Annotated in this window: 46 protein-coding genes and 1 pseudogene (2 of these 47 only partly in view); 24 read left to right on the top strand and 23 right to left on the bottom strand. The window is 71.7% G+C overall.

Going from position 1 to position 57,671, the window contains the following annotated elements; translation table 11 throughout:
- Both BGM09_RS09445 and BGM09_RS09440 read left to right on the top strand, forming a co-directional pair.
- Positions 1-576, top strand: a pseudogene (locus BGM09_RS09445) (HAD-IC family P-type ATPase); its annotated part reaches 9 nt to the left of the window's first position; the annotation flags it as partial.
- Positions 577-618: 42 nt separating this feature from the next.
- Positions 619-1,293, top strand: a complete 675-nt coding sequence (locus tag BGM09_RS09440) for a Type 1 glutamine amidotransferase-like domain-containing protein (RefSeq protein WP_188281017.1) — start codon at positions 619-621, stop codon at positions 1,291-1,293.
- Positions 1,294-1,492: 199 nt separating this feature from the next.
- Here the strand turns inward: BGM09_RS09440 and BGM09_RS09435 are convergent, their stop codons facing one another.
- Positions 1,493-2,581, bottom strand: coding sequence for an NADP-dependent oxidoreductase (locus BGM09_RS09435; protein WP_188281041.1), 1,089 nt, complete (start codon positions 2,579-2,581; stop codon positions 1,493-1,495).
- A gap of 149 nt (positions 2,582-2,730) precedes the next feature.
- Here BGM09_RS09435 and BGM09_RS09430 point away from each other — a divergent pair, with 149 nt between their 5' ends.
- Positions 2,731-3,324 (top strand): TetR/AcrR family transcriptional regulator, encoded by a 594-nt coding sequence (locus tag BGM09_RS09430; RefSeq protein WP_188281016.1) that lies wholly within the window; start codon positions 2,731-2,733, stop codon positions 3,322-3,324.
- A gap of 98 nt (positions 3,325-3,422) precedes the next feature.
- Here BGM09_RS09430 and BGM09_RS09425 read toward each other — a convergent pair whose 3' ends face one another.
- The 3 genes from BGM09_RS09425 to BGM09_RS09415 all read right to left on the bottom strand — a co-directional run bounded on the left by BGM09_RS09425 (position 3,423) and on the right by BGM09_RS09415 (position 7,626).
- Positions 3,423-4,235: an alpha/beta fold hydrolase gene (locus tag BGM09_RS09425; protein WP_188281015.1), complete on the bottom strand. Its 813-nt coding sequence runs from the start codon at positions 4,233-4,235 to the stop codon at positions 3,423-3,425.
- Between the two features lie 98 nt (positions 4,236-4,333).
- The gene (locus tag BGM09_RS09420; RefSeq protein ID WP_188281014.1) at positions 4,334-6,454 is read right to left on the bottom strand and encodes an alpha-galactosidase; all 2,121 of its coding nucleotides are present in this window, start codon (positions 6,452-6,454) and stop codon (positions 4,334-4,336) included.
- A 104-nt stretch (positions 6,455-6,558) separates the two neighbouring features.
- Positions 6,559-7,626: a LacI family DNA-binding transcriptional regulator gene (locus tag BGM09_RS09415; protein ID WP_188281013.1), complete on the bottom strand. Its 1,068-nt coding sequence runs from the start codon at positions 7,624-7,626 to the stop codon at positions 6,559-6,561.
- A 227-nt stretch (positions 7,627-7,853) separates the two neighbouring features.
- Between BGM09_RS09415 and BGM09_RS09410 the strand changes: the two genes are divergently transcribed.
- The 3 genes from BGM09_RS09410 (at position 7,854) to BGM09_RS09400 (ending at position 12,239) form a co-directional block, all read left to right on the top strand.
- On the top strand, positions 7,854-9,437 hold the full coding sequence (locus BGM09_RS09410; RefSeq protein WP_188281012.1) for a glycoside hydrolase family 43 protein: 1,584 nt from the start codon (positions 7,854-7,856) through the stop codon (positions 9,435-9,437).
- A gap of 186 nt (positions 9,438-9,623) precedes the next feature.
- Positions 9,624-11,159, top strand: a complete 1,536-nt coding sequence (locus tag BGM09_RS09405; RefSeq protein ID WP_188281011.1) for an alpha-N-arabinofuranosidase — start codon at positions 9,624-9,626, stop codon at positions 11,157-11,159.
- A 78-nt stretch (positions 11,160-11,237) separates the two neighbouring features.
- On the top strand, positions 11,238-12,239 hold the full coding sequence (locus BGM09_RS09400) for an aldo/keto reductase (protein WP_188281010.1): 1,002 nt from the start codon (positions 11,238-11,240) through the stop codon (positions 12,237-12,239).
- Between the two features lie 84 nt (positions 12,240-12,323).
- Here the strand turns inward: BGM09_RS09400 and BGM09_RS09395 are convergent, their stop codons facing one another.
- The gene (locus BGM09_RS09395) at positions 12,324-15,260 is read right to left on the bottom strand and encodes a glycoside hydrolase family 2 TIM barrel-domain containing protein (RefSeq protein WP_223186562.1); all 2,937 of its coding nucleotides are present in this window, start codon (positions 15,258-15,260) and stop codon (positions 12,324-12,326) included.
- 388 nt (positions 15,261-15,648) lie between these two features.
- Here BGM09_RS09395 and BGM09_RS09390 point away from each other — a divergent pair, with 388 nt between their 5' ends.
- The 6 genes from BGM09_RS09390 to BGM09_RS09365 all read left to right on the top strand — a co-directional run bounded on the left by BGM09_RS09390 (position 15,649) and on the right by BGM09_RS09365 (position 22,744).
- Positions 15,649-16,656, top strand: coding sequence for a hydroxyacid dehydrogenase (locus BGM09_RS09390; RefSeq protein WP_188281008.1), 1,008 nt, complete (start codon positions 15,649-15,651; stop codon positions 16,654-16,656).
- Between the two features lie 124 nt (positions 16,657-16,780).
- The gene (locus tag BGM09_RS09385; protein WP_188281007.1) at positions 16,781-17,845 is read left to right on the top strand and encodes a LacI family DNA-binding transcriptional regulator; all 1,065 of its coding nucleotides are present in this window, start codon (positions 16,781-16,783) and stop codon (positions 17,843-17,845) included.
- Between the two features lie 303 nt (positions 17,846-18,148).
- On the top strand, positions 18,149-19,480 hold the full coding sequence (locus BGM09_RS09380) for an ABC transporter substrate-binding protein (RefSeq protein ID WP_188281006.1): 1,332 nt from the start codon (positions 18,149-18,151) through the stop codon (positions 19,478-19,480).
- A gap of 34 nt (positions 19,481-19,514) precedes the next feature.
- Positions 19,515-20,417: a sugar ABC transporter permease gene (locus tag BGM09_RS09375; protein WP_317452609.1), complete on the top strand. Its 903-nt coding sequence runs from the start codon at positions 19,515-19,517 to the stop codon at positions 20,415-20,417.
- Entirely contained in the window at positions 20,414-21,352 is a 939-nt protein-coding gene (locus BGM09_RS09370) for a carbohydrate ABC transporter permease (RefSeq protein ID WP_223186546.1), read from the top strand. The genes BGM09_RS09375 and BGM09_RS09370 overlap by 4 nt, the downstream gene beginning before the upstream one ends.
- A gap of 150 nt (positions 21,353-21,502) precedes the next feature.
- A complete protein-coding gene (locus BGM09_RS09365; protein ID WP_188281005.1) occupies positions 21,503-22,744 on the top strand; it encodes an alginate lyase family protein in 1,242 nt (413 codons plus the stop codon).
- 89 nt (positions 22,745-22,833) lie between these two features.
- Here the strand turns inward: BGM09_RS09365 and BGM09_RS09360 are convergent, their stop codons facing one another.
- The 3 genes from BGM09_RS09360 to BGM09_RS09350 form a co-directional block, all read right to left on the bottom strand.
- Positions 22,834-26,325 (bottom strand): discoidin domain-containing protein, encoded by a 3,492-nt coding sequence (locus tag BGM09_RS09360; RefSeq protein WP_188281004.1) that lies wholly within the window; start codon positions 26,323-26,325, stop codon positions 22,834-22,836.
- Positions 26,326-26,704: 379 nt separating this feature from the next.
- A complete protein-coding gene (locus tag BGM09_RS09355; RefSeq protein WP_188281003.1) occupies positions 26,705-27,781 on the bottom strand; it encodes a LacI family DNA-binding transcriptional regulator in 1,077 nt (358 codons plus the stop codon).
- A 156-nt stretch (positions 27,782-27,937) separates the two neighbouring features.
- Positions 27,938-28,876 carry an alpha/beta hydrolase family protein gene (locus tag BGM09_RS09350; RefSeq protein WP_188281002.1) on the bottom strand — a complete coding sequence of 313 codons (939 nt, stop codon included), beginning with the start codon at positions 28,874-28,876 and terminating at the stop codon, positions 27,938-27,940.
- 183 nt (positions 28,877-29,059) lie between these two features.
- Here BGM09_RS09350 and BGM09_RS09345 point away from each other — a divergent pair, with 183 nt between their 5' ends.
- Positions 29,060-29,446: a MerR family transcriptional regulator gene (locus BGM09_RS09345; protein WP_188281001.1), complete on the top strand. Its 387-nt coding sequence runs from the start codon at positions 29,060-29,062 to the stop codon at positions 29,444-29,446.
- Between the two features lie 226 nt (positions 29,447-29,672).
- Positions 29,673-30,008, top strand: coding sequence for an STAS domain-containing protein (locus tag BGM09_RS09340; protein WP_188281000.1), 336 nt, complete (start codon positions 29,673-29,675; stop codon positions 30,006-30,008).
- A 15-nt stretch (positions 30,009-30,023) separates the two neighbouring features.
- Here BGM09_RS09340 and BGM09_RS09335 read toward each other — a convergent pair whose 3' ends face one another.
- The 7 genes from BGM09_RS09335 to BGM09_RS09305 form a co-directional block, all read right to left on the bottom strand.
- Entirely contained in the window at positions 30,024-30,794 is a 771-nt protein-coding gene (locus tag BGM09_RS09335; RefSeq protein ID WP_188280999.1) for a beta-glucanase, read from the bottom strand.
- A gap of 157 nt (positions 30,795-30,951) precedes the next feature.
- Positions 30,952-31,398: an ATP-binding protein gene (locus BGM09_RS09330; RefSeq protein WP_188280998.1), complete on the bottom strand. Its 447-nt coding sequence runs from the start codon at positions 31,396-31,398 to the stop codon at positions 30,952-30,954.
- 252 nt (positions 31,399-31,650) lie between these two features.
- Positions 31,651-32,025: a hypothetical protein gene (locus BGM09_RS09325; protein ID WP_188280997.1), complete on the bottom strand. Its 375-nt coding sequence runs from the start codon at positions 32,023-32,025 to the stop codon at positions 31,651-31,653.
- A 134-nt stretch (positions 32,026-32,159) separates the two neighbouring features.
- The gene (locus tag BGM09_RS09320) at positions 32,160-32,561 is read right to left on the bottom strand and encodes a roadblock/LC7 domain-containing protein (RefSeq protein WP_411158282.1); all 402 of its coding nucleotides are present in this window, start codon (positions 32,559-32,561) and stop codon (positions 32,160-32,162) included.
- 103 nt (positions 32,562-32,664) lie between these two features.
- Positions 32,665-33,471, bottom strand: a complete 807-nt coding sequence (locus tag BGM09_RS09315; RefSeq protein WP_188280995.1) for a transcriptional regulator — start codon at positions 33,469-33,471, stop codon at positions 32,665-32,667.
- Entirely contained in the window at positions 33,468-33,908 is a 441-nt protein-coding gene (locus tag BGM09_RS09310) for a hypothetical protein (RefSeq protein WP_223186561.1), read from the bottom strand. Before BGM09_RS09310 ends, BGM09_RS09315 begins: the two co-directional genes overlap by 4 nt.
- Positions 33,909-34,217: 309 nt before the next feature.
- Complete coding sequence (locus BGM09_RS09305) at positions 34,218-37,799, bottom strand: choice-of-anchor D domain-containing protein (protein WP_188280993.1); 3,582 nt, start codon at positions 37,797-37,799, stop codon at positions 34,218-34,220.
- Between the two features lie 413 nt (positions 37,800-38,212).
- On the opposite strand from BGM09_RS09305, the gene BGM09_RS09300 reads away from it, so the two are divergent.
- Positions 38,213-39,013, top strand: a complete 801-nt coding sequence (locus tag BGM09_RS09300; protein WP_411158281.1) for a polysaccharide deacetylase family protein — start codon at positions 38,213-38,215, stop codon at positions 39,011-39,013.
- A gap of 33 nt (positions 39,014-39,046) precedes the next feature.
- The gene (locus tag BGM09_RS09295) at positions 39,047-39,490 is read left to right on the top strand and encodes a BlaI/MecI/CopY family transcriptional regulator (protein ID WP_317452608.1); all 444 of its coding nucleotides are present in this window, start codon (positions 39,047-39,049) and stop codon (positions 39,488-39,490) included.
- 65 nt (positions 39,491-39,555) lie between these two features.
- On the opposite strand, the gene BGM09_RS09290 is transcribed toward BGM09_RS09295, so the two are convergent.
- Together BGM09_RS09290 and BGM09_RS09285 are read right to left on the bottom strand one after the other, a co-directional pair.
- Positions 39,556-40,977 carry a HAMP domain-containing sensor histidine kinase gene (locus BGM09_RS09290; RefSeq protein ID WP_317452607.1) on the bottom strand — a complete coding sequence of 474 codons (1,422 nt, stop codon included), beginning with the start codon at positions 40,975-40,977 and terminating at the stop codon, positions 39,556-39,558.
- 14 nt (positions 40,978-40,991) lie between these two features.
- The gene (locus tag BGM09_RS09285) at positions 40,992-41,657 is read right to left on the bottom strand and encodes a response regulator transcription factor (RefSeq protein WP_188280992.1); all 666 of its coding nucleotides are present in this window, start codon (positions 41,655-41,657) and stop codon (positions 40,992-40,994) included.
- Positions 41,658-41,760: 103 nt separating this feature from the next.
- Between BGM09_RS09285 and BGM09_RS09280 the strand changes: the two genes are divergently transcribed.
- Together BGM09_RS09280 and BGM09_RS09275 are read left to right on the top strand one after the other, a co-directional pair.
- Complete coding sequence (locus tag BGM09_RS09280) at positions 41,761-42,606, top strand: hypothetical protein (protein ID WP_223186545.1); 846 nt, start codon at positions 41,761-41,763, stop codon at positions 42,604-42,606.
- Between the two features lie 109 nt (positions 42,607-42,715).
- A complete protein-coding gene (locus BGM09_RS09275; protein ID WP_317452606.1) occupies positions 42,716-43,846 on the top strand; it encodes a bile acid:sodium symporter in 1,131 nt (376 codons plus the stop codon).
- On the opposite strand, the gene BGM09_RS09270 is transcribed toward BGM09_RS09275, so the two are convergent.
- Positions 43,809-44,597, bottom strand: coding sequence for a hypothetical protein (locus BGM09_RS09270; RefSeq protein WP_317452613.1), 789 nt, complete (start codon positions 44,595-44,597; stop codon positions 43,809-43,811). The genes BGM09_RS09275 and BGM09_RS09270 overlap by 38 nt on opposite strands.
- Positions 44,598-44,900: 303 nt before the next feature.
- Positions 44,901-47,576, bottom strand: coding sequence for a polysaccharide lyase family 8 super-sandwich domain-containing protein (locus BGM09_RS09265; protein ID WP_188280991.1), 2,676 nt, complete (start codon positions 47,574-47,576; stop codon positions 44,901-44,903).
- A 203-nt stretch (positions 47,577-47,779) separates the two neighbouring features.
- Between BGM09_RS09265 and BGM09_RS09260 the strand changes: the two genes are divergently transcribed.
- Positions 47,780-48,250: a nucleoside deaminase gene (locus tag BGM09_RS09260; RefSeq protein WP_223186544.1), complete on the top strand. Its 471-nt coding sequence runs from the start codon at positions 47,780-47,782 to the stop codon at positions 48,248-48,250.
- A 102-nt stretch (positions 48,251-48,352) separates the two neighbouring features.
- Positions 48,353-49,129: a GNAT family N-acetyltransferase gene (locus tag BGM09_RS09255; protein WP_188280990.1), complete on the top strand. Its 777-nt coding sequence runs from the start codon at positions 48,353-48,355 to the stop codon at positions 49,127-49,129.
- On the opposite strand, the gene BGM09_RS09250 is transcribed toward BGM09_RS09255, so the two are convergent.
- Complete coding sequence (locus BGM09_RS09250; protein ID WP_317452605.1) at positions 49,103-50,275, bottom strand: PP2C family protein-serine/threonine phosphatase; 1,173 nt, start codon at positions 50,273-50,275, stop codon at positions 49,103-49,105. The genes BGM09_RS09255 and BGM09_RS09250 overlap by 27 nt on opposite strands.
- Positions 50,276-50,428: 153 nt before the next feature.
- Positions 50,429-50,959: a GNAT family N-acetyltransferase gene (locus BGM09_RS09245; protein ID WP_188280988.1), complete on the bottom strand. Its 531-nt coding sequence runs from the start codon at positions 50,957-50,959 to the stop codon at positions 50,429-50,431.
- 90 nt (positions 50,960-51,049) lie between these two features.
- Between BGM09_RS09245 and BGM09_RS09240 the strand changes: the two genes are divergently transcribed.
- Positions 51,050-51,403, top strand: a complete 354-nt coding sequence (locus BGM09_RS09240) for a cupin domain-containing protein (RefSeq protein ID WP_188280987.1) — start codon at positions 51,050-51,052, stop codon at positions 51,401-51,403.
- Between the two features lie 125 nt (positions 51,404-51,528).
- Positions 51,529-52,224 carry a YqjF family protein gene (locus tag BGM09_RS09235; protein ID WP_223186555.1) on the top strand — a complete coding sequence of 232 codons (696 nt, stop codon included), beginning with the start codon at positions 51,529-51,531 and terminating at the stop codon, positions 52,222-52,224.
- A gap of 82 nt (positions 52,225-52,306) precedes the next feature.
- Here the strand turns inward: BGM09_RS09235 and BGM09_RS09230 are convergent, their stop codons facing one another.
- Together BGM09_RS09230 and BGM09_RS09225 are read right to left on the bottom strand one after the other, a co-directional pair.
- The gene (locus BGM09_RS09230; protein ID WP_223186543.1) at positions 52,307-53,317 is read right to left on the bottom strand and encodes an alpha/beta fold hydrolase; all 1,011 of its coding nucleotides are present in this window, start codon (positions 53,315-53,317) and stop codon (positions 52,307-52,309) included.
- Positions 53,318-53,516: 199 nt separating this feature from the next.
- Positions 53,517-55,727, bottom strand: a complete 2,211-nt coding sequence (locus BGM09_RS09225) for an alpha-galactosidase (protein ID WP_188280985.1) — start codon at positions 55,725-55,727, stop codon at positions 53,517-53,519.
- A 232-nt stretch (positions 55,728-55,959) separates the two neighbouring features.
- Here BGM09_RS09225 and sthA point away from each other — a divergent pair, with 232 nt between their 5' ends.
- Complete coding sequence (gene sthA, locus BGM09_RS09220) at positions 55,960-57,363, top strand: Si-specific NAD(P)(+) transhydrogenase (RefSeq protein ID WP_188280984.1); 1,404 nt, start codon at positions 55,960-55,962, stop codon at positions 57,361-57,363.
- Between the two features lie 105 nt (positions 57,364-57,468).
- Positions 57,469-57,671, top strand: partial view of a VOC family protein gene (locus BGM09_RS09215; RefSeq protein ID WP_188280983.1) — the beginning only. Its footprint extends 280 nt past the window's final position; only the first 203 of its 483 coding nucleotides appear in the window; it begins with the start codon at positions 57,469-57,471; its stop codon lies off the right edge, out of view.

The following is a 57,671-nucleotide window of genomic DNA, read 5'->3' as shown; positions in this document are numbered from 1 at the left end:
GCCACCGTCGCCGCCCTCGCCCGCATGACCGACCTCCCCCCGGTCCTGCTGACCGGCGACAACGTACGGGCCGCCCGGCAGTTGGCCGCCGGGGTCGGCATCACCGACGTACGCGCCGGCCTGCTGCCGCAGGACAAGGCAGCGGCCGTACGCGCGGGGGAGGCGCGCGGTCGCGAGGTGCTGGTCGTCGGCGACGGCGTCAACGACGCGCCCGCGCTGGCGGCCGCACACACCGGCGTCGCCATGGGCAGGGCCGGGTCCGACCTCGCGCTGGAGACCGCCGACGCCGTCGTGATCCGCGACGAGTTGGCCACCGTCCCGGCCGTCGTGAAGCTCTCGCGCGCCGCCCACCGTTTGGTGATCCAGAATCTGACGATCGCCGCGGTGTTCATCGCCGCCCTGGCCGTCTGGGACCTGACCGCGACTCTCCCGCTCCCGCTCGGGGTCGCGGGCCACGAGGGCTCCACTCTCGTCGTCGCTCTCAACGGCTTCCGGCTGCTGCGCGAAACCGCCTGGACCCGGCCGGGAAACGGCCCGCTGTCAGCGCGCCTGCGCTGCCGACAACGGGTGTGTTAGCGTCGCTCGCCCACTTCACAGAGCGATCAGCGCGGGGGCGTCATGAAGCTTCTCCTCACCGACTCCGGCGTCAAGAACGCCAGCATTCTGGCGGCGCTCCTCGATCTCCTGGGCAAACCGATCGCCGAGGCCAGCGCCCTGTGCATTCCCACCGCGGGGTACGGGGGCCCGTACGGGGATCCGGGCGGGCCGTGGCGTTTCATCAGCGGACAGTCCGTTCACCCGATGACCGGGTTGGGATGGAAGTCGGTCGGCGTACTGGAGCTCACGGCGCTGCCCGGCATCGACAAGGAGCGGTGGGTCTCCTGGGTCCGAGAGGCGGACGTCCTGCTGGTGAACGGCGGCGACGCGCTCTATCTGTCCCACTGGATGCGGGAGTCCGGGCTGGCCGACCTTCTGCCTTCCCTGCACGACACGGTCTATGTGGGGCTCAGCGCCGGGAGCATGGTGCTGACTCCGCGCGTCGGGGAGCACTTCGTCGCCTGGCAGCCGCCCACTGGTGACGACCGCGCCCTGGGAATCGTCGACTTCTCTCTTTTCCCGCACCTCGACAGTCCGGGCTGTCCCGAGAACACCATGGCCGAGGCGGAGCGGTGGGCCGCCGCGATCAAGGCCCCGGCGTACGCCATCGACGACCAGACCGCCATCAAGGTCACCGACGACGGTGTCGACATCGTGTCCGAGGGGAACTGGAAGCTGTTCAACGCGGCGCCGTGACCTGGCGGTCGGGGCCCGAGGCCCTTCGGCAAGGTTGACTCCCGCACCGCCGGGCCATCGTCGGCGCCCGCCTGGTCACCTGCCCAGGCGTCGGCCACGACCTCCCCGCCGCGCCGTGGACCGACATCGCCCGCCAGGCCGGCAAACTGGCCGTCCGTCAGGTGCGGCCGAACGGTGCGGCTGAACGGTGCGGACGTGTTCAGCGGGCCGCTGGGTGCGTGACAGCCGGTCGACGCAGGGCAGGGTCCTGGTCGACCGTGAGCACGATCTTGCCCTGAAGATGCCCGCGGGCGGCCCGTTCGTGCGCCGCCCGCGCCCGGCCGAGCGGGAAGGTGCTGTCGACGGCGACGCGTACCGTGCCCGCCTCCAGCAGGCGTCCCAGTTCGGCGAGTTGCGCGCCGTTCGAGCGGACCTGGGCGGTCGAGACCGTGACGCCGAGCGCCGCGGTCTCCTCGGCGTCGAAGTCCCCGGGAAGCACGGGGAATTGGGCGCCGCCGCGCTTGAGGGTGCGCAGGAACCGCCTGCTGTCGGGGCCGCCGACGGCGTCGAGTACGAGGTCGACGTCGTGCACCAGCTCCTCGGGGCGGCTCTTGGTGTAGTCGAGGAACCGGTCGGCGCCGAGCTCGCGCAGGAACGACTCGTGCGCGCCGGACGCCACGGCGGTGACATGCGCGCCCTTCCACTTCGCCAACTGCACGGCGAAGTGCCCCACGCCGCCCGCGGCGCCGTTGACCAGCACCGTGCTGTCGGCGTCGAGCGCCGTCGGGCGGTGGCGCGCCGCCTGGAAGGGCGAGGGGTGGTCGTGTCCTGCCTCGATGAGGAACTGCCACGCGGTGAGCCCGGCCATGGGCGCCCCGGCGGCGTGCACGTGGTCGATGCCGGACGGCTTGCGCGCGAGGTCCGACGCGGGCGCGGCCACGTACTCGGCGTAGGCGCTGCCGTGGAAGCCGGGGAAGCGCAAGAGGCCGAAGACCTCGTCGCCCACGGCGAGGTCGTCCCCGGTGAGGTCGTACACGGTGAGGTCGTACACGGCGAGGTCGTCCACGTCCGGGGCGACGGCCTCGACGACACCCGACACGTCCGTCCCCGGAATGGCGGGCAGCCTGACGGTCGACTCCGGCTCCCCCGGCACCGTGGTCAGCCCGCCGCGCAGGTACCAGTCCGGAGGATTGACGCCCACCGCGTGGACGCGGACGAGCACCTCGCCCGGTCCCGGCTCGGGAATCGGCACCCGGTCCTCACGCAGTACCTCGGGGCCTCCGTGCTCGTGCAGCCGGATCGCCCGCATCGTGTCTGACAGCGTCCCTGTACTTATCTCTGTCCGCATCGTCGCCTCCTGCCCCCACCGGGGGATACGCTGAACGGATCAGTGGTCCACCTATCCGAATCACTGATCCGAATATATGGACCACTGATCCGGATAGTCAAGAGGGACCCATGCGCGCCGACGCCAGGAAGAACCGCGACCACCTGCTCGACATCGCGGGCGCGGTCATCGCCGAGCACGGTGTCGACGTCTCGCTGCGCGACATCGCCCGCAGGTCCGACATGGGCCTGGCGACCCTGCTCCGGCACTTCCCGACCCGCGAGGCCCTGCTCGAAGCCCTGCTCCATACGAGCTTCGGCGAATTGACGGCGCGGGCGGCCGAGTCGGAGACACTGGGGTCGCCAGAAGACGCCCTCGTCTCGTGGCTGCGCGACTGCGTCGCCTGGACGACCGAGTACCGGGGTGTGACCGTCCTGATGGCCGCCGCCATCGAGGACACCGAATCCGCGCTCCACGCCTCGTGCGTCACCCTGCGCGCGGCCGGTGCGCGGCTCCTCACCCGCGCCCAGGCCGCGGGCGTGGCACGCGACGACATCGACGGCGCCGACCTGTTCGCACTCGTCGCCATGCTCGCCTGGCTCGGCGACCAGCCCTCCCTCGCCCCCCGCGCCGACCGCCTCTTCGACGTGATCGCGAGCGCGATCCTCACGAACGCGGACAGCGGCGGCACCGGCCGGGAACCGCGCCCTCGGGTCCTCAACTGAATCCGTCGCGCCGGGGGGCGGTGGCGGGGCAGGCAGTGGGCGCGTAAGGACCGGCCTCGTCTCCTGGCGGTACGTGACGGAGACCGGTCCCTTCGATGTCATGCGTTCGGCGGGGGCTCCGCACCGAGGGCCCAGCGCGACAGCAGCCGGGCGAGTCGCTCGGGGCGCTCCTCGTGGAGGTAGTGGCCGCAGCCCTGGAACACCTCGACGCGGGAGCGCGGACCTGGCAGGGCGCGGCGGGCCCAGGCAGCCCTGGCGAGGCCGGTCATGACGGTCAGTACGGGTTGGGTCAGGGTGGCGAGCTTCGCCTCGGCGGCGGGCAGGGAGCCGAACGCGCCGGGAGCCAGATACATCGCGTCCCGTGCCGCGAGGAGGACCCCGGGGTCCATGGCGGCCATCACGCGGCGGTGGCGCGCCCTGACCTCCGGCGGCGTGCCGCGGGTGTGCGCGCCTTCGGCGAAGCGGGCCGCCCATCCGCTGCCCTCCGCGCGCAACTGCTCCTGTTCGCCGGGGATCCGCCGCATCTCCGCGCGGTCCGCGCCATAGGCAGGGTCCAGCGCCGCCAGGGCCGCGACGGCCGGTGGACGGTCGGCGGCGAGGGCGACGACGACCTGGGCGCCCATGGAGTGGCCGACGGCGATCACCGGCGGAGCGTCCAGCCGGACCAGCAGCGCCGACAGATCGGCGGCGAAGTCGGCGGGAGCGTAGCCGTCCGCAGGGGCGGACGATCTCCCGTGGCCCCGCAGATCCGCGGTGATCACCCGGTGGTCGGGGGTGAGCCCGCTCGCGGCCCGCCGCCACTCGGTGCTGTCACCGCCCCAGCCGTGCACGAGGAGGAACGTCCCCGCTGACGTACGGGGACCGGTGTCGGTGAAGTGCAGGCGCGATGCCGGAAGGTCCAGGTCAGGCATGGGCGGTCATCGGCCGAGCTCCAAGTCCAAGTCCAGGTCCAGGTCCGGGTCCCGGTCCAACTCCCGGTCCAGCGGCACGGCGCTCATCGGATCGGCGCTCATCGGATCGGCACCAGATGCAGCAGCACGGCGCTCCCCGGTCGCGGCAGGCCGACGGTCAGGACTCCGCTCTCCGCGTCCCAGCGGGCCTCCGCGTCACCGGCGGCGTCGAAGACGCGGGTCACCACGGCGTCGTGGCCGCGCAGTTCGGGGAAGGGCAGCTCGCGGCGGTGTTCGTCGCTGTCGCGGCGGAAGACCACGACGCGGTGGCCGTCCGCGCAGTCCAGGGCGAGGGCGGCCCACGGATCGCGCCAGCCAGGCAGCCCGAGCGGCCAGCGCGGCACCGCGGTCCGCAGCCGCGCCCGGTAGCTCTTGTACGCGTCCACGGCCGCGCGGACGAGCGCCAGTTGGGCCGGGGAGAGCCGGTCGACGCGCCCGCTGAGGTGTACGCGGCCGAGGAGCGCGGGGACGAGGGCCAGACCGGTCTCGTCCACACCGAACTCGGCTTGCGGGTAGGCCCACATCGCGCCCTGCTCGGGCAGGACGGCGGCCGGGGCGGCCACCGCGATGGGCGGCAGATTGCGGTGGTCCTGCTGGTCGGTGAGCGAGTGGATCGGCAGCCGGGCGAGCGTGGCGTAGTCGCTGCGGCTGCCGCCCGCCGCGCAGCTCTCGATGATCAGGCCCGGGTGCCGGTCGAGCACTGCGTCCAGCCAGTCGAGCAGCGCCCGGTTGTGGCCGAGCAGACCGGCGCCGGGGATGTCTCCGGTCCCGGGACCGATGTCGATGTTGTAGTCGAGCTTCAGGTAGCCGAGCCCGTAGTCGGCGACGACCCGGTCCACGACCCGGTCCAGGTGCGAACGGGCCGCCGGGTGGCGCAGGTCCAACTGGTAGCGGCCCCATTGGGCCACCCGTTCACCGTCGCGGCGGAAGAACGCCTCGTCGGGCAGGGTGCGCGCCAACGGGCTGCGGACGCCGACGACTTCGGGCTCCAGCCACAGCCCCGGCACCATTCCGAGCGCGCGGATGCGGTCGGTGACCTCCTTGAGGCCGCCGGGGAAGCGGACGGCGGACTCCTCCCACTCACCGACGGCGTCCCACCAGCCGTCGGAGTCGGCGTACCAGCCCGCGTCGACGCAGTAGTACTCGGCGCCCGCCCGCGCGGCGGCTTCGGCGAGCGGCAGGATCGCCGCCGTACTCGGGTCCGACATCAGGCAGTTGTTGAAGTCGTTGAAGACCACGGGCAGCAGGTCGTGGTCGGGGTGCGGGCGCAGCAGGGCCCGGCGGTAGCGAGTCATGGCCGCGACGGCGGCCTCGAAGCCGCCGCCGGGGACGACGGCGACGGCGGCCGGGACGCCCGTAAAGGACTCGCCCGGCTGGAGCCGAGCCCGCCAGGCGTGTTCGCGGTCCGTCGGTCCCGAGAGCGCCAGGTAGACGTCGTCGTAGCGGTCGCCGAACTCCGCGTGCCACGCGCCATTGTGCTCGATCTGCCACATCAGGGCCCGGCCGGTCTCGGCGTCCGTGACGCAGCCCATGGGCTGGTGCTCGGCGGTGGACCACGCGCCCGTGCTGGTGACGGCGACGCGGTTCTTGGAGCCGGTCTGGTCGTAGCGGACCATGCCGACGTCGTAGAGGCCGCGCTGCGCCAACGTGGCCTCGGACCAGCGGAATTCGCCGCTCCAGGGGTTGGCCGCCAGATGCAGCCGCAGGCCCTCCTCCCAGTGGCCGCGCACACGGGCGGCGAGGCCGGAGAACACGAAGGAGGAGAGGTACTCCACCGTCACCGCCTCCCGGCCCGCGGTGACCTCCGCCCAGCAGCGCAGTACGGGCAGGCCGCCGTGCAGCCGCAGCCGGGCGGTGACGCGCAGTCCGGTCGCCGGGTCCGCGGATTCCACGACGAGTTCCCGCCAGTCGGCGTCCGCCCGCTCCTTGTGGCCGGCGTACCGCAGCCGGGCGGCGGCGGTGCCGTCCACATGGCGCTTGCCCGACGTACCGGTCCGGCCCGTGCCGATCGTCTCCAGTTCGACCAGCGGCAGTGCGGCCCTGCCGGGCGGGCGCGGCGCGTCGCCCGGCAGTTCGAGGTCGAGCAGCCGTACGGGGCCGTCGTCGTCCCAGCCGAGCAGGACGGTCAATTCGCTGGTGCCCCAGCGCAGTTCGGTGGTCACGATGAGATCTCCGGGCATTCGGTGGTACGTGGTCGGGGTGGAGCGGCCGGCGCGGCGTGAGCGGCGTGCGGGGGTGCTCAGCGGGTCGAGCGGCGGGTCAGCGAGGCGGGTCGAGCGGGGGGTCAGCGAGGCGGGTCGAGGCGGGCGGCGGTGCCCCCGGCGGGCGGGGCCGTGCTGCCGCGCACCACCAGGTGGGTGGAGAGTTCGATGTGCGAGGACTCCGGGAGGTCGCCCGCCATGGTCCGGACGAGCAGCCGCAGCGCGGCGGCGGCCATGTCGGACAGCGGCTGGCGCACCGTGGTCAGTGCGGGGGTGGCCCAGCGCGACTCCGGCAGGTCGTCGAAGCCGACCACGCTGATGTCGTCGGGTATCCGCAGTCCGCGCTCGGCGACGGCCTGGTAGGCGCCGAGCGCCATCGCGTCCGAGCAGACGAAGACGGCGGTCGGCGGCTCGGGGAGGTCGAGCAGTTCGAGGGTCCGCAGCCGCGCCTCGGCGATGTCGAAGTGGGCGAACCGCTCGTACTCGGGGCGGTACGGCAGCCCGGTCTCGGCCAGCGCCGACCGGTGGCCGGCCATCCTGGCCCCGGCGCACAGCTGGTTCGGGCCGCTGCCGATCACCGCGATGCGCCGGTGGCCGAGCGCGAGCAGGTGCTGTGTGGCGGACAGACCGCCCTGCCAGTTGGCCGCGCCGACCGTCAGCACGTCCGGCGGCGGGTCCGCCACCGGATCGATCATCACGAAGGGGATGCCGCGCCGGTCGAGCCAGGAGTATTCCGCGGCGGTGAGTTCGGCGAGGTTGAACAGCACGCCCGCCGAGCCGCGTGCCGCGAGCCGGTCGAGCCAGCGGCTCTCGGGCCCAGCCGCGGTCGTCCGGCCGGAGCCGGTCCGCACCACCACTTCGAGACCGGCCTCCTCGGCCGCGGCCTCGACTCCGTGCAGCACCGCGCCCGACCACGAGCTCTCCAGGGAGTGCAGCACGACGTCCACCTGCGACGGGTGGTACGCCCTCGTGGCGGACCGGGGTCTGCGGACATAGCCGAGCCGGTCCAGGGCCTCGGTCACGCGGCGCCGGGTGTCGGGCGCGACGTCGTCACGGCCGTTCACCACTTTGGAGACCGTCGGTACGGACACCCGGGCCGCTCGGGCCACGATCGCCAGTGTGGGTCCGGCGAGGCTGTCGGTGCGCGTCATCGAGTACCCCTCATCCCTGCCTCATCCCTGCCTCATCGCGGGTCGTCGAATGTTTCGGAACTGAGGTTTCACCGTCAGGCATTGACCATTTTGGCAACCGGTTTCTACATTAGAGCCGCGCCACGATGACGTGAAGACCTAGGAGTTCACCACATGAGCCGGCCACGAAGATGTGTCGATCCAGCTACCGGTCTCTGTCCGGTCGCGGAGTCAGAGAAAGGACCTGTATGACCTCGGGCCGGATTCACAACCCCGTGCTGCCCGGCTTCCATCCGGACCCCTCGATCGTGCGGGTCGGGGCGGAGTACTTCCTGGCGACGTCGAGCTTCGAGTGGTTCCCGGGCGTGCCCGTGCACCGCTCGACCGACCTGGTGGGCTGGACACCGGCGGGGCATCTGCTGGACCGCGCCGACCTGCTCGACCTGCGCGGCGTGGCGGACTCCGCGGGTGTGTGGGCGCCCTCGCTCTCGTACCACGACGGCCTGTTCTGGCTGGTCTACGGCGTCGTACGGACGGTGGGCTCCCCGTTCAAGGACGTCGACAACCTCCTGATCACCGCCCCCTCGATCGAGGGTCCGTGGTCGGAGCCGGTCTTCCTCAACTCCTCCGGCTTCGACGCCTCGCTCTTCCACGACGACGACGGCCGCAGGTGGCTGGTGAACCTCCAGTGGGACCACCGCGAGGGCCGGCCCTCCTTCGCCGGGATCGTGCTCCAGGAGTACGACCACGGGAGGCGGTCGCTGACCGGAGAGCCGGTGATCGTGCTCAGGAACGACGAACTCATCGAGGGCCCCAACCTCTACCGGCGCGGCGGCTGGTACTACCTGATGGTCGCCGAGGGCGGCACGGGCTGGAACCACGGCATCCTGATGTGCCGCTCCCGCTCGCTGACCGGTCCGTACGAACTCGACCCGCTGGGCTCATTGTTGACCACCCGCGACGCGCCGCGGTCGCCGCTGCTCAAGGCCGGTCACGGCGAGCTCGTGGAGACTCCCGACGGCGAGTGGTACCTGGCGCACCTGGCGTCCCGGCCGGTCGACACCCCGCAGGGGCCCCGTTGCGTCACCGGCCGCGAGACCTGCCTCCAGGCGGTGCGGTGGACCGACGACGGCTGGCTGCGGCTCGCCCACGGGGACAACCGGCCGCGGGTGGAGGTGCCCGCGCCCGCCGCCGCAGGCGACGCGAAGCCCAGGGCGCCCCGGGGCCGCGACGACTTCGACTCCCCCGCCTTGAGCCCGAGTTGGAGCACCTTGCGGGTGCCCGTCGACGACTCCTGGCTCAGCCTGACGGAGCGTCCCGGCTGGCTTCGGCTGCGCGGCAGGCAGAGTCTCCACTCGCTGTTCGACCAGAGCCTGGTCGCCAGACCGCTCACCTCGGTGCGGTGCGAGGCCACGACGGTGCTGGACTTCCGGCCCTCGCACTTCTCCCAACTCGCGGGCCTGATCTGCTGGTACGACACCACCACCCACTACTACCTGCGCGTCACGCACGCCGAGGGACGCGGCAGGGTGCTGGGCGTCGCCATCACCGACGACGGGCACTACAGCGAACCGGCCGACAGCGAGATCGAGGTGGACGACTGGCCGCTGATCCACCTGCGGGCCCGCTTCGACCGGGCCGAACTGCGCCTCTCCGCCTCGCCGGACGGGACCGCCTGGCAGCCGGTGGGGCCGCCGCTCGACGCGAGCAAGCTCTCCGACGACTACGGTAACCGGCTCCGCTTCACCGGCGCGTTCGTCGGGGTGTGCGCACAGGACGTGGGCGGCGCCCGCGCGCGGGCGGATTTCGACTGGTTCGAGCTCCGCGAATAGCAACCGGTCTCTATCCACCTCTGTCCGTCTCTGTCCGTCTCGGTCCGTCTCCACCCGTTGAGGTGATCCGCCCGCGTCCTGGAGGATCACCTCGCGCCTCGCGCCGTTCGCATCGCTCGCCCCTTCGCGCCGCTCACGCCCCTCGCACGTCCCGCCCCCCTCCTGCTCACCGAAAGGCCCACCCGGATGACCCAGTTGCCCACGGCCCGCTTCACCCTCGACCCCGCTTTCGGAATCGGCACGGTGAATCCGCGGCTGTACGGATCGTTCGTCGAGCACCTCGGCCGCTGTGTCTACGACGGGCTCTACGAGCCGGGACACCCCGAGGCCGACGAGGCCGGGCTGCGCCGCGACGTCCTCGCGCTCATCAGGGAACTCGGCGTCACCACCGTGCGCTACCCGGGCGGCAACTTCGTGTCGGGCCACCGCTGGGAGGACGGCGTCGGCCCGGCCGAACAGCGCCCGGCGCGGCTGGAGTTGGCCTGGCACTCGCTGGAGACCAACCGCTTCGGCCTCGGCGAGTTCATCGACTTCTGCCGCAAGACCGACATCGAGCCGATGCTCGCCGTCAACCTCGGCACCCGTGGCGTGGAGGACGCCGTGCGGCTGCTGGAGTACGCCAACCACCCCGGCGGCACCGAGCTGTCCGACCTGCGGATCGCCCACGGCGCCGAGCAGCCGTACGGCATCCGCATGTGGTGTCTGGGCAACGAGATGGACGGCCCCTGGCAGATCGGCCACAAGAAGCCCGGGGAGTACGCCCGGCTGGCCCGCGAGACGGCGAGCGCCATGAAGATGGCGGACCCCGACCTCGAACTCGTCGCCTGCGGCTCGTCCGGATTCGGGATGCCGACCCTCGGCACGTGGGAGGCCACCGTCCTCGGCGAGTGCTATGAGCTGGTGGACCATGTCTCCCTGCACTCGTACTACGGACTGGCCGACGGCGACACCGACCTCGACTCCTTCCTCGCCAGCGGTGAGGACATGGAGCGGTACATCGCGGCGGTGACCGCCACGTGCGACCACGTCGGCGCCACCCTGAAGTCGCGCAAGACGATCATGCTCTCCTACGACGAGTGGAACGTCTGGCACACCGACCGCTCACCGATGGCGCCCGCGCCCGAGGACGGATTCCCCTACGCGCCAAGGCTGTTGGAGAACAGCTACACGCTCGCCGACGCGGTGCTGACCGGGTCGCTGCTGATCGCGATGCTGCGGCACGCCGACCGGGTCACCGCCGCCTCCCTGGCCCAACTGGTCAATGTGATCGCGCCGATCATGACCGAGCCGGGCGGCCCCGCGTGGCGGCAGACGAGCTTCTACCCCTTCGCCCAGGCGTCGGCGTACGGACGCGGTCGTGTCCTGCGGGTGGCGGCGGACAGTCCCCGTCACAGCACCGGGCGCTTCGGCGAGGTCGACCTGCTGCACGCCACCGCCGTCACCGACGACGACACCGGCTCGGTCACCGTCTTCGCCGTCAACCGGAGCAGGACCGCCGGTCTGCCGCTCGACGTCGAACTGCGCGGCTTCGAGGCGTTGACCGTCGTGGAACACCTCGTCCTGGACGGCGACGACCCCGACGCCCGCAACACCCTGCGCGACCCCGAGCGCGTCACCCCCCGTACCGTCACGGGAACGGCCGTCACCGGCGGCGCACTGCGCGCCGACCTCACGCCGCTGTCGTGGAATGTGATCCGCCTCCGGCGCGCCGGGAGCCGGTGAGGGACCGCGCCGCGGACCGGTGGTGGCCGACGACCCCGCACCCCAGCGCCCGTCAGTCCCGAACAGGAGAAACACCACGTGAAGCCCCCGCCCTACCGTGCCGCCGACGACCGCTACAGCGACGGCGCCCAGTACCAGCGCTGTGGCCGCAGCGGCGTGCTGCTGCCGAAGGTCTCCCTCGGTCTGTGGCACCGCTTCGGCGACACCACGCCGCTGGAGTCGCAGCGTGACGTGCTGCGGCGCGCGTTCGACCTCGGCGTCACGCACTTCGACCTCGCCAACAACTACGGCCCGCCGTACGGCGCCGCCGAGGCCAACTTCGGCACCCTCTTCGCCCAGGACTTCCGGCCCTACCGCGACGAGCTGGTCATCTCCACCAAGGCGGGCTACGACATGTGGCCGGGACCGTACGGGGAATGGGGCTCCCGCAAACACCTGCTGTCCTCCCTCGACCAGTCCCTGTCCCGCATGGGCCTGGACCACGTCGACATCTTCTACTCCCACCGCTTCGACCCCGACACACCCCTCGAAGAGACGATGGGCGCGCTGGCGACCGCCGTCCAACAGGGCAAGGCCCTCTACGTGGGTCTGTCCAACTACGCTCCCGAGGACATGACCCGCGCCGCCGAGCTGTTGCGGGATCTGCGCACGCCGCTGCTGATCAACCAGCACGCGTACAACGTCCTCGACCGCACGATCGAGGAGAACGGCCTGATCGCCGCCTCCACGGCGGCCGGGGCCGGGGTCATCGCCTTCTCGCCGCTGGCCCAGGGCCAGTTGACGGACCGTTATCTCGAAGGCGTTCCCGCCGACTCCCGGGCGGCCATCGGGCACTTCCTCAAGCGGGAGGCACTGACCGAGGAGAAGATCGCCCTGCTGCACCGGCTCAACGCCTTCGCGCGCGACCGGGGCCAGACGCTCGCGCAACTGGCACTCGCCTGGGTCCTGCGCGACGAGCGCGTCACCTCCGTGCTCATCGGGGCGAGCAGCGTGACCCAACTGGACCAGAATCTTGGCGCCCTGGACGCCCCGCCGTTCGACGCGGCCGAACTCGCCGCGCTGGACGCCCTGGTGGGCTGACGTCCGCCGCCGTCGGGCGTACGCGCCGACCGCGCGCAGACCGGGCCCGCGACGTGTCCACGTCGCGGGCCCGGTCTCGCGCCGTCATCCGGTCGGCGAGGCCGGGCGCGCCGACAGCACGAAGGAGAACTCCGCGGGGGCGGCCGTCAGTTGGTAGGCGGGGAGCGTACCCGGGCCGCAGGAGGCGGAGCCGATGCCCTGGACCGCGTGGTCGAGATTGACCCACACGGTGTCGTCCGGCGTGAGGTCGCGGGTGTGCCGGGCCGCGTCGATCCGCTCGCTGGTCCAGCGGCGGGCGGTGAACCAGAAGGCGGGCTCGCCGTCGATCCGTACCGTGGTCTCCCCGTCGGCGAGCCGGGCCCAGCGGACGTCCGCACGGGCGCCGTTCTCCTGCGGCAGGACGTACGGGGTCTGGAGGTCGTCGACGTCGGCGCGGTACCGGCCGAGCACGGAGGCCGCACGCGTGTCCGGATACGCCTCGCCGGGGCCGCCGCCGAACCACTCGGCCCGGCCGAACGCGGCGGGGAGCCCGAACCTGACGCCGAGCCGGGGCAGCGGCACCCGCCACTCCCCCTCGGGCGTCACCGACACCGTCAGCCGCAGCCGGTCCTCTTCCGCCGTCCACCGGTAGGCGGTGCGCAGCGCCAGATTCGTGGCGGCGGGGGCCACGCGGGTGCGTACGGTGAGCCCGGCCGGTGTCAGCTCGACGGCGTCGACGCGGTGCTGTGCGCGGTGCAGGCCGAGTTCGCGCCACAGCCGGTCGTACTGCTGCTCGGGTATCCAGTCCGACGCCCGGTCGTTGTCGGTGGGCGCGCGCCACACGTCCAGCCGGAGGCCTGTGAGGGGTACGGTTCCCAGCCGTACGGGTGCGCCGGTGCGCGCGTCGAAGGCGGCGGGGCCGAGGACGATCAGCCCGTCCTCGCGCCGCGGTGCCTCTCGGTGCGCGGCCGGGAGGGGCCGCCTCGGCCGCCCTTCGACCTGGCCCCAGGCGACGGTGTGACCGGCGGCCGCCCAGGGCGTGTCCTCGGCGAGTACCGCGCGGACGGTCCAGTGGCTCTCGCCGTCGTCCGCCACGGCGGGCGGCGCGGGGAGCCCGACGTCCGCGGACTCGCCGGGGCCGAGCGGGGGCGTCTCCAACGTGCCCGTCGCCACCGGTACGCCGTCGACCTCGTAGGACCAGGTGAGGGCGAGGTGCGACAGGTCACGGAAGTCGTGCAGATTGGTGATCAGGACCGCGCCGCCGGAGCCCGTTCCGCTGGAGTCCGCTCCGCCGGAGCCCGTTCCGCCGGAGTCCGCTCCGCCGGAACCCGCCGCGATCCGGACCGGCTCGATCACTTTCGCGAACTCGACGAGGCCGGGCGAGGGCGTACGGTCGGGGAAGACCAGGCCGTCGCAGACGAAGTTGCCGTCGTGCACGTCCTCGCCGAAGTCGCCGCCGTACGCGTAGCCGTACGCCGGGTGAGCGAGGCCGTGGTCGATCCACTCCCAGACGAAGCCGCCCTGGCAGCGGTCGTACTTCTCGAACAGCCGCTGGTACTCCGCCAGGCCGCCGGGTCCGTTGCCCATGGCGTGCGCGTATTCGCACAGGATGAAGGGCAGCGCCCTGCGCTTGGCGTCGAGGGCGGGGTCCTCCAGCGGGTCCTCGGTGCCGAGGCCGATGCGTTCGACTTCGGCGTGATCGGCGTACATCCGGGAGTAGACGTCGGTGTCCTTGCACGACCAGTCGCCCTCGTAGTGCAGCAGCCGGTCGGGGTCGCGGTCGCGGATGAGGCCGGCCATGGCGGTCAGTCCCGGCCCGGTTCCGCATTCGTTGCCGAGCGACCACATGATGACGCTGGCGTGGTTCTTGTCGCGCTCCACCATGCGGGCGGCGCGGTCGAGGAGGGCCGGGGTCCAGCGGTCGTCGGCCACCGGGTTTCCCTGCCAGCCGACGAGATGGAATCCGTGCGTCTCCAGGTCGCACTCGTCGATCACCCATAGACCCAGCTCGTCGCAGAGGTCGAGGAAGGCCGGGTGCGGCGGATAGTGGCTGGTGCGGACGGCGTTGATGTTGTGCCGCTTCATCAGCAGCACGTCGGCGCGCATCGTGTCGAGGTCCAGGGCGCGGCCGGTCTCGGGGTGGAATTCGTGGCGGTTGACGCCCCGGAAGAGGATTCTGTTGCCGTTGACCTTGATGACGCCGTCCTCGACGGCGACGGTCCGGAAGCCGACGCGCAGCGGGACGCGTTCGCCCGCGGTGGCCAGTTCGGCCGCGTAGAGCCGCGGGATCTCCGCCGACCACGGCTCCACGGGCAGGTTCGCCGTCTGGCCGGTCGCCAGGTCCAGGCCAAGTTCCGGCACGGTCACCCGGCCGGGCACCTCGCTGTCGACGCGCAGGGTCCCGGTGCCGGTCCGGTGGTCGTAGGGCGCGTGGACGAAGAAGTCGCCGACCGCGCCCACGGGCCGGTGCAGCAGGGTGACCTCGCGGAAGACGCCCGGCAGCCACCACTGGTCCTGGTCCTCCAGGTAGCTGCCGGAGGACCACTGGTGGACGCGGACGGCCAGCACGTTGCCCGTGGGTCGCAGCAGAGCGCCGACCGCGAATTCGTGCGGCAGGCGGCTGCCCCTGAACTCGCCGAGCTCCGCGCCGTTGAGCCAGACCCGCGCGCTCGACTCGACGCCGTCGAAGCGCAGCAGCGTCGCGTCGCCGGCCTCGGCCGGCCAGTCGTCGGGCAGGTCGAAGGTCCTCAGATGGTCCCCTGTCGGGTTCGCGTCCGGCACCCGGGGCGGGTCGACGGGGAAGGGGTAGGCGATATTGGTGTAGGCGGGCGAGCCGTGGCCCTGAAGCGGCCAGTGTCCGGGGACGGTCAGCTCGTCCCAGCCGGTGGCGTCGAAGCCCGTGCGCGCGAAGGAGTCGTCCCGCGCGTCCGCGGTCGGCGAGAGCCGGAAGCGCCACGTGCCGCCGAGCGTCAGGCGTGCCGCGTCGGACTCCGCGTACCAGGAGCGCGGCGCCAGCGCTCCCCAGCCGGGCGAGACGTCCATGTGCGGGACGTCCTCGTGCGGGACATCCCCGTGCGAGACGTCCCCGTGCGGGACGTCCCCGTGCGAGACGTCCCCGTGTGCGGCGGGGCCGGGGCCCTGGACGGTGCTCATCGTTCTCCTCGGTGGTGTCCTGGCATCTGCGGCCGTCGCTCAGCCGACCGATCCAGAACCGGTCGTCTAGGAACCGGCCGTATAGAAGCTGGCCGTCTAGAAGCTGGCCGTCTAGAAACCGGTCGCTGTACGAGACCAGTGAAATGGGGCGCCCGCCATGACACAACCCCCTTGGTCGAGCCGATGATCCGGGTGTCGAACCATTGACCCTCTCATCTCCTGCGGCCTAGCGTAGAGATCGGTTGCTATAACGATTCCGAAACTGGAGGCCACTGTCTTGTCCGAGCGTCCCGTGGCGTTGTTCGCGATGAGCGCCGAGGTTCTGAACAGCGTCTACCCACCCGACCTGATGGACCGGCTCCGCACCTCGGTGGACATCTCCCCCGTCCTCGTCACCGAGGACTTCCACACACCCCAGGCGCGCAGGGCCCTCGCCGGGGCGGAGATCCTGCTCAGCGGCTGGGGCTGTCCGCACATCGACGACACGGTGCTCGACGCGGCCCCCGGCCTGCGCGCCGTCCTGCACGCGGGCGGGTCGGTGAAGGGGATCATGGCCTCGGGCTGGTGGGACCGCGGGCTCGTCGTCTCGTCGGCCTCGGCCGCCAACGCGCTGCCCGTCGCCGAGTACACCCTGGGCATGATCATGCTGGCCGGTAAGGACCTGTTCGCGGCCCGCGAGCGCTACCGCGCCCAGCGCACCTTCACCATCGCCGAGATCACGCCCGGCATCGGCAACTTCGGTCGCCGGGTCGGGATCGTCGGGGCGTCCCGGATCGGCCGCAGGCTGATCGAGCTGCTGCGGCCCTTCGACTTCCAGGTGCTGCTGGCGGATCCGTACGTCGGCCCGTCGGAAGCGGCGGCCCTGGGCGTACGGCTGCTGCCGCTCGACGAGTTGCTCCGCACCAGCGACATCGTCACCGTGCACGCGCCCGCGCTCCCGGAGACGCACCGTATGATCGGCCGCCGCGAGCTGGAGTTGATGCCGGAGCGGGCCGTGCTGATCAACACCGCCCGGGGCAGCCTGGTGGACACCGACGCACTCGTCACCGAACTGCGGCGGGGCCGGATCAGCGCCGTACTCGACGTCACCGAACCCGAACCGCTGTCGGCCGGCTCGCCGCTCTTCGACCTGCCGAACGCCTTCCTCACCCCGCACCTGGCCGGCTCCCAGGGCAACGAGGTGCGCCGCATGGGCCAGTACGTCGCCGACGAGTTGGAGCGGCTGCTGGCCGGACTCCCGCTCGCGCACCGCGTGGACCCCGCCGATCTGGACCGCGCCGCATGACGGTGACGCCCGCCGCCGCCCCGGTGGCGCGGGGCGCGGACGCGGAGACCACGCCGGTGCCGATCCCCCGCTGTCCACTATCGTGAGCAGGTACGCAGCCACCGGTGGCGGAGGGAACCGATACGTGGACAAGAACACGGGGACAGCGTCGAATCACGAGTCGTCCACGGTGCGTGATGTCGCGGCCCGTGCGGGCGTTTCGGCGTCCACCGTCTCCCGCGTCCTCGGCGGCACCTATCCGGTGGCCAAGGAGACCCGGTCCCGGGTCCTGCGCGCCATGCGCGAACTCGACTACGTCGTCAACGCGCACGCCCGCGCCCTGGGCGGGTCCACCAACAAGACCGTGGCGTTCGTCGTCGACGACGTCACCGGGCCGTTCTACGCGTACATCGCGCGCGGCGTCGAGGAGCAGGCCGCAGCCGAAGGGCGGCTGTGCATGCTGTGCACCACCCATGGCGACCCGCGGCGGGTCCTCGCCGTCGTGGAGACGATGCGCGAGCAGCGCGCCGACGCCGTCATCGTCGTCGGCGGCGGCTGGGAGGACAAGGGGTACCAGGACCAGATGACGCACTTCGCCCACGCCCTGGACCGGGCGGGGTCGCGGCTGGTCCTGGTCGGCCGGGGGCCGCTGGGCAAAGGGGTGCCCGTCACCGTCGTGGACTACGACAACGAGGGCGGCGCCTTCGCCATGACCACCCATCTGCTCAGCTCCGGCCGCCGCCAGGTCGTCTACCTGGGCAAAGTGCCGGGCCTGTCCACCAGCACCCAGCGGATCCGGGGGTTCGTCCGCGCCCACGAGATGCTCGGTGTGCCGCACGACCCGGCGCTGATCGTGGACGGCGTCTTCTCCCGCGGCTTCGGCTACCAGGCCACGCGCAAGCTGATCGCGTCCGGCACCGGATTCGACGCGCTGTTCGCCGGTACCGACATGGTGGCGGCCGGCGCGCTCCAGGCACTGCGCGAGGAAGGCGTACGGGTGCCCGAGGACGTCGCCGTGGCGGGCTACGACGACATCCCGACCGCCCTCGACGTGTTTCCGGCGCTGACCACCGTCAACGTCCCGCACGAGGAGCTCGGCCGCGCCGCGGTCCGTCTCGCCCTGCACCGCGAGGAGTTCCCCGAGAGCCAGCACCAGGTGTTCGGGACGCATGTCGTCGTACGCGACTCCACCCGGTACTCCGGCCGCTGACCGCCGTATGACCCCCGCACGGGGTCCCGGGCACCTCCATGCCCCGGGCCCCGGCCGAGGCATGCCCCGCACGCGTAGAAATCGATCTCTAGATGAGATCGAGACTCGGCGCTCGCCCTGTGGCATAGACCAACCCTCGCCCTTACAGGGAAGTTGCCGGTAACAGAGGATTTTCCCGCTCGACATCTTGCCTCACCGCTGGCGTGCCTCTAGCTTCCATAGAGACCGATTTCTACGACTGCCCGGCAGGTCCGGGAGCGGATCGGATCGGCACTCCACGCCCGGATCCCGAGGAGGGGTTTCATGAACCGCAAGAAGGTCGCAGTGGCCTCCGCAACCGCGGTGGTGCTGTCCGTCGCCCTGGTCGCCTGCGGCAGTGGCGGCGACTCGGATTCCACGGCCAAGGGCCCGGTCACCATCAAGTGGTGGACCTGGGACGAGACGAAGATCACTGAGCCCGTCGCGGCCAAGTTCAACGCGACGCACACCGATGTCAGGATCCAGGTCGTCAAGCAGGCGGACGGCCCCGGCACGATGGCGAATCTGCGCAACGCCGTGGCCTCGGGCAAGGACGTCCCCTGTCTGGTGAAGAACAACTCCGAGGTTCCCGGACTGGTCGGGGAGGGGCTGCTCGCCGACATCACGCAGTACCTGGACCCGTACATCAAGAAGAACCTCTTCATCGACTCCGCGGTCCCGGCCATCCAGGCGGGCGGCAAGGACTTCGCGATCCCGACCGGCTTCAACCCCTCGTTCATGCTGATCAACCGCAAGGTCTACGACCAGTACGGCGTCAAGCCGCCGAAGACCTGGGACGACGTGATCTCCGCGGGCAAGGAGCTCAAGAAGCACGGCGTCTACGTGATGAACCTGGCGGGCGAGGACCCGTCCACGCTGGTCAACCTCGTCCAGCAGGACGGCGGTTCCTGGTACCGGCAGGACGGGGACACGTGGAAGGTCGACTTCCTGTCGCCCGAGTCCCTCAAGGCCGGCGACATCATCCAGCAGCTCGTGGACAACGGCATCGTCGCCAACCAGACGTACATGGACCGTCCGGCGCTGATCAGCTACTTCGACTCCGGCAAGATGGTCTCGCTGCCCACGCAGACCTGGCAGTTGGCGAACTACGAGACCAACTACAAGAAGTCGCTGGGCGACTGGGAGACGATCGACTACCCGCAGTTCTCCGACGCGACCTCCTTCACCACGCAGGCGCACAACGCCAACAGCGGGCTGCTCGTGCCGAAGGGCTGCGCCGACCTCAAGGAGGCCACCGAGGCGGGCGTCTGGCTCAACACCTCCAAGGACTCGATCGACGCCTCGTACCAGAAGGACACCAAGCAGTACACATGGCCGGGCGCGATCCCCGACCCGTCGCCGTGGGTGGACTCCGCCGTACCCGACAAGCTTCTGGGCACGTACAAGCCCGAGGCCAGGGACGTCATCCTGAAGGCGGTCAAGAGCGCCAAGGACTCCTGGATCGTGGGACCCAACTACACCAGCGTCTTCGCCGAGTTGCAGGACCAGTGGGCGAAGGTCGTCACCAAGAAGATCACGGTCCGCCAGGCGTTGGAGCACATGCAGACCTACACGGTGGCCGATCTGAAGTCGAAGCACATCAACGTCGAGGGCTGATCACGTGACCGCCGTCGACCAACAGTCCCCACGCGTGCCGCGTCTGCGCTGGCGAAAGGTGATGGCCCTCAAGGGCGCCTCGCTCACCTTGCCGTTCTTCCTCGGATTCGCGCTCTTCACCGTGACGCCGATCGTCATGGCGATCAAGAAGAGCCTGTACCAGGAGCAGAGTTCCGGCCTGGGCTTCGGGGGGAAGTCCGTGAAGTTCGTCGGACTCGACAACTTCACCAAAGGGCTGGAGGACACCCACTTCTGGGGTGCGATCGGTCGGGTGGCGCTCTTCGCGGCGATCAGCATTCCGCTGATCCAAGTGGCGGCTGTGGGGCTGGCGTTGCTGCTGGACGCCGCCTCACAGCGCCTCGCCAACCGCTTCCGGATCGCGCTCCTGGTCCCCTACATGATCCCCGGCGTCGTCGCCACGCTCATCTGGATCTACATCTACAGCCCGGCCGTGGGACCGCTCACGCCGTTCTTCAAGCACCTCGGGATCAACGCCGACTTCTACAGCGGCTCGATGATCTGGATCTCCATCGGCAACCTCATCGCGTGGAGCAGCATCGGCTTCAACATGCTGATCGTGTACTCCGCGCTGCGGGCGGTGCCGCCGGAGATCTACGACAGCGCGCGGATCGACGGCGCCTCGGAATGGCGCGTCGCCTGGTCGATCAAGGTGCCCCTGGTCCGCCGCTCCCTGGTCCTGACCACGGTGCTCAGCATCATCGGCACCCTACAGATCTTCAGCGACCCGGTGCTGTTCCGCTCGATGACTCCGGAGACCGTGACCCGCGACTTCACGCCGATCATGGACATCTACGACTGGGCCTTCAACCAGGGCGAGTTCAACTACGCCGCCGCCCTGTCGATCATTCTCGCCCTCGTCGTCGGCTCCGCCTCGGCGATCTTCTACCGGCTCACGAACAAGGCGCCCACCTCATGACGACGACCATGGACAGGACGACCCGACCGGCCGCGGGCACCAGGCGTCCGGGCAGGGCGACACGCTCGCGCCGGGACAAGGACGGCGGCGGCGCGCGGCAGAGCCCGCGGACCAAGGCCCTCATCCTCGTCGGTCTGGCGCTCTTCCTGATCTACTCCCTCGCCCCGGTGTGGTGGCTGATCGTCGCGGCGACCAAGAGCCAGCGCGACCTGTACACCACCAACGGCCTCTGGTTCTCGGCCGTCCACCTGGGGAGCAACTTCAAGCAGCTCTTCACCTACCAGGACGGCATCTACCTCACGTGGATGCGGAACACCCTGATCTACGGCTTCGTCGGCACCGCGGGCATGACCGTGATCTGCGTGGCGTGCGGATACGCGCTGGCGATGTACGAGTTCAAGGGGCGCGGCTTCCTGATGGGCTGCATCATCGGCTCGTTCCTCGTACCGGGCGCGCTGCTCACCATTCCGTCGTTCCTGCTCTTCACCGATCTGAACATCATCGACAGCCCGTCGGCGATCATCGTCCCGAGCTTCTTCAACGCCTTCTCGGTCTACCTGGCCAAGGTGTACGCGGAAGGGGCCATCCCGCCCGAACTGCTGGAGGCCGCGCGCATCGACGGCGCCGGGGAGTACCGGATCTTCTTCACCATCGGCGCCCGCCTGATGTCCACCGGGGCGGCGACGATCTTCATCCTCGGCTTCGTCGGGATGTGGAACTCGTTCTTCGGTCCGCTGGTGTTCCTGCGCAGCAGCGAGAAGTGGACCGTCATGCTCGGCCTGTACTCCTGGCTGAAGGTCAAGACGGACTCCTCCGTCGACCTCACCGGCATGGTCGTGGTCGGCTCGATCATCTCGCTCGTCCCGATGGTGATCCTCCTGGTGTCGATGCAGCGCTACTGGCGCTCGGGCGTCTCCCTCGGCAGCCTCAAGTAGCCCCTGAGGACGGCCGCCCGTACGAGCGCGGGCGGCCGGCGGAAGCCGAGCCGGTACCGGACCACCGACTACGTGAGAGGCCGTCACACGCTTCGACGGCGTGAGCAGCACACCCCCACAGATCCCCCCCCACAATGGAGAGGCACGCACATGAGCCGCGACTCCAGCGTCAACTCGCATCGCATGTCCCGCCGCAGCGTGCTGCGGACCGCAGGCGGGCTCGCCGCCGCCGGCGCCGTCGGGGGCGCCGCCACCGCTGTGACCGGCAGGAGCGCCAGCGCCGCGCCCGCGACCTTCACCCACCCCGGAATGCTCCACGCCTACGGCGAGCTCAACCGCGCCAAGGTGTACGTCGCCCAGGGCAAGGAGCCGTGGCTGTCCGGCTGGAACCGGCTGACCGCCAACTCCCACTCCGCCGGCTCCTGGGTGGCCAACCCGCAGGCCACCGTCTACCGAGGTTCCGGCTACCCGGAGAACTACGGCACCCTGTACAACGACATCCACGCCGCCTATCAGAACGCGCTGCGCTGGAAGATCGCGGGCACCACCGCCAACGGCGACTGCGCCCGCGACATCCTCAACGCCTGGTCGGCCAAGCTCACCAAGATCGACGGCAACGCCGACCGCTTCCTGGCCTCGGGCATCTACGGCTACCAGTTCGCGAACGCCGCCGAGCTGATGCGCGACTACAACGGCTTCGACCTCGCGCGGTTCAAGACGATGATGCTCAACGTCTTCTACCCGCTCAACAACGACTTCCTGCTCAACCACAACACCGCCTGCGTCACCAACTACTGGGCGAACTGGGATCTGTGCAACATGAACTCGATCCTGGCGATCGCCGTCCTGTGCGACGACGGCGCCAAGTACGACCGGGCCGTCAACTACTTCAAGAACGGCGCGGGCAACGGCTCCGTCAACCACGCCGTGCCCTTCCTGTACGACAGCCAGGGCCTCGCCCAGTGGCAGGAGTCGGGGCGCGACCAGGGCCACACCATGATGGGCATGGGCCAGATGGGCGCCTTCTGCGAGATGGCCTGGAGCCAGGGCGACGACCTCTACGGCTACGGCGGCAACCGCTTCATGAAGGCCGCCGAGTACGTCGCGAAGTACAACCTCGGCGACTCCGTCCCCTTCACCACCTACACCTGGGGCTCCGGCCAGAACTGCGCGCAGATGTCGCAGACGGTGATCTCCCCCGACTCCCGCGGCCAGGTCCGCCCCGTGTGGGACCAGCTCTACTACCACTACGCGGGCCGCCAGAAGCTCTCCGTGCCCAACATCGCCGCCATGGCGGCGCAGGGCCGCCCCGAGGGTGGGGGCGGCGACTACGGCACCACGAGCGGAGGCTTCGACCAACTCGGCTTCGGCACCCTGATGTACGCCAAGTGAGCCGCCTCTGACGCCTGGGCCACGCGTCCCCCCGAGCCCCGCCGCCCCATCCTCCCCATGGTGCGGCGGGGCTCCGTCTCATGCGGTCGTCACCGCGGCAGCCCGTCGAACCGCAGCAGTTGGACCTCGGCGAGGTTGGCGCCGCCGCCGTGTTCGTCGAGCACCCGCAGGGCGGTGGCCGACTGGTGCTTCGGCAGGGTGAACAGGTACCACGGCTGGTCGCTCGTCACCCCCGACACGGTCAGGAAGGTCTGCCAGGTGGCGCCGCCGTCGGTGGAGCCCTGGAGGACCGTGCCGTCGGCGCGGTTCGCGTAGGACGTCCGGGCGTGGACGCGTACCGCGTCGAATTCCAGCGCGGAGCCGTCGGTCGGTGTGACCGTCACCCAGCCGTTCGCGGTCGTGGTGTCGGTGGCGGTGCCGAGGTCGCCGTCGAACATTCGCCAGCCGTTGGCCGCGGTGGTACCCGTGCCGGGCCACTGCGGGGTGGACGCGTCGACCCAGTCGCGCGAGACGGCGGTGGCCACGACGTGGCTGTTCCACAGTTGCAGCGAGGAGCCGTCCGTGGTCCCGAAGACCGTCGAGCCGGTCCGGTGTCCGGCCGTCGTGTAGTCGACGGTGAAGCGCAGGGCCCGGCCGAAGTCCACGTTCTCCGGCAGGACCGCTGTGGCCTTCCAGTGTTCGGCGTCCACGCCGGTGACCGTCGCGGGTGCGCCTTCGATACGGACGTCCACGGACGCCAGGGGCTCGGTGGCCGCCAGGTCGAGGGTCACGGTGTCGCCGTTGACGGCCTGGCCCGCGACGGGGTTGCCGGAGGAGAGCGTGACGGACGAGAGCGCCTGCGCCGTCTCGGAGCGGACACCGTGGATCCGCAGCTCGCTGTAGGACGAGAGTCCGGGGTAGCTGGGGTCGGTGGGCACTCCCGGGTGGTCGACCTGGACCTTGAAGAACCGGAAGGACTGGTTCTGGACCTCGGCGCGGACCGGGATCGTCTCCGTCTCGAAGCCCGGGGTCGTGTTCGTGGTCTCGCGTGAGGTCAGCAGGGTCCAGCTCTGGCCGTCGTTGGAGCCGTAGACGTTGGCGCCCTGGGAGCGGTTGGCGAAGTTGTACCGGGCCCGGAGGCCGAACGCGGCGGCCTGGACCCGGAATCCGGCGCCGAAGTCCACCGTGAACGGAGCCTTCAGGTCGCCGGAGAAGGTGTTGACGTCACCGTCGACCATGTTCCCCAGCGCCGTGCCGGACAGTGACGAGGTCGCCAGCGACGGGTAGTCGAGCGAACCGTCGTCGGCGAGGGTGGGGTTGAGCAGGCGCAGTCCCCGCACGGCGCTCTGCACGGTGGCCAGGCCCGCGAGGAAGGTGCTGTCGTCGGCGGTGCCGATGGTCGCCTTCACCGAGGCGACGGCCGCGTTGAACGCGTCGAGGGTGGCGCGGACATACGTCGTCTTCGCGTCGTATCCGGACTGCGCCGCCTTCAGCGCGTCCGACCTGTCGCGTGCGGCGACCAGGTCGATGTTCAGGACCGTGTCGACCGTGCCGTCGGAGGCCACGAGGGTCTTGTGAGCGGTGCCCGCCTCGGCGCGGGCGGGCTTCCACCTCAGCGCCCCGGTGGTCTTGTTGACCGTGGCCGACCTGGGCAGGCCGGGCGCCTCGTAGCTGAGGGCGGAGCCCGCCGAGTCGGTGGCCGCGAGCGACCGGTCGAGGGTCGCCCCGACGACACCGATGACGGTGGTCCGCCCGCCCTGCGGGAAGGTCGGCGGGCTGAGCTGCGCCTTGGCCTGGAGGTTGACGCTGTCGAGGTCGACCTTGACGTTCGACGAGCCGACGACCGTGTAGTACGCCAGGTTCTCGCCCCCGGTGCTCCCGGGCAGGACGGCGTAGTCCATGTCGTAGGTGATGTAGCGCCACTGGCCGTGCGTGTCCGGCAGGCTCACGCTGTGGTAGGGGGCGAGCGACATGTCCTTGCGGATCTCAAGGGTTGCCGGGCCGTTGGTGCGGATCAGCACGCCGACGGGGCTGTATCCGTCGCGGCTGTCGTACATCAGGGTGCGGACGGCGATGCTGGCGCCCTTCTTCGACGCCCGCATCCGGACGATGTCGTGTCCGTTGTCGGTGCGCCGCTCGGAGCGGTTGTCCAGGGCGATGCTGCGATGGGCCACCTGGACGAGCGGGTCGCTCTGCCGGGGCCGGGTCTGCCCTGCCGCCTGCTTGGGCAGCGACAGCCAGTAGTCGGGGTTGTAATCGGGGTTGCTGTTCCAGAAGTTGTACGCGCCCGTGCCCCAGTAGAACGTGGGGCCGTCGGCCTGCTCGCGCATCGCGGCGACGTTGGGGGCCTTCTTCTCGACGTTGACGCCCACGTCGTACTTGTAGATGTTGTACAACTCGTCGATCGGGTCGAACTGCCGTCCCCGGTAGGCTTCCGACGGTTTGCCCGGACCCCCGGTGGTGTCGATCCAGGGGACTGTCCTGCCCATCATGTACGCGTAGAAGGTGTCCGTTCCGGCGAGCAGCCGGTTGTCACCGAAGGCGTAAGGGGAGACGGCGTTCTTCTTGGTCGACGTGGTGCCGGTGACCGGGTCGAGCCGGGTGCCCTGCACGGTGAGGATGCGGGCGATCTCGGTCAGGGCGTTGACGCCGTCCCAGGCGTGGGCCTGGTCGCGGCCCATCTCCTGCTCCTGCACGAAGGAGTGGCCGTAGTGGTTCAGCGGGTCGTTGGCGCTGATGCGGCGGATCAGGGAGAGCAGCGATCCGTTGGTGTCGGAGTTGGGGTTGGTCGAGTTGACCGAGAACCACTCGACACCCTGGTCGTACCCCGCCTTGTCGTCCGTGAAGAGGTAGCCGGCCAGTTCGCCGACGAGCGGGTAGGGCTGCTGGCTCATGAAGAAGGTGTTGCCGTACAGCAGCGTCTTGATGACCGGCGTCACCAGGTTGGTGGTGAGCGCCGCTGTGTCTGCGCCGGTCCAGGCGGTGTCGTAGCCGTCGGTGCCCGCGTTCACGCTGGAGTAGCGGAAGATCTCGGCGGCGGCGAGCATGCGCATCAGCGGGATGCCGGCGTGGATGTGGTCGTCGGGGTACGGCGCGTACGCGGCCGGGTCCATGTGGGACCAGGTGCGGATGATGTGCATACCGTTCTCGCGGTACACGGGATCACCGGTGAGGAAGTACTGGATCGCCTGGGTGTAGGCGCCGAAGGCGTCCTCGATGAACTTCGACTCCACCCCCTGCGAGTTGAACGCGTCCGTCTGCGGGGTGTCGGCCTGGGAACCGCGGTTGACGGGGACGAGGGTGCGGGACGCGTATTTGGTGGCGAGCATCGCCGAGTGGTACGAGGCCCACGGCTCCACACCGGCCGCCACCTGACGGCGGGTCAGCAGCAGACTCGGGGCGGTCACCGCGATGCCCGGGTGGACGAATCCGGCGCTGCTGGTGACCTGGTTGAGAGCCACGGCGGGGAAGGCGCCGGCCGCGGGTGCGGGCGTCGCCGCCCCCGCGGGGAACGCGGAGGCGAAGATCGCCAGCAGCACGCCCATGACGGTCAGGCTCGACCACCATCGCGTTCGTCCGCCTGTCGGCGTTGAGTGCCGCATACGAGATTCTCCTTGTTCGACGACAAGTCGGTAGTAAACGTTTTCTGCATGCCCGACCAGAGGGGCAGAACCAACGGAGGTAAACGATTTCGATCACATTTCCCCATGGCTCTGGCACGAAGAGTGAACGCCGGGGGCAACGCCCGTCAAGGCTGCGGAATGTCCGAAAATTTCGGGGGTGCCGCCGTGTCCTCCCGCGGGAAGCGGCGCACGCGCACCCCGCCCACCGGCCGGGAACCGTACGGGCAGGTGACGGCGCCAGGCCCGGCGGATGACCTGTCGCGCCGGGGGGCCTGGCGGACCGTCAGCCCCCCGTCCGTGAGACGGAAAAGTTATAGAAAACGCTTGCTGTACGGCGGCTCCGAGCCGGCCCGTCGCGCTATACCTGCTGCCCCGGCGACCGTACGGAGCGGCGGACCACGACATGGGTGCCCAGGACGACGTGGTCGTCCAGCTCGCGGTCGCGCCTGGCCAGCGCGAGCCGGACGGCGGTCCGTCCCATCTCCTCATAGGGAACGTGGACGGTGGTGAGCTTCGGGTGGAGGTCCGTCGCCAGCGGGATGTCGTCGTACCCGGCCAGCGACACCTCGCCCGGCACGTCGATTCCCGCCTCGCGCAGCCCCTCCAGAGCGCCGGAGGCCACCATGTCGGTGCCCGCGAAGACGGCGGTGAACGACGTGTCCCTGGCCAGCGCCTCGCGGACGGCGAGCTGCCCGAAGGTACGGCTGTAGGGACCGCGCATCACCAGGCCGGGGTCCTCGGTGACCCCGTGCGCCCGGAGGGCCCGGCGGTAACCGGCGAGTCGTCCGAGCGCCGTGGTGAGACCTTCCGCCCCCGGCAGCGTCAGGATCCGGCGGTGCCCGGCCGACAGCAGGTGGCTCGTCATGGCGAAAGCCCCGCCCTCGTTGTCGTAGTCGACCACCGTCGCGGACGCGTCGGAATCCAGCCGGGGCCGCCCGACCAGCACGAGCCGGGACCCGGCGGCCTCCAGCGAACGGCTGAACCTGGCCATCCGCACCTGGTACTCCGCCAGGTCGTGCGCGCCGCCGACCAGGATCACCGCGGCGGCGCGCTGCTGACGCAGCAGGTCCACCAGCGCCAGCTCGCGCTCCGGGTCACCGTGCGTCGTGCACACCAGGCACAGCCGTTCCCGCGCCGACGCCTCCTCCTCCACGCCCCGTGCGATGTGGGCGAAGGACGGCCCGGTGATGTCGTCGAGCAGGATGGCGACGGCCTCCGTCCCGACTCCGGCCAGGGACCTGGCATGTGCGTTGACGACGTAGTCCAGTTCCGTGACCGCGCGCACCACCCGGGCCCGGGTGTCGGCCGACACCGGGTAGTTCCCCGCGAGCACCCGTGAGACGGTCGCCACGGACACTCCCGCGCGGGCCGCGACGTCCCGGATCGTGTTCCGGCGCGATCCCCTCGGCCTGGTGAGGTCCTGCTGTTCGTCCACCGGTATCGCTCCCGTCCCCGGCCGGCGATCGACCCGCCCGCCTCCGTACGACGGTGGAACGCTATCCGATCGCGCGGTCGGGCCCAGGCCGTCACCGGGACTCGGCGCGGGCGCCCACCCGCGTTCGGACCGACCGGGCGCCGTACGTCCGCGGGGTTACTTGGACTCCAGGTGTCCCAGCGGGTGGGCGGCGGCGAGGACGGAGCGGGCCGTCTCCCAGTCGGTGTGGTCGTCACCGGTGATGCGGCGCAGATAGGCGAGGGTGACCTGCTGGACGAGGGCGACGCGGCCGGGGTCCTCGTCGGTGGTCTCGGCCGACCGGTAGCCGGAGATGCCGCCGAGGAAGTGCTCGCCGCCGCGGACGGTGAGCAGGCTCTTGCCGCCGCGGCTGAGCGTGTAGGGGTCGGTGGTCCACGCCGGGCCCCGGGTCGAGAGGGGAAGGTCGTCCTTGTCGCCCGCGACGACGAGTCCGGGGGCGGTGATGTGGGAGAAGTCCTGGTCACGGAGCCAGGGAAGGTGCTCGTGGGCGAAGGGGGTGAGTTCCGCACCGCCCTTGCCCGCGGTGGCGAGCTGGACGCTGGCCATGACCCGGGGGTCGGACAGGTCTTCGGCGAGGCCGGTCCGCGGGTCCTTGACGCGCAGCCCCACCAGGATGCCCGCGGTCTGACCGCCGAAGGAGTGTCCCGCCGCGACGACTCGGCTGTGGTCGGTCCGGCCCGCCAGGCCGGGCACGGACGCCTCCAGCGTTCCGAGTCCGTCCAGGACGCGCTTCAGGTCCTGGACGCGGTAGCGCCACAGGTCGGGCGTACGGGGGTCGTCTCCGGCGAGGCCGAAGCGCTTGGAGTCCAGATGGGTGGCCTGGACGGTCACGAAGCCGTGCGAGGCCCAGTGGTCGACCAGCGGCGCGTAGCCGTCCAGATCGGAACCGAAGCCGTGCGCGAACAGCACGATCGGCAGACGGGTGCCGGTGACCGGGGCGGAGATCCGTACGCGCAGGTCCGCGCCTCGGTGCGGCGCGGGCAGGACGAGCGGCTTGACCGCCACGGTCGGAGTGGACGCGGGGCCGGTGAGGCCGGTCGACTGATACTTGATCATGCGTGTCTCTTTCGGATGCGCGGGCGTGCGGTGGCTCAGGGGGCGCGGCCAGGAGGCGGGGACCTCCGGGAGGAAGCTTCGGGAGGAAGCTCCGGGAGAAGGGCGCATTGGTTACGCTAAAACCTGACGTCGACGTCAAAGGCAAGTGGCTGTGACGCGGATCGCACGGACGTGGAGTGGGACATGCGCATTGGGGAACTGGCTCGTCGCACGGGCGTCAGCACCAGAGCGCTGCGGTACTACGAGGAGCAGGATCTGCTGGTCTCCGAGCGCAGCGACAGCGGCCAGCGCCACTACGCGGAGGCCGCGGTCGACCGGATCGGTCTGATCCGGGAGCTGTACGCGGCAGGTCTGTCCAGCAAGACCATCGCCGCGCTCACGCCCTGCGTCATCGACGGCCGGGCCACGCCCGAGCTCCTGGATCGTCTGAGGGTCGAGCGTGATCAGATCGACCGGCACATCGCGGATCTGACACACACCCGCGACCGGCTCGACTCGGTCATCGCCGGCGCCTCCGTGAATCTGCGCACCGGCGTGTCCTGTCGGCAGGACACCTCCGGCCAGCGGTGACACCGGCCGGAGGCCGGGGCGAGGGCAGCCTGGGCGTCCACGCCCGTGCCGCCCGGCGGACGGTCCGCCGCCGCCGTGGGCCCAGCGGTTTCCGACGGGTTCCGACTGCTTGCGATCAGTTTCTGATCTGGTGTCGGGCTCCACCGGCGCGCGTCCGTGGGGGCGCACTCGGGTTCGCCCTGATCCGCTCTTTCCTCTTCCCCGTGACGCTGGACATACTTGTCATATGTCGACACACCACGACGCGCATAGGGACCCGGTCGTCGGCGACCTCCCGCGCATTGTCACCCCGCACGGCGACCTCGACGCGGACACGTTGGGGCCGCTGCGGCAGGAGCTGACCGAGGCGGCGGAGGCCGGCCGGGTGCTGGTGCTCGACGCCAGCGGGATCACCTTCGCCGACTCCAGCTTCCTCAATCTGCTGTTGAGCATCAATCAGCACGGTGACCTGCGAGTCGCCGCCGTGCCGCCGCAGTTGGCGCGGCTGCTCCGTATCGTCGGCGTGGACCGCGTACTCAAGGTGTACTCCACGGCGGAGGAGGCGCTGCGGGCGACGGCGTGAGCCGCCGGGTCCGGATCAGCGGGTGACTGTGAGTCCGGCGCACTCCCAGTGCAGCAGGCTCGTGCGCGCGTCGGGCGGGGTGTGGCCGTACGCGCCCGCGGACACGCTGATGTTCACCACCGGCCAGGCGCGCCAGTCGGTGCCGACGCCGTGGCCGTCGCGGAAGACGACCTTGTCGTCGATGGACCAGCAGACGTCGTCGGCGTCGAAGCGGACCCGGAGCGCGAACGGGCGGCCCGGCGCGATCACGTCGGCCGCCTCGAACCCGCCGGGGCGTACGTGGTTGGACAGTTCGAGCAGCCGCGGGTTGGTGGGGTGGTATTCGAAGAGGTCGATCTCGCCGTGGCCCGGCTGGGGACGGCCCGCGTCGCTGTCGCGGCCCCAGGTCCAGATCGCGGGCCAGGCCCCCTGCGGGGCGTGCACCACGCAGGTGGCGGTGAGTTCGTCGCCCGGCAGCAGCTCGAAGCCGCCGGGGGCGTACTCGGTCGACACCAGGTCGGTGTGCCAGAGGCCGCCCGCCGCCCGCCGTGCGCGGAAGACGCCACTGGCGGTGGGGGCGTAGGCGGGGCCGATCTGGTCGAGCTTGTTGTCGCCGGAATTGCTGCCGCTCTCCGGGTAGGCGGAGGTGCGGCCCGCCGCCCAGGCCGTGCGGTCCGTGAAGGGCGCGTCGAAGACCACGCGCCGGGGGCGGCGGGGCGGCGGCGGACCGTGGGGCGGGGCCTGCGGCGGGTCATGAGGGGTCGGTTGCTGCGGGGGCGGCTGAGCCGCGTCCTGGCCGGTGGTCACGGTGCTCCTGGTGGCTCGGCGAGATCCGGCCGAGAGTTCAGGCGGGCAGCTCGCTCCGTACCCAGTGAAGATCACCGCGCGGTTCGCGAACAGGAGCGTACGGATGCGCGGGCGGCGCGTGACGCCTCAGCCCACGCCCCCCGACCGGGTCAGGCGCTCACGCTCCGAGGGCGACGCGCACCTTGATCCGCTTGCCCACCGGCTCGCGCCGGACGTCGAAGCCCTCGCAGAGCGCGAGGATGATCTCCAGGCCGTGCTGGCCGATCCTGCCGGGCTCCGCCGCGCGCGCGAGCGGCATCGACGAGTCGGTGTCCCATACGGTGATCACCAGATCCGGGCCCTGGATCTCCAGGTTCAGGGCGCAGGGACCGGGCGCGAATTTGCACGCGTTGGTCACCAGTTCGCTCACCACGAGTTGCGCGTCGGCGACGACGACCGCGGGGATCGGCTGGGCGCGTCCGCCCGTCACACCGGCCAGGAAGTCGGCGGTGAAGGCGCGTGCCGCCGCGATCGATCCGGTCTCGCCGTCGTACGCGGCACCTGCCCAGATGTCCTGCCCGGCCTGCTGATGCGGACCGTTCACGGCCACCGCGCTGGAACCCATGTTCTTGCCCCTGTCCGGTTGTCCGGCACAACCGTCAGTCCTTCTGCCCCACCCCGGTCGCTTCACACCCACCTTTTTTCGTGTTCTCCTTCCGGGCCGGACGCGGGCCGCGGACGCGGGCCTCGAACGGGCTGCGTCCTGGCTGCGAGCGGGCCGCGGGCGGATGTCACGCGGAGACGGCCGCCCGGCAGGACGGCCGCTCCGCGCGGCCCGGTGGGCGCGGCCGACGGCGTACGGGCGCAGGCGGCCCCGTCACACCTCCAGGTCGTTCTCGATCCGCTTCAACTGGTGCCGGGCCATCGCCAGGTTGGCGCGGGACTTGTCGAGCGCGAGGTACAGGAAGAGGCCGTTCTTGCCCCGGCCCTTGAGCAGCCGGATCAGGTGGTACTGCGAGCCCAGGGTGATGAGGATGTCCTCGATCTCGTCCTTGAGGCCGAGCAGTTCCAAGGTGCGCGCCTTGGCGCGGACCACGTCGGTGTTGCCGGCCGCCGCGACGTTGAGGTCGAGTTCCTTGCCCCCGCCGAGGGTGCCCAGCGCCATTCCGCTGGTGTAGTCGACGAGTGCGACGCCGATGACGCCGTCGACCGAGGTCATCGCGTCCTTGAGGGCGGTTTCGGTGTTGGCCATGATGGCTGGGCTTCCTTCCGGTCGGTGCGTGTGCGGTGCTGGGGTGGATCCGGTCGATGGGGTCGATGGGGTTGACGCGTCGGGAGCGGCGGGCGCGCGGTGCCGGGCGCCGCCGGTCCGGGTGGGTCGGGTGGTCATGGTGTGGGGGCGTCCTCCCGTGGCTCGGGGTCGCCGTCGACCAGGTGCGCGATGTGCGCGCCGGAGCGGCGGGCCTCCATGTGCAGCCGGCCGACGTTGACCTGCGGTCCGGCCAGGACGGTGAGCACGCAGGCGGTGCCCGCGGCGTAGATGGCGACGTATCCCCGCTCGCCGCGGACCAGCAGTTCGCGGAAGGGGCCGTGGGACGCGGTGTCGGTCAGCCGCAGGCCGACGCCCAGCGCGGCGGCGGTGAGGGCCGCCACTCCCTCGGCCTCCACGGTGTCCGCCTCCTGGGCGAGCACCATGCCGTCGACGCCCGCGGCGAGCGCGCCCGTCGCGTGCGGCAGCCGGGCCCGCAGCCGCCGCAGTTCCTCGCGTATCTCGGCCTCCTGCGCCATCAGATTCCTTCTCTCCTCTCTCCTTCCGGCCTTCTTGTCGGCGCGTTGTCGCACGACGCGCCTCATGTCTGTGCGGTCCCGGTCCTGCGGGCGGGAGTGCGCTTCACGGTCGTGCCTCCAAGGCGTCGAGGACCCTGCGGAGCGTGCCGACGTCGGGAGGTCCCGGCAGGTCCCCGGCGCGGTCCGCGGTGGCCGGTGCGGATGCGGATTCCTGTGCCCGTCCCGGTGGCCGCCCCTGCCCTGGTGGCGGTGCCGCGCGCCGCGGGGTCTCGCAGTGCCCGGCGGCGGCCAGCCGCCGTACGTCGACCAGCGCGTGGAAGGTGGGTCGGCCGAGCACGGTGGCGATGGCGGACGGGGTGCGTACCCCGTCCGCCAGGTCCAGCAGGGCGCGTTGCCGACGCGGTACGGGAGGCAGGCACGCGGCCCTGCGCCGTACGACGGGTGCGGTGTCGAGCTGCGGATACGGCCACAGGGCGTCGAGGAGTCCGCGGCGGCGGCGGGTCTCGCGCTCCACCTCGGCCACCCGCACCGGGCGCACGGGGCCGAACCAGTGGACGACGCCGTGCCGGAAGCGGGTGGGGCCGCTGCCCGCGGCGAGGACGAAGAAGGCGGCGTCGTAGAGCGCTCCGAGGTGGCTGATCTCCAGTTCCGCGGCGGAGATCCTGCGGTGCTCCAGGAGATGGCGGGCGGTCCGGCAGCGGGCTCCGGCGGCGTCCACCGCCTCCTGCCACACCTCGACGGGCAGTCGGCCACCGGCGGTCAGCAGGACGTCGATGCCGGGGGTGGCCGGGCTCTCGGCGTGCACCACGACGCCGTCCGCGAGGTAGAGCGCGCCGCTGTCCCGGAGCAGCGCGCCGGTCGCGCCCTCCTCGGCCAGGCGCAGCAGCATGGGTGACAGCGGCCCGGTCATGCCAGCACCAGCCGTTCGGCGAGGTCGCGTACGCGCATCATGGCGAGGGCGAGGTTGGCGTGCTCGCGGTCGAGCCACAGGTGCAGGAACACCCCGCCGTCGAAGGGTGCTTCGACGAACCGCAGCAGGTGGTAGCCGGTGCGGGTGACGACGATGACGTCCTCGACCGGCAGTCCCTTGGCGGTGCCGGCGGGTCCTGAGGGGGCGGCGGGTCCTGAGCGGGCGGCGGGCGCGGCGGGTCCCGTGGTCGCGCCCTGCGGTAAGCCGAGGGATTCCGCCGGTTCGAACGCCGAGTGCTCCACGGCCATGCGCGCGAATTCCGCGGTCTCGGCCGCCGCCGTCTCGGGGTCACCGCCCGGCGCGTCTCCCACCTGTCCGAGGGAGAGCCCGCTGATCCACTCCACGAGAGCGGCGCCCCGGGCTCCCGGCAGCGTCATGGCCTCATGCAGGCACTCGTCTATCCCGGACACCCGACTCCCCTCCGTGAGGCCCCTGTTGGCCCGCCGACGGATCGGCAGTGACCGTCAGGTTACGCACGGTGGCACTCGCGCGAAGGACTTCTGGCATTTTCCAGCGGTACATGACCGTCGCGGGCATAAGATGCTCCCCCGCTGCCCGGCCGTCCGCGCTTCTTCGCCGTCCCCGCCACGCCGCCGGCCCCTCGCGCAACACGCGCGAGGGGCCGGGCCGGTTGTGCTCAGGGACGTCCCGCCAGGGCGGGCCGGGTCGGAGGAGGTCAGCCCGGGTCAGGTGTTCCAGACCTGGAATTCGGAGATCTGCCCGGCGGGCCAGCCGGAGTTGGCGGTGACCGTCACCCTGAAGTACCGCGCGGTGGCCGCGGTGAAGGTGAGGGTGACCGTGTTGTTGGAGGCGGGGTCGAAGGCGTAGGAGGCAGACGGCTTGAGGGTGGTGAAGGCGCTGCCGTCGGTGCTGCCCGACAGGGACAGCGTCTGGTTGCGGGCGCCCCAGCCCGCGGGGAGCTGGAGGACGACCTTGCTCGCGCTCTGCGCGGAGCCGAGGTCGACCTGGACCCACTGCGGGAAGGCGTTGTTGGCGCTCTCCCAGTAGCTGTTCTGGCTGCCGTCGGTGACGTTGGAGGACGGGTAGACGTCGGAGTGACTGGACTCGCCGGTGGCCTTGCCCGCCGCCAGGTTGGTGCTCACCGTGCCGCTGCCGGTGCCGGTCAGCGCCACGGTGGTGGGGCTGTTGGAGGCGTTGCCGCTGATCGTCAGGGTGCCGGTGCGGGTACCGGAGGCGGTGGGGGTGAACTTCACCGCGACCGAGCAACTGGAGTTGGCCGCGAGCGATGTGCCGCAGGTGTTGGTCTGCGAGAAGTCGCCGGAGGCGGTGACCGAGCTGATCGACGCGGTGGCGGTACCGGTGTTGGTCACCGTCACGCTCTGCGCGCCGCTGGTGGTGCCGGGCGCCTGGGAGGCGAAGGTGAGCGAGGTCGGAGTGACGGACAAGGTCGCGGACGTCGGGTTGGCGCCGCCGCTCGGGTAGACCTGGAGGCCGGACAACTGGGCCGCGCTCCAGCCCGAGTTGGCGGTGACGTTGATCCGTACGTAGCGGGCGGTGGCCGCGGTGAAGGTGAGGGTCACCGTGTTGTTGTTGGCGCTCGGGTCGAAGGTCTGCGCGGCGGACGGCGACAGCGTGCTGAACGAGGTGCCGTCCGTGGAGCCCTGTACGGACAGGGTCTCGGTTCGGGTCGCCCACGCCGTGGACGGCGGGAGCCGCAAGGTCACCTTGCCGACGGCGTAGTTCTGCCCGAGGTCGACCTGGACCCACTGCGGGAAGGCGCCGTTGGCGCTCTCCCAGTACGTGGACGCGTCCGCGTCGGTGACGTTGCCCGCGACGAAGGTGCCGTTGGCGGAACTCGCCGTGGCCGGCCGGCCTGCGGCGATGTCGGTGCCGCTGTCGATTCCGGCGCCGCTGAGCGCGACCGTGGTCGGGCTGTTGTTGGCGTTGCTGGTCAGTGTCAGCGTGCCGTTACGGGTGCCGCCGGCCGTCGGCTTGAAGGTGACGGTCACCGCGCAGGACGAACCGACCGCGAGCGACGAGCAGTTGTTGGTCTGGGTGAAGTCGCCGGTCGCGGCGACGGCGGAGACGGTGGCCGTAGTGGTACCGGAGTTGGTGACGGTGACGGTCTGCGGGGCGGCCGTCGCGCCGACGACCGTACCGCCGAAGGACAGGCTCGCCGGGTTGGTTCCCAGGATCGGGCCGGGCGCGGTGCCGGTGCCGGACAGGGCGACCGTGCTGGTGTTGCCGCCCGCGCCGACGGTCAGGGTCCCGGCACGCGCGCCGGTCGCCGTCGGCGCGAATCTCACGCTGACGGTGCAGGAGCCGTTGGCCGGGATGGAGGCGCCGCAGGTGTTGGTCTGTGAGAAGTCGCCGCCGGCGGTGATGGCGGAGACGGAGGCGGCCGAGCCGGTCGGGTTGGTGACCGTCGCGGTCTGGGCGGCGCTGGTCGAACCGGTGGCGACCGAGCCGAAGTTGAGCGCGCTCGGGCTGGCGGTCACCCCTTCCGCCGGGTAGGGCGGGAAGACGGGGGCGGGGAAGCCGCCGCAGAAGGGGGTGCCGCTGATGCCGGAGTTGCCGCCGCCGTCGGTGACGGTGAAGTTGTTGCCCTCGCAGCTATAGATCGGTGAGCCGGCGCCGATGCCGGTGGCCGTGACGTTGGTGAACTTCGCGGCGCCGCCGGTCTGTTCCTGGAGGGCGAAGGTGCCGGCGCCCGCGATGGTCACGTTGTTGAGGCTGACCCCGCTGACCGTGCCCTCGACCCACTGCACCGCTTCGTAGGGGCTCTGCTGGATCAGCGCGTTGGTCACGTTGATCGGGCCGGTGATGGCGCCCTGGCTGCCGTCGAACCACAGCGCGCCGACGCCGAACTGCCAGTTCGGGTCGAGGCTGCCCGCCCTGACCAGGGTGTTGTTGGAGATCGTGGTGGTGCCGACCGGGGTGGAGGTGAAGCGCTGCCCGACGTGGATGCCGCCGCCCTGGGCGAGGCCGGTGTCCCGTACGAGGTTGCCGCTGACGGTGTTGTCGTGGCCCCCGTAGATCGCGATGGCGTTGGCCAGGATCTGCGTCTCCACGGTGTTGTCGGAGATGGTGTCGTTGGCGTCGGCGCCGAGCGCGGCGTCGGCCCAGGTGGCGATGCCGTCGTCGCCGGTGTTGCGGATCTCGCTGTTGGTGACGGTCGAATTGGTCACTCCGCCGTGGAAGTTGACGCCGTCGGCTGTGGTGTCACGGATCCGCAGGCCGCTGAGGGTCAGCTTGTCCATCGGCCCGTCCATCCAGGCGCCGACCTTCATGTGGTCGATCCAGAGGCTGGAGACGGTCGAGTTGCTCATCGCGCCGCCGATGCCGTTGACCTGGTCGCAGTCGTTGCGCTCGCCGACCTGGCCGAAGATCGCGAAGTTCGACAGGTGGACGTTGGCGCTCACCCCGCGGTTGCCGCCGACTCCGCAACTGTCGGGCTCGCCGAGCCCGTAGAAGCCGGGCGCCGCGCCGGTCACCGTCGAATACCACATGCCCGCGCCGGTGACGGTGACGTTGTTGACCGTGATGTGCCGGGGGATCTTGAAGGTGCCCGGCGGGATCCACACCGTGCCGCCGGGGCCCGCCGCGTTGATCGCCGCGTTGAAGGCGGCCGTGCTGTCGGCGGCGCCGGTCGCGTCGGCGCCCTGGCTGGTCACCGAGACCGAGCCGGACGGCTGCGGGAGGGCGGCGCCGACCTGCTCGAAGTCGGCGAAGTCGAGGGTGGTGGCGGCGCTGGAACCGCTGGTCTGGAGGGTGAAGGTGGTGCCGGCCGGATACGTCTGCGGGAGCAGCCGGTGGGCCTCGTCGTAGAAGTGGTGCGGGTTGCTGCCCGGTGTGTTGGTGAACGGGTAGCTGCCGTAGTACCAGCTATAGGCGTCTGTGAGGGTGAAGTCGGGCTGTGCGGCGCCATTGATGGCGAACGACAGCGGGGCGGTGTAGACCGAGCCGCCCGAGCCGTCGGGGATGCTGTAGCGGAAGTCGATCGAGTTGGTGGCGACCGGAGTGGTGAAGGTGACGTACTTGCCGCTGCCCGACAGGGTCACCGCCTTGCGGTACGACGCCTCGTCGGCGAGCTGTCCCGCGGTGAAACTCGGGCCGATGGCCGTGCCGTTGGTGGCGGAGTTCTCCGCCTGCACCTCGACGTAGGGAAGGCTCGCGCCGCTGCCGCCGGTGGCTGCGGCGGCCGATGCCGGTGGGGCCGCGAGGGCGATGACGCCCGCGGCGGCGATCAGCGCGGTGGTGCCTCCCACGGCGATGGTTCGCCTCAGGGATCTGATGGGCTGGAACAACGTCTGCTCCTTTTCGACATGGAATGCCGGACCTGCGCCGTGCGACAGCCGTACGAGGGCATGGGGAAGCGAGGTGACGCGGAGCTGGGCAGCCGAGGTGACGGCGCAAGGGGAACCGTAATGTCGTGGACACGGTGCCGCAATATACGAACTTATCTTTGCTCAATCTCTACTTTCTCTCGCAAGATCCAATGTTGCCCGCCCTTGGATCCGAGAGACCGTCACCGCTCGGCCCGGTCGCCGCCCGACCGCGGGCACCTCACCCTGACCGCCGGGCACCCTCGTCCGTCTTCTACAACGTGTAGTAGATTCACGGGCAGCCCCCGGCCGGGGCCGTCCGCCGAGGTCACCGCGGGGCGCGGGTCCGGCATGCCCGGCTCCCGCTGCCCACGCCCGCAAGGAGGCCGATCACCGTGACTCCTCATTCCGACCGGCGGATCGTCGCCCGTACCGTCCTGCGCACGGGTGCGGTGGCCGCGTCCGCGCTGGCCGCCGCGTACGCCGGGCCCGCGCTGTCGACCTTCGGGCCGCTGCGCAACTGGCTCATGCCGCGCCTGTCGGGGCGCGGACGGCCCGGCAGTGTGGCGCTCACCTTCGACGACGGCCCCGACCACCTGTCCACGCCGCACTTCCTGCGGCTGCTCGACACCCGCCGCGTGCGGGCCACGTTCTTCCTGCTCGGCTCGATGGCCGTCCGCTCCCCCGGCCTCGTCACGGAGATGTACGAGGCGGGCCACGAGGTCGCCGTCCACGGCTGGACCCACCGGCCCGCACTGCTGCGCGGCCCCTGGACCACGTACGAGGACCTGGCCCGCGCCCGCGACCTCGTCGGCGGCCTCACCGGCAGCGCGCCGCAGCTCTACCGCCCGCCGTACGGCGTCATGACCGCGGGTACGCATCTGGCCTGTCGCCGCCTCGGGCTCACACCGGTGCTGTGGACCGCCTGGGGCGAGGACTGGCGCGGGCGCGCGACGCCCCGGACCGTCCTGGACACCGTCACCCGCGACCTGCGCGGCGGCGGCACCGTCCTGCTCCACGACTCCGACTGCGCAGGCGCCACCGGGTCGTGGCGCAACACGCTCGGGGCGCTCCCCCGCCTTCTCGACTTCTGTCAGGAACGCGGCCTGACGGTCGGCCCGTTGCGCGATCACGGGGGGCCCGCGGTGGCCGGTTGGTCGGGCGGGCGGGGCCGGGGCGGCCACGTCGTGCCGTAGTACCGTGAGGATTTCTACGAAGGAGCGGGAAGCGTGGCCGAGCAGGAAGGCCCGGCCGCCGGGCGACGCGCGCCGGGCGAGCTGGAGAGCGAAGTCCTCGCGGCGCTGTGGGCCGTCGGCGAGCCGGCCGGGGCGGGCGCCGTACGCGAACAGGTCGCGGGCGAGCCCGCCTACACCACCGTCCTGACGATCCTCACCCGCCTCCACGACAAGGGCCTGGTCACCCGCGAGCGCGCCGGGCGCGGCTACCTCTACTCCCCCGTACGCGACGAGGCGGGCCACGCGGCGGCCGGCATGCGCGACCTGCTGGAAGCCGGCGGCGACCGCGCGGCCGTCCTGGCCCGCTTCGTCTCGCAACTGCCCGCGGAGGACGAGAAGTTGCTGGAGAAGTTGCTGCGCGATCACGCCTCGGAGCAGGCCACCGGCACCGCCCCCGACACCCGCCCGGCGCGGCGCCCGCGCGGTCGCCGACCCTGACGACGCCGGGCACCGGCGTGCGTACCGGGGGCCGAAGGGGCCGTTCGTGATCCGCCGGACCCGCCCTAGCCGGGTGGGAGTGTCACCTGGAAGCGGGCGCCGCGCGGTGCGGGGACCAGGGTGATGTCGCCGCCTGCCGCGCGGGCGAGGCGGCGGGCCAGGGGGAGGCCGAGCCCGGCGCCGTCGTGGGCGTCCGCCTCGGGGCCGAAGCGGCGGCCCGCCTCGAAGACGGCTTCGGCGTGTTCGGCGCGGACGCCGGGGCCGTCGTCGGCGACGAACACCCGCGCGCCTTCAGGGAGTCGGACGCATTCGAGGGTGATCGCGCGGGCGGCGTAGCGGCGGGCGTTGTCGAGCAGCGGGGCGAGGACGCGTTCGAGGAGTTCGGGGGTCACGCCGACGTCCACCGGCTCACCGGACGCTGTTGCCGGGGGCGCCTCGGGGTGTTCTGCGCGGCTGCGGTCGGCGACCGCTCGGGCGACGTCGAGGGCGGCGCAGCGGCCCGCCGCCGCGGACGGCTGCCGGGCCTCGCTGAGCAGAGTCCGGCAGATCTGCGCCATCTGTGTGGCCGCGGCGGCGATGGCCTGGTGGGAGGAGCGGGACTGGTCCGCGGTGCGGGGGCGGGCGGTGAGCCAGTCCGTCTCCGCGGTGATCCGGGCCAGCGGATTGCGCAGTTCGTGCGACAGCTCGGCGGTGAGCTGCTGTTCGCGCCGCAGGACGGCCGCCTGGCGGTCCAGGAGCTGGTCCAAATGGGCGGCCAGCGCGGCCAGTTCGGTGGGCCTGGCCTCCCGCGCGCCGAAGCGCTGCGCCGCCCCGTACCGGCTCCAGCGGGACGCCTGGTCGCTCATGGTGCTGACCGGGCGCAGGGCGCGGCCGATCACCATGCGGGTGACCAGGTAGACGCCGCCGACCAGCAGCAGGGCGAGGCCGAGCGAACCGGCCAGCGCCGAACGGGCGGTGAGCAGATACGGCTCCAGGCTCGCGGCGGCCACGACGGTGGCGACCTGAACCCCCCTGCTGCTCAGCGGCATCGCGTACAGCCGCGTCGAGCGGGGGGCGGAGGTGTCGGCGAATCGGGTCCCCTTGCCCGCCAGGGCGTCCGCGCTGCGCTGGAGCGGTCCCGGAGCGGCGGGGCGTTCGACCACGCGGGCGCCGCGGTAGATCCAGATGCCGCTGTCGAGCGCGCCGTCGTCGCCCGGTTCGCGGACGGCGATGGTCCCGTCGGCGCGGATGTCGACGGTCGCAGCGACGGCCGCGGCGCGGGTGCGCAGCAGGTCGTCGGCCTGGCGGCGCAGTATCTCGTGCAGCGCGACATTGAACGCGGCGGTGAGCAGCGCCACCCACAGCACGGTGGTGACGAGGGCGAGCAGCGCCAGTCGGCCGCGCAGGGTCGCGGGCAGCGTGCCGGACAGACCCCGGCGGCGCGCAAGCCCCGCGCGCGGCGGCTGCTCGGCCTGACTCGGACGCGCCGCCCGGCCCGGACGTCGCACGCGGGCGGGCGGCCTCACGCGAACCGGTATCCGATGCCGCGCACGGTGTCGATGCCGCGCGTGCTGCCCGTCTCGCGGAGCTTGCGGCGCAGCCGCGACACGTACTGGTCGAGGGTGTTGTCACTGACCTGGGCGCCGTGCGGCCACGCCGCCCGTACCAGGCCGCGCCGTCGTACGGCGGCGCCGGGCGCGGCCATCAGGCAGGCCAGGATGCGGAATTCGGTGGGGGTCAGGGGCACGGCGGCGCCGTCTGCGGACAGCGCGTGCGTGACGGGGTCCAGGCGCAGTCCCTCGACCTCGCGGGCCGCCACGCGGTTGCCGCGCCGGAGCGCCGCGTGCAGGCGGGCGGTCAGCTCCGCCAGGTGGAAGGGCTTGGCGAGGTAGTCGTCACCGCCCGAGGAGAAGCCCGACAGCCGGTCGTGCAGGGCGTCGTGCGCGGTGAGGAAGAGCACGGCGGCCTCGATGCCGACGGCGCGCATGGCCTGGCAGACGTCCCGCCCGTCGGAGTCGGGCAGGCCGACGTCGAGGACGACCGCGTCCACCCGCGGGCCGACCGTACGCAGCGCGCTCGCGCCGTCGGCGGCGGTCAGCACTTCGAAGTCCTCTTCGCGCAGGCCGCGGGCGAGGACGTCGCGCAGTCCGTGGTCGTCCTCGACGATCAGGACGCAGTGGGCGGTCATGAGGCCCAGTATCGACGACCGGGCACGCCGGGGAAGGGCCGGGCGGCCGGGCGCGGGGCGGCGCTCAGGTTGTGTTCAGGCGCCGCGTGCCAGCCTGCGCGGCATGACAACGACCATGGAACGCTCGGGCTCCGCGCCCGGGGTGCGCGCGATGCTCAACAAGGTGCCGGAAGTCACCGTCTACTTCTGGCTGATCAAGGTCTTGTGCACCACGGTCGGCGAGACCGCGGCGGATTATCTCAACACCAATCTGCACATGGGCCTGACGAACACGACGTACGTGATGTCGGTACTGCTGGTGGCGGCCCTGGTGGCGCAGTTCCGGGTCCGGCGGTACGTGCCGGGCGTGTACTGGCTCGCGGTGGTGCTGATCAGCGTGGTGGGCACCCTGGTCACGGACAATCTGACCGACAATCTCGGGGTGGCGCTGACCACCACGACCGCGGTCTTCGCGGTCGTCCTGGCGGCGACCTTCGCGCTCTGGTTCGCCGTGGAGCGGACGCTGTCGATCCACAGCATCCGCACCCCGCGCCGTGAGGCGTTCTACTGGCTGGCGATCCTGTTCACCTTCGCCCTGGGCACGGCGGCGGGTGACCTGGTCGCGGAGCGGATGAACCTCGGTTACTGGCTCTCCGCGCTCGCCTTCGGCGCGGTCATCGCGGTCGTCGCGCTGGCGCACTTCCGGCTGTGGCTGAACGCCGTGCTCGCGTTCTGGCTGGCGTACATCCTGACCCGGCCGCTGGGCGCGTCCCTGGGCGACTACCTCTCGCAGCCGCGCGCGGACGGCGGTCTCGGCCTCGGCACGGTGGGGACCAGCGCGCTGTTCCTGGCCACGATCCTGGCGCTGGTGGTCTATCTCACCCGGACCCGCAAGGACCAGCGGCCCGCACCGCACACACCGCTGGACGAGCACGCCCGGCAGGACCAGCGGGCGGCGGAAACCGCCTGATGACGTACGCGGCTGCCACCGTCCTGTCTGCGCTGATACGCGGCCCGCGCCGGTCACCGGCGTCCACCGGTCCCCCGTGTCGTATCGCAGCAGACAGGAACGACAGCCCGTGCGTGCCCCCTTCGTCCCCCGCGCCCTCGCGCGCGTCCAAAGGTCCCTGACCTGGCTGATGGCCCTGGCCTACGCCGTCGCGACGGTCGCTCCCGCCGCCGGTCTGTGGCTGCGGCACCTGCGGTGGAGCGTGCCGCGCGGGGTCGGCGTACCGGCCGCCGCGCTGTCGCCGCCCTCGGCGCTGCTGGCGTTCGTGCTGTTCACGGCGGCCCTTCAGGTGCCGGTGCGGCGGCTGCCCGCGCTGGCCAGGCGGCCGGTGGCGCTGATGACCGGTACGGCGGTGAACGCGACCGTGCCACTGCTCGTCCTGCCCTTGCTGGCAGGACTGTTGCGGTTCTCGCCCGACACCGACGGCGGCAGCGGACTGCTCACCGGGATCGCGCTCGTCGGCGCCATGCCGGTGGCCGGGGGCGCGACGGTCTGGGGCGGCCGGGCGGGCGGCAACCACGCACTGGTGGTCGGCATCGTGCTCGCCTCCACGCTGCTCAGCCCGTTGACCACACCGCTGACGCTCTCCATGGCCGCCGTCTTCGCGCACGGCCACTACGCGCACGATCTGGGGCGGATGGCCGGGTCGAGCAGCGGCGCCTTCGCGCTGGCCGGGGTCGTCGCGCCGTGCCTGGCCGGGCTGTTGGCGCAGCGGATGACGTCGCGGGAGCGGCGGGACCGCGCGCTTCCCGGTCTGAAACTGGCCGCGCTGATGGCGTCACTGCTGTTGACGTACGCCAACGCGTGCGGCGCGCTGGGCGGTCAACTGCGGCATCCGCAGGTGGCGTTCATCGCCGCGTCGGTCGGTGTCGCGGCCCTGGCGTGCCTCGCGGCGCTGGCCGTCGGCTGGGGTCTGGCGCGCGGTCTGCGCAGCGACCGGGCCGACACGGTCGCGATCACGCTGGCGTCGGGGATGAACAACAGCAGCGCGAGCGCGGTGCTCGCGGCGACTCATCTCCCTGCGCATCCGCAGGTGTTGATGCCGGTGCTGGCGTACAGCATCGTCCAGAAATTCGGCGCGGGGGCGGTGGACAGCTTCCTCGGCCCCCGCGCCGACGCCGGGTCCCGGCGGCGGCGCGCGCGACGGCGCGCCATGTCCCCTGCTACGCGCCCGCGTTCGCGGGCACGTCGCGGTGACTGACCGCCAGAAAGCCCACCAGCGCGGCGATCAGGACGGTGAGTACCAGGCTGACCGGTCCCGTGCCCCAGCCGAGGCCGCCGCGGTGGAGGGGTACGCCCATCCAGTCGGCGAACGACGCGCCGAGCGGGCGGGTGAGGATGTACGCCCACCAGAAGGCGGCCACCGCGTCGAGCCCGAGGAAGCGGCCCGCGAGCGCCGGTACGGCGATCAGGACGGCGAAGACGACGCCTGAGGAGAAGTAGCCCAGGTGCAGGCTGCCGGCGGTGAGGTCGCCAGCCGCGGTGCCGAGCGCGAAGGTGGTCAGGACGGTCGCCCAGTAGAACATCTCCCGGCGCGGGGTGCGGACGCTGTGGATGGACAGCGTCCCCTCGCTGGCGTACCAGGCGGTGAGCACGGCCGCGAGGATCAGCGAGAAGGCCACCGTGGAGACCGCGTACGGCACCCCGGCCACCACGTGCACGACGTCGGCGGCCATCGTGCCGAAGACGCTCACCATGACGATCGCCGACCAGTAGGTCCACGGCGAGTAGCGCGGCGCGCGGAACTGGGCGACCAGCAGCGCCACCAGGCCGATCAGGCCGAGCCCGCCCGCGAGCACCGGGCCGAGCGCGCGGCCCAGGAAGTCCGAGGTCGTCTCGCCCATGCCGGTGGTGAGCACTTTGGTCAGCCAGAACCAGGCGGTGACCTCCGGTACCTTGCTCAGAGCGCCGCCGGCCGCGAGGCCGCTCCGCCCCGTCCGCCGGTGCCCCACGGGACCGGCCCCCGCCGACGCGTACGGCGCCGCTCCGACCGTCCGCGCACGCGCGGACCGCTGCTCCACTGGTTGTTCCACAGGACCGCAACTCTCCCGGCACGCAGGCCGATTCCGCTCTCCGCACAGCACGGCCCCGAGCACGCGCCGACCAGGGCGGCGAGCCCCGACAGGCCGACGACTACACGACTGTAGACGAACGGTGTGCGGGCGAATCGGACACCCGGGCGGTCCGCACCGATCCTTTGCCGACCCCTTACCGGGACCCGGGACGGACAGCGCCCACGGCGGCCCAGCGGGCGGTCAGCGCAGCGTGGCCATGAAACTGCGGCCGTACGCGTGCCGGGTGGCCACCTCGACGCGGATGCCGCCGGGCACGCGGGAGACGCGCACGCCGTCATCGGCGGTGACCGCGCGCAGCGGACGGCCCTGGAGGACGAGCGTGATCCGGTCGCGCTGCGTGGTGGGATCGGCGACGGCGAGGGAGACAGCGCCGTGCCGGTCCTCGCGCAGCAGGACGGACGCGGGCCCTTCGACGGAGAGCCGGTCGGCGTGGTGCGGGCCTTCGGTGAAGGTGTTGACGGCGAGCAGGCCCAGGTCGCGGTGGCGTATCGCCTGCGCCGCCGTGGAGTTGGCGACCACCGACAGCGGGCCGCGGGCGTACGACCGCAGGCGCGCCTCGGTGGCGTGCGGGACGAGGGCGTACGCCATGGAGACCGGCTCAGCTCCGGCGGCCTGCTCGACGCGGACGGCGAAGACCTGCTTGGTCACGGTGGTGTCGGGGTTGGAGGTACGCACGACGCGGCGGCTGCGGGCGACGGTGTCCAGCGCGACGGTGGTGCGCGGTCCTGACCGCCCGTGTCTCCGGTCCGGCTGTCCGCGGTCCGGTTGTCCGCGGTCCGGTTGTCCGCGGTCCGGTTGTCGCCGGTCCTCGAAGCCGTCGAGGAAGACGTACCCCACGGCCGTGCCCTGGCCCGCGTCGGCGTAGCGCAGCCAGGCCAGCGGCGCGGTGCCGGTGTCGGTGCCGGTGCCGGACCACGGGGCGCCGTCGCGCAGCCGCCCGGTGAGGGTGACCGGGGCGGCCGGGTCGGCGATCCGGGTGTCGAGCGTCGTGGTCACCGCGCGGCCCGCGCCGTCGCCGACTCCGGCGGCGAGGACCACGATCTCGTCGTCGAGCATGAACCAGGACTTCGTGGCGTCCGCGTTGCGGTAGACGACGAAGTCGTCCGGCAGGAGCCCGGCCCGCATCGCCGCGTAGGCGGCGTCGTCGGACTGCACGAAGGCGGCCGTCCCGTACGCGCCGAGGGTGGCGCCGCCGGAGAGGGCGTTGGTGGCGCGCGGGAAGTAGACGTAGGTGTTCTGCGACTCGGAGGAGGCGGTGAAGCCCAGGTCCGGGTTGTCGTACCAGGCGGTGCCGTACAACTCGGGCACACTGTGCCGGGTCTCGACGGGGGCGGTGACGCCCGCGAGGCCGTAGGGCGACACGACGGTGAGGTAGTCGATTCCGTAGGCGCGGGTCTGGTCCTGGCCGGTGAGATAGAGGTAGTGGGCGCCGTCGCCCTGGAACCACGGCAGTAGATTCTCGCCGCTCATGTACTCGTACTTGCTGATCCTGGCCGAACTGCGGGCCAGCGCGAAGGCGTAGCCGGGGCGGCGGTGGACGGTCCTGTCCATGGAGTTGAGCGCCGCGTGGTGCGCGGCCGGGACGAGGTCGCCGGCCGGCGCCGAGGTGTCGGCGAGGATGTCGGCGTAGCGGACGACGGTCGTCGGGGAGACGAAGGCGACCGGGTCGAGGGCGGCCCGCGAGGTCTGCCGTACGTAGCGGACGTAACCGGCCAGCGCCGCCGCGTCGTTCGCGCCGGCGTAGGCGCAGATGCCGGTGACGGCCTCGACGACGGTGGCGACGTCGGCGTATCCGGTGGTGGTCCTGGAGATCGCGCGGCCCTTGACGATCTCGGCCATCCACCCCTCGAAGATCAGCGGGGCGAAGCCCTCGGCGATCCAGCCCTGCACGACGCCGATCAGGTCGTCGCCCTGGACGTGGCTGGTGCCGTCGAGCATCCGGACGGTCTGCACGACGCGGCTCAGCAGCCCGGTGCCGTACGAGCCGGTGTACGCGACGGAGGCGTGCTGGATGAAGGAGCCGTCCGCGTAGAAGCCGTCCGTGACACCGTGCCGCGGGGCGTACGGGTCGATCGTGGCGAAGACCGTCAACTGGTCGGCGATGGCCTTGGACGTGCGGGCGTCGTCGCCGAGGACCGCGCCTTGCAGGATGCGGTTGGTGGTGATGTCGGCGAGGTTGGCGCCGGTGTGGAAGCGCGAGTCGAGGTCGACGTCGCCGTCCTTGCCGTTGCGCAGATAGGCGTCCATGGCGGCCACGAACGCGGCGGTGAGGTCGGGCCGGTAGGCGGCGAGGGCGTCCTGGAGGAGCAGCAGCGTCTTGGTGACGTGGGTGGAGATGCCGATCTCCCAGTTGAACCAGTTGCCGTAGTACCCCTTCGACTGGTCGCCGTAGTAGCCGTCGTAGAGGAAGGCCAGGCCGTCGACGACGCGCCGCTGCACGGTCACGTCGTCCCGCAGCCCGGAGCCGGGACCGCCGGGCGCGCCGGGTACGCGGGTCGCGAGCGCCGTCTCGTACAGGTACTGGAACGACGTCGTCAGGTTGGTGTCGCTGGCGCCGAGCGTCAGGCCGCCGAAGAGCTGGTTCGCTCCCGCCGTGCCGAGCGCGGCCAGCCTGGCGCGGGCGGTCGACTCGATCGCGGTGAGCTTCGCGGCGGCCTCGGGGCGGGCGTTGGACTCGGCGGTCCCGGCGAAGACCGCCACCGTGTTGGCGATGAGCGCCGCCTGGTCCGCGATCGTGGCGTACGCGGCGCTCGCCGGGACCGGGCCGTCCGCGGCTCGCGCCCGCAAGGGTGCGACCAGGGCCGTCAGGCCCGCCGCCGGGACCGAGGACAGCAGGACACGACGGGATATCGGCACGGCGGCGGCTCCAGGGGAACGGGGACGGAAAGCGCTTGCTGCATTGAAGCAACGCGGGCCACGCCTGTCACTACCCTTGCACGGCGTCCGCGCCGGGCCATGGGGGAACGGACCGGGCCACGGGGGAACGGACCGGTTCCGCGCCTCGGGCCGTCCGCCGCCAGCGCATTGCGGCGGCGCTCCCCCGCGGCCACAGTGGGCACATGACTGACACGGCGGCCCCGGACTCGACCCCGGACCCGACAACGATGCTGGCCACGGCCCTGGAAGAGGCCCGCGCCGGGCTCGCGGAGGGCGGCGTCCCGATCGGCGCGGCCCTCTTCGGCCAGGACGGACGGCTGCTGGGCCGCGGACACAACCGCCGGGTGCAGGACGGCGACCCGTCGGCGCACGGCGAGACCTCGGCCTTCCGGGCCGCCGGACGGCTGCGCGGATACGGGCGCACGACGATGGTGACGACGCTGTCCCCGTGCTGGTACTGCTCGGGCCTGATCCGGCAGTTCGGCATCGGCCATGTGGTGATCGGCGAGGCGCGCACCTTCTCCGGCGGCCACGACTGGCTCGCGGAGCACGGCGTACGGATCACACTGCTGGACGACCCCGACTGCGTCGCGCTGATGCGGGACTTCATCGCGGCGCGGCCCGAGCTCTGGTACGAGGACATCGGGGAGTGAAGGCCGACCGGGCTCGCCTCCCCGAGACAGCGGCGGTACGGGGCGCGGGCGGCGGGAAATGCGCTTGCGGCGCCGTGACCAGGTGTTCCTAGACTGGGCGGTATGCCCGCCGTCGAGGTCTCCGCCGTCGATCTGCACCGCATCGCGTCCTTCCGCGCCGCCTTCCAGCGGCGGCAGGCCGGGCGCGTGGTCGAACTCCCGGGCGGCGCGGCGGTCCTCAACGCCGCGTACGCCGCCTCTCACGAGCACAATCAGCTGGTCGTGGAAGGCCCGGTGGCGGTGGACGGCCTGCCCGCGCTCGCCGACGCCGTACTCGGCCATCTGCCGCACCGCCGGATCTCGGTGCTGGACGACCAGTTCGGCGTGCTGTGCGCGCCGACGCTGCTCGCGGCCGGTTACGAGCACGAGACGGAACTGGTGATGCGGCACTCGGGTCCCACGCCCGCGCCGGACCCGGCCGCCGAGACCGTCACGCCGCGGGCCCTGCGGTCCGCCGTACTGCGGCAGACGCGGCGGTGGCTGCCGAAGGCCGACGACGAGGTGGTGCGGCAGCTCACCGACCGTCGCGCCGCCCGGCTGCGGGGCGCGGAGCAGGTGCGGTTCCTGGCGGTCAGGGACGAGAAGGGGGCCGTCGGCGCGTGGACCGACCTCTACCTCGACCCGGCGGAGGGCATCGCGCAGATCGAGGAGGTCGTCACCGCGACCACGCATCAGCGGCGCGGCTACGCGGACGTCAATCTGGCCACCGCCGTGCACCTGGCGGCCGGGTGCCCGCTGCTGTTCCTGATCGCGGACGCGGACGACTGGCCGCGCGCCTGGTACGCGCGGCGGGGCTTCACTCCGATCGGCCGCTCACACGTCTTCACCCGCGCCGCGTGAACCGGCTGAACCGCCCGAACCAGGCGAGCCGCCCGAACCAGGCGAACCGGCCGCGCCCGCGCGGGAGCGTACGAGCATGGCCGCGATGTCGTCGTCGAGCTCTCCTTCGCTGAAGCGCAGGAGTTCGGCACGGAGCTGGTCGAGCAGTTCCCTGGGCTCCACGGGCGGTCTGCCGCTCACCCACCGGCGCAGCGAGAAGAACGTGCCCGTGTCGTCGCGGGTCTCGATGACGCCGTCGGTGTAGAGCAGCAGCCGGTCACCGCGGACCAGCGGGACGGTGTCCATGCGGTAGTCGGATCCCAGCAGCACGGCCATGTTCAGGGGCGGTGACGGGGCGCTCGGATCGAGGGCGGTGGCCTGGTCGCCGCGCAGCAGCAGCGGCGGCGGGTGGCCGCAGTTGAGGAGGACGGCGTGGCCGCCGTCGGCCGGGATCTCGACGAACAGGGCGGTGGCGAAGCGCTCGGGCGCGTCGCCGCCGGCGATCGACGCGCTGTAGCGGACCACGCTGCTGTCCAGCCTGCGGGCGACCGCCGCGAGGTCGGGTTCGTCGTGGGCGGCGTCGCGGAAGCTGTTGGCGATCGCCCCGGCCGCGCCCGCCGCGGTCAGACCTTTGCCGCGGACGTCGCCGATGAGCAGGCGTACGCCGTGCGGGGTGTCGGCCGCCGCGTAGAAGTCGCCGCCGATCCGGGCCTCCGCGGCGGCGGCCACGTACAGCGTCTCGACGTCCACGTTCCCGACACGGGGCGGCACCGGTCGCAGGACGACCGCCTGTGCGGTGTCGGCCACCGATCTGACCTGGGTGAGGGTCAGCTCGCGGTGCAGCCGGCTGTGCGCCGCGTATCCGGCCGCGGCGGTGACCAGGGCGATCGCACCGGCCGTGAACAGCATGTTCGGGGAGTCGATGATGAGCGAGTCACCGACCACCACGGCGGTCGCCACCACGCCCAGCGCGACGGTCGGGCGCACCGGCCACATCGACGCGGCCAGCGCGGGCGCGGCGGGCAGCAGGCGGCTGATCGCGAAGTCGGTCGGAGTGACCAACGCCACCACGATGATCATCACGGTCAGCAGGAGCGGGGCCAGGAGGACGGGATCCCTTCGGCCGTCCGGCCACCAGGAGCGCCAGCGGGATCGGATCGTCTTCACACTGTCGAGCATAACGGCGCATATCGGACAATACGTCTTCCCGGCCAGGCGGGTCGGCCGCTTCCTGCCGCGTGCGTGAGGCCCACGGACCGCGCCGCGTGACCCTCCGGGTGTCCGCCCGTCCGCCCGCCCGCCGGGCGCGGTGAGTCCGCCCTACGGGGTCCACTCGTCGGCGAGCAGCCCGAGCACCACCTCGTCGAGGAAGGAGCCGTACACCCAGGCCGCCCGGCGCAGCGTTCCCTCGACACGGAATCCGGCGCGCGTGGCCGCGGTGATCATCCCGGTGTTGTCGGCGAGGGTTTCGAGCTGGATACGGTGCAGGCCGCGCACGACGAAGCCGTAGTGGCACAGCGTACGGACGACATCGGTGCCGAGGCCGCGACCGCGGTAGCCGGGGCGCAGGCCGATGCCGAGGTGGGCGAGCCGGTTGTGGGTGTCGATGCCCCACATCGAGGCCGCGCCCGCCAGCTCCCGCGTCCGGGTCTCCACCACGGAGAAGACGACCACCTCCGGAGGAAGCCCGTTCACCGCGTACGGTGAGTCCGCCGTGTCCGGCGATACGGGGCGCCAGGGGCGGGAGTCGGAGCGGGACCTGCCCACCACGTCGTCCTGCAACTCGGCGTGGAGCACCGGGACATCGCTCTCGAACCTGGCCCTGAGCTGGATCTTCTCGCCTTCTATCATCCGGCATTGCTATACCGGCCGAATGCGTCGGTCAACCGAATTCGAGCCCGGCGCCCGCACCCCCGTACCCGTGCTGAAAGAGGTCTCACCGTGAAGGACGAACACGAATTCCGCGCCGCCGCGGATATCCCGTGGACCCCGGCGGAGGGCTCGCCGGGCGTCAGCGAGCGCGTGCTGTCCGCCGACCCGGCCGCCGACGGCGCGGAGCTGACCCGGCTCGCACGCTGGGAGCCGGGGCTCGACACGTCCGCCGCCGGGGTGATCAGGCACGCCTACTACGAGGAGGTCTATCTCCTGGAGGGCGAACTGGAGGACCTGACTCTGGGGAAGACCTTCACCAGCGGCCACTTCGCGTCCCGCCCTCCCGGCATGCCGCACGGCCCGTACCGCACGGGCCCCGGCTGTCTGATGCTGGAGATCCGCTACCGCCCGCGCCCGAGCTGACCGGCCGTCCCCCGCAGCCGGGCGGGTGACACGGCGGTGGCATGCTGGACGGCGTGTCCACCATCCCCGCCGACGCGGAGCCGATCGTGGCCGAGGCGCCGCCCGGCGCCGCGGCCGAGCCGCTGATGACGCAGTGGTGGCTGGACCTGGCCTTCGTGCACTGGCCGGTGGAGCCGGAGCTGGTGGCGCCGCTGCTGCCGCCGGGCGTACGGCCCGACACCCTGCACGGCGTCACGTACGTGGGTCTGGTCGCTTTCCGTATGCACCGGGTCGGCTGGTTCCGGCTGCCCGGTGTGCCGTATCTGGGGACCTTCCCCGAGACGAACGTGCGGCTGTACTCGGTGGACGAGCGGGGGCGGCGCGGTGTGGTGTTCCGGTCGCTGGACGCGTCCCGGCTGATACCGGTCGTCGTGGGCCGGGGCGTCTTCCGGCTGCCCTATCTGTGGTCGCGGATGTCGGTGCGCCGGGACGCCGACACCATCACGTACACCAGTTCCCGCCGCTGGCCGGGGCCGCGCGGCGCGCGGGCCTCGCTGAGCGTACGGATCGGTGAGCCGGTGGCGGAGCCCACCGAACTCGAACACTTCCTCACCGCCCGCTGGGGCATGCACAACGCCTTCTTCGGGCGGCCGGTGTATCTGCCCAACGCCCATCCGCGCTGGCCGCTGCACCGGGCCGAGCTGCTGTCCCTGGACGAGGACGTGGTGACGGCCGCCGGTCTCGCCCGGCCGCTGGGAGACCCGGTCAGCGTGCTGTACTCCCCCGGCGTCCCGGTCCGCTTCGGCCTGCCGAACAAGCCCGCGGGCATCCCGACCCCGTGAGCGCGGGTCCCCTGCCCTTTCGGACTCTCGTGACCGCCGGTCGTTACGGTCAGTCGTGACCGCCGGCCGTTACGGTCGGTCGTTACGGTCGGCCGCGCCAGGCGACGGCCGGTTCCCGGAGCGTGCCGGCCGCGGCCGTCTCGGGGGCGCTGCAGTACGGCAGGCCGTCCAGCGCGAGGTCGGCGCAGAAGCGGGTGACGAGGTCGGCGAAGTCCGCGATCCGCTCGACCGGCGCGAGGTGGTCGGTCTCGTCGATGGTCAGGAAGGTGGCGGCGCGCAGCACCGCGGCGACCTCGCGTCCCATCTCCGGGGTGCACAGCGTGTCGTACTCGCCGGTGACGACCAGGCTGGGCACCGCGGGTACGGGCTCCGGCCGGTACCACTCGTGCCGCATCAGCCGCTTGTTGTGCTCGGCGGACTTCCGCAACTGCTCGGCGTCCTGGCCGATCAGACCGCCGTACACCAGGCGGGCGACGGCCGCGTGCTTGCGTACCCGGCCGGTGCCGGGCGGGGACATGAAGCGGTCGGTGAGCTCGCGGGCGATCCGGTCGGTCTCGCCGCGGTCGATCATGCCGTCCCAGCGCTCCATGGCCGCCGCGTAGTCCGGCGGGATCCGGGTCGTCATGCCGACGAACAACAGCCGCTCGACGCGCGCCGGGTAGTGCTGGGCGAAGCGCAGGCCGACGGCGCCGCCGAAGCAGGCCGCGACGAGGGTGACGGCGGGCACCACCAGCTCGTCCAGCAGATGCCGGACGACGGCGGCCAGGAAGTCGATGCCGTAGAACGCCGGGAGGAAGTCGGCGGTGCCGTAGCCCGGCAGGTCGACGGTGATCACGTCGGCGGCGGTGCCGATCCGTTGCTCGTGCCGCATCCACGAGTGCCGGTCCTGGGAGGAGCCGCCGAGGATCAGCAGGGGGGCGTCGACCGGCCGTTCGTGGTGCCTGATCCGGCAGGTGTACCGGAAGCCCTCGTACTCCAGATGCCATTCACTGATCCGGGCGAATGACCGCGCCGCGGCGCCGTCGCTCTGGGCGGGCACCGGGCCGGGCAGGCAGGCGGTCGGCTCCTCGCGGGCGGCGGTGGCGAAGGACAAGGGGACTCCAGGGTTCGATGGCGGGCATCGACTCCTGCCTAACAGGGCGAACCGCCCCCGTGCGGGTCCGTGACCCGTTCGAGGGCGGTTCGCCGCGCCGCCTGCGCCGGTGGATTCGACATTCGTACACCTGGGGTAGAAACGCCTCCCCCAATGGGCTCCCCCGGACCGTACGCGCGTCGCCCGGCGGTCCGCCGCGTCAGGGTGCCGCGCGCACCTCGATGAGCATCGCGTGCTCCGGGTCGAGCGTCGGCATGGGGATTCCCGCCGTGGCCAGGACGGCGCCGGGCAGCGGCAGCCAGCCCTCGAGGGCGCGGGCCAGCCACGGCGGCGCGGTCGTCTGGTGGAAGGACGGCAGGCCGATCTCGGTGCGGACGCGGACCTGGTAGGCGGTGGCGGGGTCCAGACCCGGCAGCCGGACACGGCCCGACTGGCCCTCGGGCGAGGTGGCGATCCTGGCCCACGCGTACAGCGCGGCGGACCCGTCGGCCGCGACGACGCCGTGCAGCAGGACGGCGCCGCCCGCGAGGTCGGCGCGGACCACCCGTCCCGAGTGCAGCAGCGGGCGCTGCTCGCGGTAGAGCGCGGACCAGTGGGTCAGGCGGGCCAGCTCCTCGGGGGTGCAGCGGCTGAGGTCCTGTTCGATGCCCGCGTGGCCGAACAGGGCCGTGGCCATCCGGAAGGTGTCGGTGCCGGGGCGCCCGGTGGTGTGGCTCGGGGTGGGGCCGACATGCGCGCCGACGAGTTCTGGCGGCAGCAACTGGCCGGTCCAGCGCTGGATGGTCTGCCGTTCCACCGGGTCGTTGCAGTCCGAGGCCCACACCCGGTCGGTACGGGCGAGGACGCCGAGGTCGATCCGGCCGCCGCCGCTGGCGCAGCTCTCGATCTCCAGTCCCGGGTGGCGGGCCTTGAGCGCGTCGATCAGCCGGTACAGGGCGAGTACCTGGGCGCGGCTGCCGGGCCGGTCGACGCCGCCGGGGCCGCGCTCGACCGCCTCGTGCAGCTCACGGTTGTGGTCCCACTTCAGGTAGCCGATCCCGTACCGGCCGACGAGGGTGTCGAGCGAGGTGAGCAGGTACCGCCAGGCGTCCTCGTTGGCGAGGTCGAGCGTGTACTGGTGCCGGGAGCTGGGGCCGAGGCCCGCCGAGGGGCCGAGGATCCAGCCCGGGTGGTCGCGGGCGAGGTCGGAGTCGAGGTTGACCATCTCCGGCTCGACCCACAGCCCGAACTCCATGCCGAGGGAGCGGACGTGCTCGGCCAGCGGGGTCAGGCCGTCGGGCCAGACGGTCGTGTCCACCGTCCAGTCGCCGAGGCCCGCGGTGTCGTCGCGGCGGCCCTTGAACCAGCCGTCGTCCAGGACGAAGCGCTCGACGCCGACCTCGGCGGCCCGGTCGACCAGCCGCAGCAGCCGGTCCAGGTCGTGGTCGAAGTAGACCGCCTCCCAGCTGTTGAGGATCAGCGGGCGCGGGGTCGCCGGGTGAGTGGGGCGCGCGCGCAGCAGGGTGTGGAAGCGGTCGGCGAGCCCGTCGAGTCCCGCGTCGGACCAGGCGAAATAGCAGGCGGGGGAGGTGTAGGTCTCGCCCGGTGCCAGCCGTACCTCGCCCGCCCGCAGCAGCTCGCCGCCGCCGAGGACCACAGCGTGGTCGCTGCCCGCACCTTCCGGCAGCCGCTCGACGAGATACCGCTGGTCGCCGCTCCACCCGACGTGCAGGCCCCACACCTCGCCGTCCCGGAAGCCGAAGCCGGGCACGCCGACGGTCAGCAGGTAGGGCGAGTCGACGCCGGGCTTGCCGCGCCGGACCTCGCGGACGTACGAGCCGTAGTGCAGCGGGCGGCGCTGCGGGGAGCGTTCCCTGCTCCACTTGCCGGTGAAGTCCAGTACCTCGCCCGCGCGTTCGGGCAGCGGCAGCAGGAGGCCGAGGGCCGCCAGGTCGTACGGCGGGGCGTCGGCCGCGCCCTTCCCCGCTCCCTCGCCCGCGGTCAGTTCGGCGCTCACGGCGAGGACGCCCGACGGTTCGAGGAGGTAGGTGACGACGATGTCGAGATCCGAGACGGCGTCGCGCAGGTCGATCACCAACTCGCCACCGCCGCCCACCGGCTGGTGGTGCTCGGCGCCGGTCAGGATCGGCCGCGGGGTGGTCGCGGTGCCCGCGCGGTGGCCCTGCTGGGCGGGGTTGCCCGACCAGCCGTCGGCCTCGGTGGGCCAGACGGTGAACCGGCGCGGGACGTCGAGGGAGTTGTTGAGCACCGCGCCCTCGGCGGTCAGGCTCAGCGCGGCGAGGTCCGCGTCGGAGAGGTCGCCGAGGTCGGCGCCCCAGTGCAGGACTCTGGGCACCGGCTCGCCGAGTTCCACGACGAGGGCGACTCCTGCCGCGCGCAGGGTCACGATCCGCGCGGGGATGGTGGTCATGAATGAGTCCTTTCCGCAGGTCCGGTGACCATCATCGTCATCGGGCACAAGCGCGCTGTCGGTGGGGTGCGGCAGCCGTGCCGGTCACCGCGCCCCAACCGCGGGACCGCGCCGGGGCAGCGGGCGGGGCGGCCGGTCACGTAGCGGACCGGCGACAGCGCGACTACGGCCGCGGGCGGCCCTGTTCGGCAAAGCCTTCCGAGGCGGCCCGCCGACTGTCACACTCGCTGGTGTGCCCGACTTCGACGTGTTGGTGATCGGTTCAGGTCCTGGTGGTCAGAAGGCCGCCATCGCGGCGGCCAAGCTCGGACGGCGGGCGGCGGTGGTGGACCGCGCGGACTCGCTGGGCGGGGTGTCGATCCACACCGGCACGATCCCGTCCAAGACGCTGCGGGAGGCGGTGCTCTACCTCACCGGCCTCAACCAGCGGGATCTGTACGGCCAGAGCTACCGGCTCAAGGAGGACATCACCGTCGCGGACCTGACCGCGAGGACGCAGCATGTGGTCGGCCGCGAGGTCGATGTGATCCGCAGTCAGCTCTCCAGGAACCAGGTCGCGCTGCTCTCCGGCACCGGGCGCTTCGTCGACCAGCACACCGTCGCGGTGCGCGACACGGTCGGCCAGGACCGGCTGGTGACGGCCGAGCACATCGTCATCGCCACCGGCACCCGGCCCGCGCGCCCGGCGAGCGTCGAGTTCGACGACCGTACGGTGCTGGACTCCGACAGCGTCCTCAGCATGGAGCGGGTGCCGCGGTCCATGGTGATCGTCGGCGCCGGAGTCATCGGCATGGAGTACGCGTCGATGTTCGCCGCCCTCGGCAGCAAGATCACCGTGGTGGAGCAGCGCGAGGGAATGCTGGACTTCTGCGACGCCGAGATCGTCGAGGCGCTCAAGTACCACCTGCGGGATCTCGCGGTCACCTTCCGCTTCGGCGAGACGGTCGCGGCGGTCTCACGGCACGAGCGCGGCACCCTGACCGTGCTGGAGAGCGGCAAGAAGATCGCCGCTGACGCCGTGATGTACTCGGCGGGACGGCAGGGCCTGACCGACGAACTCGACCTCGACAAGGCCGGTCTGCAAGCCGACAGGCGCGGCCGGATATCGGTGGACGAGCACTTCCGCACCGCGGTCCCGCACATCTACGCCGTCGGTGACGTCATCGGCTTCCCCGCCCTGGCCGCGACCTCGATGGAGCAGGGCAGGACCGCCGCGTACCACGCCTGCGGCGAACCGGTGCACGCGATGCGGGACGGCCAGCCGATCGGCATCTACACCATTCCCGAGGTCAGCTTCATCGGCCGCACCGAGGACCAGCTCACCGACGAGCTGGTGCCGTTCGAGGTCGGTGTGTCCCGTTACCGCGAGCTGGCCCGCGGCCAGATCATCGGTGACGCGCACGGCATGCTGAAGCTGCTGGTCTCGCCGGAGGACCGCAAGCTGCTCGGCGTCCACTGCTTCGGCACCGGCGCCACCGAGCTGATCCACATCGGCCACGCCGTGATGGGCTGCGGCGGCACCGTCGACTACCTCGTGGACGCCGTCTTCAATTACCCGACGCTCGCCGAGTCCTACAAGGTCGCGGCGCTCGACGTCACCAACAAGATCCGGCAGATCGACCGGCTGGGGGACTGAGCCGCGCGGGTGCTGTGTCGCCGATGAGTTTTCGGCGGGCGGCCGGTCATAAAGGTGAACGGCGGCGCTCGGACGCCGACGACAGCCTGACGCGAGGAGACCGCGATGCCCCGGATCACCCCCAACCTCTGGTTCGACACCGAGAGCCAGGAAGCCGCCGAATTCTACGTCTCGGTCTTCCCGAACTCGCGGATCACCGACACCACCTACTACGGCGAGGCCGGTCCGCGCGAGGCGGGCACCGTACTGACCGTGGAGTTCGAGCTGGACGGCCAGCCGTACATCGCGATCAACGGCGGCCCCGAGTT

It is taken from the genome of Streptomyces sp. CBMA29, from assembly GCF_014596445.1.
Lineage (GTDB): Bacteria > Actinomycetota > Actinomycetes > Streptomycetales > Streptomycetaceae > Actinacidiphila.
This window is presented reverse-complemented; position numbering and strand designations above follow the sequence as displayed.

What these genes read in the sequence shown, in the direction of transcription:
- BGM09_RS09440 (WP_188281017.1), top strand. Translation starts at nt 619, where the DNA reads ATGAAGCTTCTCCTCACCGACTCCGGCGTCAAGAACGCCAGCATTCTG.
- BGM09_RS09435 (WP_188281041.1), bottom strand. Translation starts at nt 2,581, where the DNA reads ATGCGGGCGATCCGGCTGCACGAGCACGGAGGCCCCGAGGTACTGCGT.
- BGM09_RS09430 (WP_188281016.1), top strand. Translation starts at nt 2,731, where the DNA reads ATGCGCGCCGACGCCAGGAAGAACCGCGACCACCTGCTCGACATCGCG.
- BGM09_RS09425 (WP_188281015.1), bottom strand. Translation starts at nt 4,235, where the DNA reads ATGCCTGACCTGGACCTTCCGGCATCGCGCCTGCACTTCACCGACACC.
- BGM09_RS09420 (WP_188281014.1), bottom strand. Translation starts at nt 6,454, where the DNA reads ATGCCCGGAGATCTCATCGTGACCACCGAACTGCGCTGGGGCACCAGC.
- BGM09_RS09415 (WP_188281013.1), bottom strand. Translation starts at nt 7,626, where the DNA reads ATGACGCGCACCGACAGCCTCGCCGGACCCACACTGGCGATCGTGGCC.
- BGM09_RS09410 (WP_188281012.1), top strand. Translation starts at nt 7,854, where the DNA reads ATGACCTCGGGCCGGATTCACAACCCCGTGCTGCCCGGCTTCCATCCG.
- BGM09_RS09405 (WP_188281011.1), top strand. Translation starts at nt 9,624, where the DNA reads ATGACCCAGTTGCCCACGGCCCGCTTCACCCTCGACCCCGCTTTCGGA.
- BGM09_RS09395 (WP_223186562.1), bottom strand. Translation starts at nt 15,260, where the DNA reads ATGGACGTCTCGCCCGGCTGGGGAGCGCTGGCGCCGCGCTCCTGGTAC.
- BGM09_RS09380 (WP_188281006.1), top strand. Translation starts at nt 18,149, where the DNA reads ATGAACCGCAAGAAGGTCGCAGTGGCCTCCGCAACCGCGGTGGTGCTG.
- BGM09_RS09370 (WP_223186546.1), top strand. Translation starts at nt 20,414, where the DNA reads ATGACGACGACCATGGACAGGACGACCCGACCGGCCGCGGGCACCAGG.
- BGM09_RS09365 (WP_188281005.1), top strand. Translation starts at nt 21,503, where the DNA reads ATGAGCCGCGACTCCAGCGTCAACTCGCATCGCATGTCCCGCCGCAGC.
- BGM09_RS09360 (WP_188281004.1), bottom strand. Translation starts at nt 26,325, where the DNA reads ATGCGGCACTCAACGCCGACAGGCGGACGAACGCGATGGTGGTCGAGC.
- BGM09_RS09350 (WP_188281002.1), bottom strand. Translation starts at nt 28,876, where the DNA reads ATGATCAAGTATCAGTCGACCGGCCTCACCGGCCCCGCGTCCACTCCG.
- BGM09_RS09345 (WP_188281001.1), top strand. Translation starts at nt 29,060, where the DNA reads ATGCGCATTGGGGAACTGGCTCGTCGCACGGGCGTCAGCACCAGAGCG.
- BGM09_RS09340 (WP_188281000.1), top strand. Translation starts at nt 29,673, where the DNA reads ATGTCGACACACCACGACGCGCATAGGGACCCGGTCGTCGGCGACCTC.
- BGM09_RS09330 (WP_188280998.1), bottom strand. Translation starts at nt 31,398, where the DNA reads ATGGGTTCCAGCGCGGTGGCCGTGAACGGTCCGCATCAGCAGGCCGGG.
- BGM09_RS09325 (WP_188280997.1), bottom strand. Translation starts at nt 32,025, where the DNA reads ATGGCCAACACCGAAACCGCCCTCAAGGACGCGATGACCTCGGTCGAC.
- BGM09_RS09320 (WP_411158282.1), bottom strand. Translation starts at nt 32,561, where the DNA reads ATGGCGCAGGAGGCCGAGATACGCGAGGAACTGCGGCGGCTGCGGGCC.
- BGM09_RS09315 (WP_188280995.1), bottom strand. Translation starts at nt 33,471, where the DNA reads ATGACCGGGCCGCTGTCACCCATGCTGCTGCGCCTGGCCGAGGAGGGC.
- BGM09_RS09310 (WP_223186561.1), bottom strand. Translation starts at nt 33,908, where the DNA reads ATGACGCTGCCGGGAGCCCGGGGCGCCGCTCTCGTGGAGTGGATCAGC.
- BGM09_RS09285 (WP_188280992.1), bottom strand. Translation starts at nt 41,657, where the DNA reads ATGACCGCCCACTGCGTCCTGATCGTCGAGGACGACCACGGACTGCGC.
- BGM09_RS09280 (WP_223186545.1), top strand. Translation starts at nt 41,761, where the DNA reads ATGACAACGACCATGGAACGCTCGGGCTCCGCGCCCGGGGTGCGCGCG.
- BGM09_RS09260 (WP_223186544.1), top strand. Translation starts at nt 47,780, where the DNA reads ATGACTGACACGGCGGCCCCGGACTCGACCCCGGACCCGACAACGATG.
- BGM09_RS09255 (WP_188280990.1), top strand. Translation starts at nt 48,353, where the DNA reads ATGCCCGCCGTCGAGGTCTCCGCCGTCGATCTGCACCGCATCGCGTCC.
- BGM09_RS09245 (WP_188280988.1), bottom strand. Translation starts at nt 50,959, where the DNA reads ATGATAGAAGGCGAGAAGATCCAGCTCAGGGCCAGGTTCGAGAGCGAT.
- BGM09_RS09235 (WP_223186555.1), top strand. Translation starts at nt 51,529, where the DNA reads ATGACGCAGTGGTGGCTGGACCTGGCCTTCGTGCACTGGCCGGTGGAG.
- BGM09_RS09225 (WP_188280985.1), bottom strand. Translation starts at nt 55,727, where the DNA reads ATGACCACCATCCCCGCGCGGATCGTGACCCTGCGCGCGGCAGGAGTC.